This window comes from Tenacibaculum sp. M1.3A (assembly GCF_057732375.1).
In genome coordinates this window covers 519,043-573,070 of sequence record NZ_JBYJEF010000002.1, presented here as the reverse complement: position 1 = coordinate 573,070, position 54,028 = coordinate 519,043, and the positions used below count along the sequence as shown (strand labels likewise).

Genomic DNA, 54,028 nt, shown 5'->3' with positions numbered 1-54,028 from the left:
TGAACTAAATGTTCCGCCTGCTAATCCTGTAATTGTTGGGGTTGGGTCGGTTGCATCTGCACAATAAGCAGCTGCGCTATAACTAAAACTTGCATCGTCTAATGCATTTATAGTTACACTTGTTGTTGCACTATTTGGACAGGTTCCGGCTGTTGTGTATGTTACAGTATATGTTCCTGGTGTTGATGCACTAACATCAATCAATCCTGTTCCTGATACAATACTTAATCCTGCTGTTGAACTAAATGTTCCGCCTGCTAATCCTGTAATTGTTGGGGTTGGGTCGGTTGCATCTGCACAATAAGCAGCTGCGCCATAACTAAAACTTGCATCGTCTAATGCATTTACCGTAATTGTTCCTGTGGCATTAACCGAAGGGTTACAACCACCTGTTAACTCAATACTATAATTAAAAGTTCCTGTAGCAGTTGGAGTACCACTAATAGTTATTATATCTGAAGCCCATGAAGCACTTACTCCTAAAGGTAAACCATTTGCTCCTGAAACACCGTCATTAGCAACACCTGTTGCTCCTGCTGTATTATGAGTAATATTTGTTAAAACTGTGTTTACACAAAGTGTTTCTGTACTAGAAGCTGCAGAAACTGTACAAGCACTACTTTTAATTGTTATGATTAGCTGTGCATCAGCAGGATTAGAGCCATCTGAAATTGTATAATCAAAATCTTCTGTAAGCTCATCTCCTAAGAGAAGAGCAAGAACATTTGGATTTGTTTCATCAACATCATATGTATAACTACCGTCAGGAAATATTGTTATCGTACCATAAGTACCAACAAATGTTAATCCCCCTGCTGGAACAGACGTACTCTCTAATTCTATCACAACAACCGAAGCTTCATCTTGCCAATATATGTCTGACACCCCTGCTATTTGACCATCTGGATCTGTTGCCGTTACATCAGGCCCATAACTATAGCTCAGTTTTAATTGATCTATTGGCTCTGTAAAAAAGACGTTTATATTTCCTGTAGCTTCTGTTGTTGGTGCAGATCCTGTTCCATAAAAGGTAGGATTTCCTGTTGCAATAACATCTTCTGTTGTTACATAATTAAAAGTTGACACAACAGTACCTGCGGCTGTTGTTCCTTCTATCTTTATTTGATCTTGCCAAGTATTATTTTGAGAGTAATCAATATCAGTTACTAAGAAACCTAAGTTAAATACTGGCTTATCAAAATCGATAACCAAATCTGTAGTTGCTCCAGGCGTATTTGCTGCTGGATCTATGTTATAAAATAAATACCCTGAATGACCTCCGTTAGTCCCATAATTAACTGTCTGATTACCAATAACACCAATAGCATTAACATCTATTGTCGTAAAATCTAATGTTGTTCCTGTGATGGTCCTAGATTTTCCGTTAACTGTTTCTCCATTGGTAAATTGACTTTCCCAAATTAGTTGTGACAATCCTCTATCGATCGCATCAGCTCCATCAGGTCCTTCATCTGTAATAACATTACCAACTACATTATTATTAGCAGCCACTACTGTATCTACAATGATATCCTGCAAATTATTTTTAGCAACCGGCGGCTCTGTAACTCCATTTATATCTATAGAAAGAATACCTGTATCTGAGCCAACATTATCAATTGCTGTATATGAAAAAATATCTTGTATTGTTTCTCCATTTTTTAAACCTGTAACTGTAGTATTTTCTTCATCAACATCGTACACATAACTACCGTCTGCTTGTATTGTAATACTACCATAAAGAGTTGTATAGACAACACCTACAGAAGATTGATATAAATTAATATCATCTACTTGTAAGACACCTTGACTTGTTGAATCATTAGATAAGACATTACCAACAATAGTACCCGTATTATTAGCGGCTACTGAATTTGTGTCATCTACAACGTTTCTGACGTATTTAATGAACGTAGATGGTGGGTTAGCACCCTGTTGCCCAACGTCATCAAAAGTAAAAAAAGTAAAGATCCTGTCAATATTAACATTAGTGACAGGCACAGCCGTATTTCTATAAAATAACCTATCTTGTAAAAGATCTTGAAAGTTAATTGGAGCTGTATTTATATAAGCAAAAGTAAAGGGATTATAAGCGCGAATGCTATATTGCGTAGCACTATTTTTACTAATCTCAAAATTAACTCCATTTACAATTATATCGAAAAAAGAACCATCTGCACTACCAGAATCAAAATCAAAATAATTAATTCCATCATCTCTTAAAATAGTAAAATCTTCATTAATACCATCTTGAACTCCATTTATTAAAATAATTACTGATTGAATATCAGTGCTCGATGTTAGCACTGGATTATTTGTTAATGGCACATAAGCATTAGAATTATAATATTCCACAACATAGTCGTTTCCTCCAGAACTTGTATCTAAATCGAACGCAGTCACAGCAAACATTGCTGAAGAATTACTTCTTAAAAAAGTATTACTTACAGCTATTTTTGTTGTTATTTTACCGAAATACCCTTCCCACCAATTAGCGTTTGAAACCTTAATAGGATCAATAGGCTTACCATAAGAAAACATGGTAACAAATAGAAACAGAAAGAATGTAGAGACTACATTCTTCGGGGGGTAAATGTAATTTTTTTTCATAAAAAAACAATTTAAATTATAATAAACTCCTATAGTGTTCAACACTATATTATATACAATAAATAACACCTTTTGGTTTTTAAAAACTCAATAAAGTAGTTATTTCCTTTAATTATCTTTAAATTTTTAACAGGTCTACCAATAAATTAAAACCTGCAATAGCATAAAATCAGTTTTTAAAAACTGAATCTATTTAAACATTTCTTTACTCAAATAACATCATCTTTTTCAGAAAGTTGCACTAAAAATGAACAGCTTAAACAAACTTAATAAAAATAAAAGACTTTTTTGTATTTTTTTTAACATTTTAAAAAAGGCCTTAAAATTAATATTTTAAGACCTTTTCATCTAACCAAACTTAGTATAAAACTAACTACTACTATTTTTAAATCCTTATAACGTGTTTATGTAAATACTTCTCTTTTCTAACAAGATCTAAAAAAGATCTAAAGGGGTTTTGTTTTACTCAGAGAAGTTCTTTACGTTAAGGGATGATTTTTTATTTTAACTAATTGCATTACTTATACACTTGTTATGACACCGCTTTTTTTAAATAGTCACATTAAAACAAAAAAAAACCTCAAAAAAGTTTTTTTTGAGGTTTTTTAATCTAAATATTTTCTTAAAATTATTCGATGCTCTGGCAATGATTTATCGTAATCATTTATCAATAACTCTAATATTTCAGGTGGTTTTAAACCAACTTCTTTTTTTGATTTATACTTAGAAACATATAAGTTATAGGTTTCTTTATTTTTTTCGAAAATTAAAAAATGTTCTTCATTTAATATCGAAAAACAAATTTCATTTCCTAAAAATGCCTCCGATTCGTCTTTTAAAAAATCAGAAAACTCATAATATCTAAAAACATTCTCCATACTAAACAATCTCTACTGATAAACCTAATTGCAATAATTTAGAACACATAGCTTCTAACTCTTTATATTCACCTGTTTTTACAGCACACTTACCTTTATAATGAACTAAAAAAGAGCATTGCTCTGCTTGCTCTAAAGTATGTTCACAAACATCTACTAAGCTATCAATTACATGATCAAAAGTATTTACATCATCATTATGTAAAATAATTTCGTGCTTTTTTGTTTCTTGAATTAAGACATCTAGCTCTTCTTGTATTTTTTCTATTGTACTCATCTACGCTATTTTTGATACTGCAAAGCTACCCAATTATTTCTGTTAATTGTTTTATTTAATGTTAAACCGTGCTTTGAAACCTCGGCGTCTATAATAGAAATATCTTCTTTATAGAATCCACTTAACAATAAAACACCGTTTTCATTTAAGCAACTTGTGTATGTTTTCATATCACTTAACAAGATATTACGATTAATATTTGCAATAATAATATCATACTTTTTATTCGTTAAAAGAGAAGAATCTCCTTCATAAACGGTAATATTTTTACATCCGTTTCTTTGAACATTTTCTAACGAATTCTCGTAACACCAAGCATCAATATCTATAGCATCTATTGGATTAGCGCCTTTCATTTCAGCAAAAATTGCTAAAATTCCGGTTCCACATCCCATATCTAACACTTTTTTATTGGCTACATCTAAATTAATTAAATGTTGCACCATCATATGTGTAGTTTCATGATGCCCTGTACCAAAACTCATTTTTGGCTCTATAACAATATCGTACTTTAAGTTAGGATTTTCATGAAATGGTGCTCTAATACTTACCTGGTCATCTACCTGAATTTGATTAAAGTTTTTTTCCCACTCGGCATTCCAATTTGTTTGTTCGATTTCGTTGTGTTTAAAATTGATTGAAAATGCGTTTGATTTTAGAATAAAAACGTTTTCTAATAAGTTTTCTTTCCAATCATTTTTCTGAATGTATGCGGTAACTCCGTTTTCATTCTCTACAAAACTTTCAAAACCAATTTCACCTAATTCAGCTATTAAAATTTCAGTTGCTGGTTCTTTAGGTGATACTTCAAAAATATACTCTATATAAATATTATCCATTAAATTGATTTAATTATAGCTACAAAATCATCAGCTTTTAAAGCTGCTCCTCCAATTAATCCTCCGTCAACATCTGGTTTAGAAAAAATTTCTTTAGCATTTGTTGGTTTTACACTTCCACCGTATAAAATTGAAATATTTTCAGCCACTTCGCCTCCATACTCATTCGCTATAGTTGTTCTAATAAAAGCGTGCATTTCTTGTGCTTGCTCCGGCGATGCTGTTTCTCCGGTTCCTATTGCCCAAACTGGTTCATAAGCTAATATAATTTTAGAAAAATCGGCTTTTTTTAAGTGAAACAATCCTTCTTTTAATTGATTTTCAACAACTTTAAAGTGATTTTCTGATTTTCGATCTTCTAAAACCTCTCCAAAACAAAAAATTGTTTCTAAATTATTCTCTAACGCTGTGGTTACTTTTTTAGCAAGCAGTTCATTTGTTTCTCCAAAATATTCTCTGCGCTCAGAATGACCAAGAATCACTAAACTTAACCCTAAAGAAGTTAACATATCTGCAGAAACCTCTCCTGTAAAAGCACCATTTTTAGATTGATGCATGTTTTGTGCTGCTACTTCAATTTCAGATTTTTTAGTTCTTTTAATTGCTGTATTCAAATTCACAAAACTAGGTGCAATGATTACTCGCGTATCATCACCTATTTGCTTTTTTGTTCCTTTCTTTATCTGCTTGATTAACGCTTTAGTTTCATCAAGATTTTTATTCATTTTCCAGTTACCTGCAACTATTTTTTTTCTCAAAATTACTATATAATTTATGTTTTTATTACTTACTTAATGCCGCTTTCATCCTCGGATCTATAGATTCTGCTACGTGCGCCAAAGATGTAATTCCCTTTTCATTTACAACCATATAACTTGGCACATCTTTTATACCTAAACCTTTTGCATACCCTCCTTTAAGAGCTGCTGGCAAGAAATAATGGTCTCCTTCTATATTAAAAAATCGTTCTTTTCCTTTTTTCCACTGCTCAACTGTTTTATCTATTGATAAGAATACAAAAACAACATCTGGGTTTTCTGCTTTTAATTTTTTTATATCCGGTATTCCTGAAATACATTCTGCACACCAAGAAGCACAAAGCTCGAACATTATTTTTTTCCCTTTATGTTTTGCTAAAATCTCTTTAAACGTGATTGATTCTTCGTCTAACGTTAAAAATTTCTCATTTAAAACATCTTCTGAAAAAGCAGCTGGTTTCTCTGCGTTACAAGATGCAAATAAAACAAAAACGAATACGTAAATAATTTTTTTCATAATTTTTTTTTAAAGTTTTGGTAAAATTTAACAGTTAAAAATACATTATTTTTTTAACTCCTTAATAATTTCGATATCTGTGATCTTTGTTTTGTTAAAAATTGCTATTTTTCCTTCTTTGTCAATCACTAAATAACGAGGAATCCAACTTAGCGCTAAAAACTTCCCGAAACTACCTTCCCAACCAGATTTCATAAAATAATGCTGCCCTTTTAACCCCAATCTTTTAACTCCTTCTTTCCAAGAATCTAAATCTCTATCTAACGACAAATATAAATATGCAACTTCACTATTTTCTTGTTGCTGCTTTTTAACGTCTGGTAAATTTTCAAGGCAATCTTTACACCAAGAAGCCCAAACATCAATTACTATTTTTTTACCTTTATTTTTAACTAAAATTTCTTTAAATTTTACTTCTTCGTCATTCATAGATGTAAAAACATCATTTAATGCTTTTTCAGAAAACTCCGTAGGATTTTCAACAGAACAGCTTACTAACAGCATTGTTATAAAAACGAATACGATACTTTTTTTCATACTATTTAATCTTATTTTTAATTTTATTAGACACATTTGATGATTTAAAAAGTTTAATTTCTCCTTTTTCATCAACAATCATAAACCTAGGAATTGTTTTTAAGTTTAAAAATGCACCTAGCTTCCCTTTTCCTTTTTTTGGGATGTAATAATGTTGTCCTTTTACTTTAATATTCTCAAGTCCTCTTTTCCAGTCGAAATAAGAATGATCTACTGACAAAAAAACATATTTAATTGATGGATTCTCTTTTTGCAACACAGCAACATCTTCAAAACTATCTTGACTTACCGGGCAATACGTTGCAAAAACTTGCACAAACTGCTTCGTCCCTTTATTATTTGCCAAGACCTCTCGTAATGTAATAGAATCTCTATCAATTGTAACCAATTTCTCCTCTAAAGCATCATTTGTAAAAGATGTTGGTTGAAAAACTGCACAACTATTCAACATTAAAAGGGCTATCAAAAATAAAAATATTCTCATTTTAGTTTAATTTAATTCGCGGGTCTAACCAACTGTAAATAACATCAACCAATATATTTATCAATATAAATAATGTTGCAACGACTAACACGCTTCCCATAATTACAGGTAAATCTAACGTGTTTAGCGAGTTTACTATTTCTTTACCCAAACCATTCCAATTAAAAATATACTCCACAAAAACAGCTCCTGCTAACATCGATGCAAACCAACCAGAAATTGCAGTTACTACCGGATTTAATGAGTTTTTTAACGCATGTTTACGAATTACCTGATACATAGTTAATCCTTTTGCTTTAGCGGTTCTTATATAATCTTGATTCATCGTTTCTAACAACGAGTTACGCATTAATTGTATTACTACCGCTAACGGACGAATACCTAATACAATTGCTGGTAACAACAAGTTTTTCCATTGAATACGCATTCCTTCTCCGAAATCATCAACTTCATACAAGCTACCTGTCATTTCTAAGCTCGTATATTCATGTAATACAAATCCGAAAAGCCAAGCAAACAAAATTGCCGAGAAAAAAGACGGAACACTCATTCCTAATGTACTTATTACCGCTATAATTCTGTCGAAAAAAGTATCTTTATATAAAGCTGATAAAATGCCTAAAGCGATTCCTAACTGCAACGCTATTACAATTGCAAAAATTGCTAAAACTGCGGTATTTGGTAATGTTTCTGCAATTACTTCGGATACATTCTTTCCGTTTTTTTGAAATGATTGTCGTAAATATGGATATTTAACCACCAAATGCACTTTACCTATCGTAAATAATTTTTGAGCAGTATATTTTCCTTCGGATAAAAAAGTATAATCATCAGTGTTATTGCTATGTAACGATAACGGCGAAACATCATTTAAATAATACAAATATTGTGTAAATATAGGTTTATCAAAACCATACTTTTGTCGTATATTCTTCAGCTGTTCAGTATCTTCTCGTTGGTCTAACATCATTCTTGCCGGATCGCCTGGCAATACATTAAACAAAAAGAAAATAACTGTAACGACTCCAAATAAGGTTAAGAATCCGTAGAGAATTTTATTAATTATATATTGAAACATATATAACAAAGATAAAAGAAAGTGTTAAAAAAGTGTACTTTTGTGTAACTTTTACAACAACACATGACTACACAACAATTAGTTAACGAAATTAAAAGAAAAAAATCGTTTTTATGCATCGGCCTAGATGTCGATTTAACCAAAATACCACCACATTTATTAAAAGAAGAAGATCCTATTTTTGCCTTTAACAAAGCAATTATTGATGCAACTCATCATTTGTGCGTTGCCTACAAACCGAATACTGCTTTTTATGAAGCTTACGGAATTAAAGGTTGGAAATCTTTAGCGAAAACAATAAAATACTTAAACGAAAAGTATCCTGAAATTTTTACCATTGCAGATGCAAAACGTGGCGATATCGGAAACACCTCAACCATGTATGCTAAAGCTTTTTTTGAAGATTTAGCATTCGATTCAGTTACCGTGGCACCTTATATGGGAAAAGACTCTGTAGAGCCTTTTTTAGCTTTTAAAGATAAACACACCATTATGTTAGCGTTAACATCTAACCAAGGCGCATTCGATTTCCAGACGCTAAGCGTCAATAATAATGAATTATATAAAGAAGTTTTAAAGGTATCAAAAAACTGGAAAAACTCAGAAAACTTAATGTATGTTGTTGGTGCTACCAAAGCCGAATACTTTAAAGAAATTAGAAAAATTGTTCCTGATAGTTTTTTACTAGTCCCTGGTGTTGGCGCACAAGGCGGAAACCTACAAGATGTTTGTAAATACGGAATGAGCGAAAATATTGGCTTGTTAATAAACTCTTCTCGCGGAATTATTTACGCATCTAACAACGAAAAATTTGCTAGTGAAGCAGCTAAAAAAGCAGCAGAATTACAGTTACAAATGAGTGTTGTCTTAAACTAAAAACATGGAGTTCAAAGACCAAATAAATAGAGTTTTTGAATTGCCAGAAACTCCAAAAAGAATAATTTCTTTAGTTCCTAGTCAAACAGAATTACTGGTTGATTTAGGTTTAGAAGATTTTATAGTTGGTGTTACAAAGTTTTGCGTTCATCCAACTTATTTAAGAAAAAACAAAACAGTTGTTGGCGGTACAAAGACCATAAATATTGATAAAATTAAGGCTTTAAAGCCTGATATTATTCTTTGTAATAAAGAAGAGAACACCAAAGAAATCGTAGAAGCTTGTGAGAAAATTGCTCCAACACATGTTTCTGATATTTTTACCCTTGATGATTCAAAAGAGCTAATACTTCAATACGGAGAAATTCTTTCTTGTAAAACACAGGCAAGTAGAATAACGGAAGAATTAGACGATAAATTGAATGATTTTCAATTATTTATCAAAACCAAAACAGCTAAAAAAGTAGCTTATTTTATTTGGAAAAAACCATGGATGGTTGCAGGAAACAATACTTTTATCAACCACCTTTTAGCGTTAAACAAGTTTCATAATATCTACAACAACAAAGAGCGTTATCCAGAAATAGATTTACAAGAGCTTGTTAAAAATGACGAACCTGATTTAATATTACTTTCATCGGAACCATATCCGTTTAAAGAAAAACACATTGAAGAGCTAAAAAAATACTGTAATAGCGCTAAAGTAATTTTAGTTGACGGCGAAATGTTTTCGTGGTATGGTAGTAGATTATTAAAGTCTTTTAATTATTTTAAAAAACTACATAATATAACTTGATGTATCTTTATCTAAATATTTAACTCTATTCAGTTTCTCTAACACTTGCATTGCTTTAAAAGCGGAACGATCGCTTTTGCATTCATCTTCATACTTATAATCATTCGCTCTTTCCACCAATTTACGATACCTTTCCTCTAGATGCTTTCTATATGTTTTTAGCTGATTAATTCTTGACATTTTAAATTTAGTTATGCGGTTCATAAATATACATAAATATTTGAATTACAACCACATAAAAACAAACTGCTTTAAAAAAAAGTGTTTTTCCTATTCTAATAAAAAAAGCCTCACAAATTTGTGAGACCTTTTATTAGAATTTTTTAAGATTAATAACTTACTAATCTTGCAATGCAAATACTTGGCGTAATAAAGCTGTGTTACGCAAACCTGCTTTTTCACGAATACCTTTTTCTTCAACTGCTATCATCGTAAAAACACCTTTTAAAGCTTGTCCTGTAACATAATCTGTTAAATCTGGATTCACTCTTTTTACAAAAGGAATACTATTGTATTTATTTATTAAGTTCGACCAAATTTTATCTGCTCCTACTTTTGCAAAAGAATTTTTAATAACCGGATTAAATTGATTGTATAAAGCTGTATTTGTTTTTCCTTTTAAATAAGAAGTCGCTGCATTTTGCTCTCCTAATAAGATGTTTTTAGCATCGTTAAAACTTATTTCTTTAACTGCATTTACAAAAATTGGCGTTGCTGTTTTAACTGCATCTTCTGCAGTTCTGTTAATTGCTTTTAATCCTTCATCCGCTAAACTACTCAAACCAATCTTACGCAATCCTTTATCTACCGCTTGTAGTTCTTTTGGTAAAATAATTTTTACTAGTTTATTTCTATAAAAACCATCTTTTGCTGTTAGTTTAGAAACCTGATTTTCGATTCCGTTATCTAATGCTTGGCGTAAACCATTTCCTATTTGTTGCTGTGACAATACACCTCCTTGTGGTAATTGGTTTACAACTTTCTGTAATTCTGCGCATCCTGTAAGTAAAACAACAAATGCTAATGCTATAATTTTTTTCATGTTTGTTTGATTTAATATATCTTTTAGAAACAATTAAGCTGTAATTGTCACATTATTTAATGTTTTATTGAAAGCTATCTGTTTTTTTATCATAGCCATATGGGCAATGTTTACAGCCACTTTTACAACAGTAACCTCTCCTTAAGTGATAGGTTTCTTTAAAAACCCTATATCCGTCTTCGTTAATATAATACTCTTCAGGAGTTGCCCTTAAAATTTCATTTCTCATAGTACAAATATCAAAAAAAGATACATTAAATCAGCATTTATTAACTGTTGATTTAATGTATCTCTTTATTTTTTATAGAAGAATTATTTATTTCCTTCCTTTTTCTGGTGGATATTTAGCCATTATTTCATTCACAAATTCTTTAACGCGAGCTTCTCTTTTTTCAACATTACTCGTTTTTAACGCTCCCGTACCAACACCTTGCCAAACTAGTTCTTTCTTTTTCGCATCTAACAAATCAACAAATAAGGTTCCTTCTGTATACTGAGAAACGCTCATTCGATTCATCCCGTAATAATATGGATAATAAAATCCGCCATACATATTATCATTTATATTTATTTTTTCACGCGACTTTGTAAACAGACTCACTAAAATATCTGGTGTGGGTGATTTTGTCATTCCTTTTGCCATTAATTCTGATTCAACAGCACGCATAATTCGTTTTTTATCTAAATCTGAAATAGTTGCTTTATCGATTCCTTTTTTATAAAAAGCAAAAGTTTTGTATTGATTAAAATCAACTTTCGTATCATAATCTGTTGTTACTTTAACAGCACTACATGACGTAATAATTAAAGCGATGATTGACAAAAAAAGTAATTTTGATATCTTCATTTTCTTAGGATTTATAAATTATCTAATAATGCATCATCCACTAAATTAGGAAGGGTAACCTGCAAGTCATTTTCGGCTTTCATTGCTCGTTTTATAGCAAAAACAGCTTCGTCATTCCTTGCCCAACTTCTTCTTGCTATTCCGTTATTAACATCCCAGAAAAGCATTGATTTTAAGCGTCTTGATGCACTCTTAGAACCATCAAGAAGCATGCCAAATCCACCATTAATAACTTCTCCCCAGCCAACGCCACCGCCATTATGAATAGAAACCCAGGTAGCCCCTCTAAAGCTATCGCCAATTACGTTTTGTATTGCCATATCGGCCGTGTAGCGAGAACCATCGTAAATATTAGACGTTTCACGATACGGTGAATCGGTACCTGATACATCGTGATGATCACGACCCAACACTACATTTCCTATTTTACCTTTCTTGATAGCTTTATTAAAAGCTTCAGCAATTTTCGTTCGCCCTTCTGCATCTGCATATAAAATACGCGCTTGCGAACCCACTACTAATTTATTCTCTTGCGCTCCTTTAATCCACTGAATATTATCAGCCATTTGTTGCTGAATTTCTTCTGGAGAATCTTTTTTAATTTTTTCTAAAACTTTACAAGCAATCGCATCTGTTTTTGCCAAATCTTCTGGATTTCCACTTGCGCAAACCCAACGAAATGGACCAAAACCGTAATCGAAACACATAGGCCCCATAATATCCTGTACATAACTCGGATAGGCGAAAGCTTCACCTCCCAATTTTGACTCACTCGCCGCACAGAAGTTACCATTATTATCTTTATATACCATTGCTCCTGCTCTACTTGCTTCTAATAAAAAAGCATTTCCGTAATCAAAGAAATACGTTCCTTTTGTAGTGTGCTTATTAATAGCAATTGCATGACGGCGCAATGTTTCTTGTACTTTGTCTTTAAACAATTCTGGCTCGTTTGCCATCATTTCATTGGCATCTTCAAAAGAAATATCTGCAGGATAATAACCTCCCGCCCAAGGATTGTGTAACGACGTTTGATCTGAACCTAAATCTACATGAACATTCGTTTCATCGAATTTCTCCCAAACATCAACAATATTACCTAAATAGGCGATTGATACCGTTTCTTTACTTTCTTTTGCCAATTTTACTCTGGCAACTAACGCATCTAAATCTGTTATTTTTTCATCAATCCATCCTTGTTTTAAACGGATTTCAGTAATCTTTGCATTCACCTCAGCACACACCGTAATACAACCTGCAATACTTCCTGCTTTTGGCTGTGCTCCACTCATACCACCTAAACCTGCTGTTAAAAACAAGTTTCCTTTTGGTGTTTTATTGATTTTTCTAAATGCATTTAATACTGTAATCGTAGTTCCATGCACTATTCCTTGTGGCCCGATATACATATAACTACCTGCCGTCATTTGTCCGTACTGGGTAACACCTAACGCATTAAATTTTTCTAAATCATCTGGTTTCGAGTAATTCGGAATCATCATTCCGTTCGTAACCACCACTCTTGGTGCATCTTTATGTGATGGAAATAAACCCATCGGATGCCCAGAATACATGGTTAGTGTTTGTTTATCTGTCATTTTCGACAAATACTGCATCGTTAATAAATATTGTGCCCAGTTAGAAAAAACAGCGCCATTTCCTCCATAAGTAATCAGTTCATGTGGATGTTGAGCTACTGCATAATCTAAATTATTTTGAATCATTAACATGATTGCTTTTGCCTGTGTACATTTACCCGGATATTCCTTAATATCTCTTGCATGCATTTTATACGTAGGACGAAAACGGTACATGTAAATTCTACCATAATCTTCTAATTCCTTAGCAAATTCAGGTAGTAAAACTTCGTGGTGTTTTTTATCAAAATATCGTAATGCATTTTTTAATGCTAACTTTTTTTCTTCAGCCGTTAAAATATCTTTACGTTTTGGCGCTCTGTTTATTGAAGAATCATAAACTGGCATTTCAGGTAACTCGCTTGGAATACCTTGTTTTATTTGTTTTTTAAATGACTTCATAATTTCTTTTTTAACGAACTGTAAACTCTCTATTTTTAACCATACTTATTAATGCATTTATATCATCTTTAAGTACACGATCCTCTTCTAACTTAGCTACTTTATTTCTAATAATTTTGAAGTTTTCTTCTAATATTGGCGAAAATGTATTTGGTCTTCTAAAATCCATTGCTTGTGCAGCATACATTAGTTCTATCGCTAATATTTTATCAATGTTCCCTAATATCTGATTGAATTTTCGCCCAGAAACACTTCCCATTGACACATGATCTTCTTGCCCTAATGAAGTTGGAACACTATCTGCAGAAGGCGGAAAACATAACGATTTATTTTCGGTAACCAAAGCTGCGGTAGTATATTGCGGAATCATAAACCCTGAATTTAAACCACCAGCTGCTGTTAACAATCTTGGCAAACCATGTTTTCCTTCTAACAATAAATAACAACGTCTGTCAGCTATATTTCCTAATTCTGATGCTGCAATTGAGGTATAATCTAATGCCATCGCTAAAGGTTGACCATGAAAATTCCCTCCAGATATTGCTTCTGTTTCACTTAATACAATTGGGTTATCGGTAACCGAATTCATTTCTATTTCAGCTAATTCAAACAAATGTACATACGCATTTCTAGATGCTCCATGCACTTGTGGTATACAACGTATTGAATAAGGATCTTGCACTCTTGGAAAACTATTATCATCCGCATTTTTAGAATCTTTTAATAACATACGCATACGTTCTGCTACTTTTAAGTTTCCTTTAAACGGACGAATTAAATGCAGTTCTTCTTTAAATGGCGACACATTTCCTGAATAACCTTCTAATGTCATTGCTCCGACAACATCTGCTAAATCTAAAACATATTCCATTTTTTTTAATCCCAAAATGGCGTGTGCTAAAATAAATTGCGTTCCGTTAATTAATCCTAAACCTTCTTTAGCCATTAAAGTTAACGGTGCTAAATTGTGCTTTTTTAAGATTTCCTTTGCTGGAATGATTTCTCCTTCTTGCCAAAATTCACCTTCACCTAACAATGGTAAAAACAAGTGCGATAACGGCGCTAGATCTCCCGATGCGCCAACTGATCCTTGCTCTGGCACAATTGGTAATAAATCATTTTCTATAAAATAAATAATACGTTCTATTAATTCTAATCGCACTCCCGAAAAACCTTGACAAAGTGCATGTACTTTACAAATCATCATAATTTTAGATAATTTTTTATCAATAGGATTCCCTACACCAACAGCATGGGTAATTAATAGATTTTCCTGTAATTTACTTGTTTCTGCAGGTGAAATTTGCACATCACATAAAGGACCAAAACCAGTGTTAATACCATAAGTAGCAACATCAGAATTTGCCATTACCTCTACCTTTCTTCTACATTCATTTACTGCCTTAACAGCATCGCTGGTAATCATTGCTTTTAAAGTGCCTTCTGCAATTGCAATTACCTTATTTACAGTTAATTTATCTATTCCGTATTTAAACATCGGTTTCTATTATCTTTTTAACAAAGTTATTTTTATTTTTGATAACTAATAAGACTTAAATAATCAATATTTAATAACCATGAGTAATCAAATAGAATTAAGACATCTCCGTTATTTTTTAGCAGTTGCTGAAGATTTACACTTTCGAAAAGCTGCTGAAAGACTCTTTATTTCTCAACCAGGTTTAAGTAGACAAATAAAACAAATGGAAGAAGATTTAGAAATTCAATTATTTGTGCGTCATAATCGAAAGGTAGCATTAACCGAAGCAGGTATATATCTTAAGGGCGAACTTACCCAAAGCTTAAAAAACCTCAACCATATTTTTGAGAATGCTAAACTTTTACAAGACGGAAAAGACGGGCATTTAAACTTTGGTTACGTTGGTTCTGCAATGCAAAATATTATTCCTAACTTATTAGTTGAGTTTAAAAAAGAATACCCCAATATTCAGTTCGGGCTAAAGGAAATGGACAATAAAAAACAGATAGACAGTTTGCTTTCTAATGATATTGATGTAGGTTTTGTGAGGCTAGATCGTGTACCAAGAGGGCTTGCTATAAAACCTCTTTTAAAAGAATCGTTTTGTTTGGTTTTACCTAAAAACCATCCTGTGAATGAAAATAATTTTAAAGGAATGCATCAATTAAAAAACGAATCTTTTATTCTTTTTGATCCTTCTTACAGTCCGTCTTATTTTGAAAAAGTAATGCAAATTTTCGATGACAGTAATTTTACTCCCCTTGTTACGCACAATACCATTCATGCTGCATCTATTTACAAACTAGTAGAAAATAATTTTGGTTTATCAATTGTACCAAAATCATTACAACACGGCTATGACATGAACGTGAAGTTTATTCAACTGAAAAACATACCGCAACGTACCACTTTATCGGTAGTTTGGGATAAAAATAATAGAAATCTAGTTTTAAAATCACTTCTAAATAAGATTAAGTCATAAATAGTTACGGTATAAATGAGTATTTTTACCTATAAATCTCTCTTAATTATTGATGATTCTCGTTTCTAAACATATGGTTCCTAAAGGGTTTGTTGGAGTAACCTTATATCCTTTTATCTTTTTAAAAAGAAAAGATTTAAAGCATAACGCTGAACTTGTAAATCACGAAAAAATACATTTAGAGCAGCAACGAGAGCTTTTTATCATCTTCTTTTTTCTATTTTACTTTATAGAATGGTTTATTAAATTTTTAAAATATAAAGACAAATTTAAAGCCTATAAAAATTTAAGTTTTGAACGCGAAGCTTATCTAAATGAAAATAATTTATACTATATAGAAAAAAGAAAGTTTTGGGCTTTTCTTAACTATTTATAATCCATAAACAATTCTTATATCTTTTAAGAAATTCGTAAATTGCACAACCAATTTTTTATAAAATTTACGAATGGAACAAATAGCACCCTATAAACCTATACATAAAGTACGAATTGTAACTGCTGCTGCATTATTTGATGGCCATGATGCTGCCATAAATATTATGCGAAGAATTATTCAATCTACAGGAGTAGAAGTAATTCATCTTGGGCATGATAGAAGTGTTGAAGAAGTAGTTAATTGTGCTATTCAGGAAGATGCAAACGCGATTGCAATTACATCTTACCAAGGAGGGCACAATGAGTATTTTAAATACATGTATGATTTATTAAAAGAAAAAGGTGCTAACCACATCAGAATTTTTGGTGGTGGTGGTGGTGTAATTCTTCCAGATGAAATTAAAGAATTGATGGATTATGGAATTACACGTATCTATTCTCCAGATGATGGTCGTGAACTTGGTTTACAAGGAATGATTAACGATTTAGTAAAAACTTCTGATTTTGCAATTGGTGATGTTTTAACCGATGAGATTAAGCATTTAGCGGATAAAGAAATAGGAAGCATTGCGCGTATTATTTCTTCGGCAGAAAACTTTCCTGAAGTAGCGAAAGAAACTTTAGCGGCAATTCACGAAAAAAATAAAGATTCTAAAACGCCGGTTTTAGGAATCACCGGAACTGGTGGTTCAGGTAAATCGAGTTTAGTAGACGAGTTAGTACGTCGCTTTTTAGTCGATTTCCCAGAAAAAACAGTTGGATTAATTTCTGTTGATCCATCAAAAAGAAAAACAGGAGGAGCTCTATTAGGAGACCGTATTCGTATGAATGCGATTAATAACGATCGTGTATATATGCGTTCGCTTGCTACGCGTCAATCTAACTTAGCGTTATCAAAATATGTAAACGAAGCTGTACAGGTTTTAAAAGCTGCTGAGTTTAATTTAATTATTTTAGAAACTTCGGGTATTGGGCAATCAGATACCGAAATTATTGAACATTCAGATACATCGTTATATGTGATGACACCAGAATTTGGAGCGGCAACGCAGTTAGAAAAAATCGACATGCTTGATTTTGCGGATTTAGTTGCTCTTAACAAATTTGATAAGCGTGGTGCTTTAGATGCCATTCGTGATGTAAAGAAACAATACATGCGTAACAATAACCTTTGGGATGTTCATATGGATGATATGCCAGTTTTCGGAACCATTGCTTCTCAGTTTAATGATCCAGGAATGAATACGTTGTACAAACGTATTATGGATAAGGTTGTTGAAAAAACGGGAGTTGACTTAAAATCGAAGATGGAAATTACCAAAGAAATGTCTGAAAAGATATTTGTAATTCCGCCAAGCAGAGTTCGTTATTTATCTGAAATATCAGAAAGCAATAGAGCTTATGATAAAAAGGTAGATAGTCAGGTTATCGTTGCTCAGAAATTATATGGTATTTATCAAACTATCGAATCTATTACAAATTCGAATGTTGCCATTTCTAAAATTGGATTGGATTCGGATGTGATTCTGTCTCTCGACTCCGCTCGAGATGACAAAGAGTTCTTAAAATTATTGATCGCTCAATTCGATAAAGTAAAGTTAAATTTCGACCCTCATAACTGGGAGATTATTTTAAACTGGGCTGATAAAGTAAAAAAATATAAAGACCCTGTTTATAGCTTTAAAGTAAGAGATAAAATTATAAATATAGATACACACAGTGAAACTTTATCACATACACAAGTTCCGAAAGTAGCCTTACCAAAATACCAAGCTTGGGGAGATTTATTACGTTGGAATTTACAAGAAAATGTTCCAGGAGAGTTTCCTTATACTGCAGGATTGTATCCGTTTAAAAGAACAGGTGAAGATCCAACAAGAATGTTTGCTGGTGAAGGTGGTCCAGAGCGTACGAACAGACGTTTTCATTACGTAAGTTTAGGAATGCCTGCAAAGCGTTTATCAACAGCTTTCGATTCGGTTACTTTATACGGTAATGACCCAGGAGTAAGACCTGATATTTACGGAAAAATTGGTAACGCAGGAGTTTCTATATGCTGCTTAGATGATGCCAAAAAATTATTTTCTGGTTTCGAATTAACACATGCTTTAACATCTGTAAGTTTAACAATTAATGGTCCTGCACCAATGTTGTTAGGTTTTTTCATGAATGCAGCTATCGATCAGAATTGTGAGAAATATATCAAAGAAAACAAGTTAGAAAAACAAGTTGAAGCGAAGTTTAAAGAAATTTACGATTCAAAAAATTTAGAAAGACCTGTTTATCAAGGTAAATTACCTGAAGGAAATGACGGGTTAGGATTGATGCTTTTAGGTTTAACAGGTGATATGATTTTACCTGCAGATGTATATGCCGAAATTAAAAAAACAACCTTAGCACAAGTTCGTGGTACGGTACAAGCTGATATTTTAAAAGAAGATCAGGCTCAAAACACGTGTATTTTCTCTACAGAATTCGCCTTGCGTTTAATGGGAGATGTTCAAGAATACTTTATTAAAGAACAAGTTCGTAATTTTTATTCGGTTTCAATTTCTGGGTACCATATTGCTGAAGCTGGTGCCAACCCAATTACACAATTAGCGTTGACATTATCAAACGGATTTACCTATGTTGAATACTACTTATCTCGTGGTATGGACATCAACAAATTCGGACCAAATTTATCGTTCTTTTTCTCTAACGGAATCGATGCGGAATATTCGGTAATTGGTCGTGTAGCTCGTAAAATTTGGGCAAAAGCCATGAAACATAAATATGGTGCAAATTCAAGAGCACAAATGTTAAAATATCATATTCAAACTTCTGGTCGTTCTTTACATGCACAAGAAATTGATTTTAACGATATACGTACAACATTACAAGCTTTATATGCTATTAACGATAACTGTAATTCATTACACACCAATGCGTATGATGAAGCAATTACAACACCTACTGAAGAATCAGTACGTAGAGCAATGGCAATTCAGTTAATTATCAATAAAGAATTAGGTTTAACTAAAAATGAAAACCCTATTCAAGGTGCTTTTATTATTGAAGAGTTAACCGATTTAGTTGAAGAAGCAGTATTGTTAGAGTTTGATAGAATAACCGAACGTGGTGGTGTTTTAGGAGCCATGGAAACGATGTATCAGCGTTCTAAAATACAAGAAGAAAGCTTGTATTACGAGACTTTAAAACACACAGGAGAATTCCCAATTATTGGTGTAAATACTTTCTTAAGCTCTAAAGGTTCTCCAACAGTACAACCTGCAGAAGTTATCCGTGCAACGGAAGAAGAAAAGCAATATCAAATAAAAACAAAAAGCATTTTAAACAAAGCGAACGACGGAAAAGTGCAAGAACAATTGGCTATTTTACAAGAAGCTGCGGTTCAGAATGAAAACTTATTTGATAAGTTAATGGAAGCTACCAAGTTTTGTTCTTTAGGCCAAATTACCGAAGCTTTATTTAAAGTTGGTGGACAATATAGAAGAAACATGTAAATAGAGAACCAATTTTTATAAAAAAGTTAATGAATCATTTATCCGAAACTTGATTTGGGATCTTGCAAACAATGTTTGCTAATAATTATAAAACCTCATATTAATTTATGAGGTTTTTTTATTGATTTTTTTAGGTTCCTTTCCTCCTATAATTTGTAATGTTTTTGATAAAAAACAGACCAACTTAAAAAATAAATTCATGAACCTTACAGATCAATTAAAAGAGCACGCTGATAATAGTGCGAAAAACATGCCAGAAGAAGCTAATAACATCATGAAAACTGGTATTAAAAAACTAGAAGATACCGATATTATAAAAAATGCTACAAAAAAAGGGGACCATTTTCCTGATTTTTCTTTACCCAATGCAAAGGGAGAATTAACATCTCTTAACGAACTTCTTAAAAAAGGAAAAGTGGTACTTACTTTTTATAGAGGTGGTTGGTGCCCTTATTGTAATCTTGCTTTAAAAGCATTACAAGATATAGTGCCTCAAATTAAAGAGAAAAATGCAACATTAGTTGCTATTACACCTGAAACACCAGATAATACACTTACTATTAAAGAAAAAAACGAATTAGATTTCGAAATTTTAACAAGTAAGAATAACGAACTAGCACAATCTTTAGGTTTAACTTATAAGTTGCCAGAAGAGTTAGCTACTTTGTATAAAAAATTCGGAATAGATTTATTAGAAAGCCAAGGAAATGACTCGAATGAGTTACCTATTGCTGCGACCTATATTATTGGAACCGACAAAAAAATAACCTATAGTTTTATTACAGAAGATTATAAATTAAGAGCAGAGCCTTTAGATATTATTGCTGCACTTTAATTTACTGATTTAAAATTTAAAATCAGCTCAAGTACTTGAGCTGATTTTTTTCTTTTTATTGTTAAAAGAATCGATTTTAATTCCTATCTATTTTCAATTTCTAAAGTAGTTTGTTTACTTGCTTTTCTTCCTTTTAAAAAAAAGAGGATAAAAAATATCATTACAACTCCTAAATAAATAGAGAACCCTCCTATTTTAGCACTTAAGGTTTCTACCAAATCTTTATAACTAGCTAAACTATATATTTCTAAAATACGCAGCGCAAAACCAACATTTAATAAATAAAAACCAATTTTAAAAAGTTTATTTGTTGCCATTGCAATTTCTACCTTTTGATGAAAAATATCTAGCATAAATATTTTACTATTTTTAAAAAGGTGATATGATACAAACGTTGTTAATCCTATTGCTATTGGTAAATAAATAATGTAGGCAATTAATTCTAATGAAGTATTCATAGTTATTGATTTTTAAAGTGTTTGTGAATTAAATAAACTGTATAAATATTGATAAAATGGAGTGAGGCAATTATAAGAATCATATAACTTAACCTCTTTGTTATTTCTAGTATTACTTCTTCTAAACTATTTATATGATTCATTGTATTTAAACTCCAAACGATTAAACCAATGTTTAATAAATAATAAGCTATTCTTAAAAGGTTATTTATACCGTTTCCAAAATTGATTCTATCAGGAAAATAATTTAGAATATATACTTGTCCGTTTTTATAACAAGCCTCTCCTACCCAAAGAACAATTGTACTTGATAGTAATAGGTATATTATGTATGTGAATTGACTCATATTTCTTTTTTTATCATTTCTAAAATATAAGTCCAATGAATTGATAAGACTACAGGTATGGCACATAATATGTAATAAATAATATGATTTTTATTGCCATTATATTCACCAACAAAAAAACAAGCACCAAAATAAAGTACAACTGCTATACCATAAATCAACATTAATTTTCGTTCAAACTTGTTAATACTACCCGAATAAAACAAGGTAAATAAGAATGAAAACACTTGAAAAACTCCTATCACAAAGGCCAAAACAGCCGCTAAAGAGAGAAAATCGTTTTCTAAAATTGATAAAATTAAGAGTATTAAAAAAGGAGTCATTAAAACTCTATTAATCCATGTCATTATTGAGATATTTATTTTCATAGTTTCAGAAATATTTGAAAGTTTTATTTTAAATTTTTTTACTTTTTTATCATTTTGGTAAAGCTTGATAATAACCAATGCTCATCAGCCTTAATTGTTTTATCAAGAATAGTATTAACTGTATTTGTTACGGTAGCTAAATCTTTCATTACTTTTTTAAACTCCATCGCTTCATCAGAATTATCATTTACATCGTTTTGTAACTCATCTAAAACTTTTAAAACAGGTTCAATCTCTCTTTTTTTGCGTTCTTTGGTTACTTGCTTAAACAATTCCCAAATATCTTTATCAGCTACAAAAAATTCCTTACGCTCTCCTATTACAAACTCTTTACTTACAATTCCCCAATCTATTAATGCTCTTACATTCATATTTACGTTTCCTCTAGATATTTTTAGAGTTTCCATAATAGCATCTGCAGACATTGGTTTGGTTGACACTAACAATAAGGCGTGTACTTGCGCCATTGTCTTATTAATTCCCCAACTTGTAGCTAAACTTCCCCAAGTATGAATGTATTTTAATTTTGCGTCATCTAAGTTCATACGGCAAATATATAACTAATTATTAAATTTTCAATAATTATTGAAAATAAAATATTTAAATTTTATCGATTATCTTGTAATACTTTTAATTAAGCGAATACTAATTAATAAAACACAATTTTGAGTAACGATTTTTACACAACATCTATTGTACCTCATAAAGGTATTATAATTAAAATATGTAGAGCTTACACGGACTCTCAAGAGGATTTTGAAGATTTTTATCAAGAAGCCTGTTTACAAATTTGGAAAAGCAGAGATGCTTTTCAAGAAAAATCTAAATGGAGTACTTGGATTTATCGGATTACCCTAAACATATGCTTAACACTTTCTAAAAGGAATAAACGCAAGCACAATACTATTGAAGTTCTTCATGAAGTATCTGAGAAAAACACTGCTTTTCAAAACGAAAGTTTAAACTTGTTATATGATGCTATTAAAAAATTATCTGAAGTCGACAGAGCAGTAATTTTACTGCATTTAGAAGAGAATCCACACAAAGAAATTGCAGAAATCATAGGAACGAGCCCAAATAACATTGCCGTTCGTATTAACAGAATTAAAAAACAATTAAAAGTAATATTAGATGGAAAAATCAATTGAAAAAATATGGAATGAAGCCTTTATTAAAGAAGAAGCTTTAATTGCACCAAAAATAAATAATTTATACAATCAGAAATCTAAATCGGTCATCTCTAAAATTAAAAGAACTTACGAAATTGATAACAAAGGATTAATTCCTATGGCCATAATAGTTGCTGTAGGTATGACTATATTTTCTGAAGCTATTATAGGTTTTTACGGTGCTTTCTTAATTGTATGTCTCTATTTTTTTAATAACAATTTATTGAAAAAATTTAATACTATTGATGTTACATCTGACAACCTAACTTATTTAAAAAAATACAAAATCATTATAAATATAATAATGAAAGCTACTAAAAAGCTATTTGTATTTGTAATACCTTTAGCTGTTTTATCGATTTTCGCGCTTGCTTTTAGTATTAAAGAAAATAGTTTTTTATCTAAATTTATTTCTTCGGATACTTCTTTCTTAAAAATTATAGGCGTCGGATTGCTAGTTGCTATTGTCGTTTCAATTATTGGAAGAATCGTTTATACCGTTTCTACAAAAATAGTATATGCCAGCCTTATTTCGAAGTTAGATGCTATTATTATAGAAATGGAAGACTTAAAAAACGAACAATAGTTAAAGTGTTTTGTGTATATAGTTATTAGAATATAAAATGTATCGAGAAGTTGTTCATTAGCTCTCGATACATTTCAATTCCGTTTCACTACATTAAAATTACTCGAACTGACATTTTAATTGCATGATATATTCACAATTACTTTACACAAAAGACAACTAAAAAATACTTATCGCTTCTTCTGTAAAATCGTCAATCCAATTCGTATTTGCTCATAGGGAACTTTCTCTCCTAAAAATTCGAAATAAGGCTTTAAAGTTGGTTCATTTTTTAAAACTTTTTTAGCATTTGCTATTAACTTAATAGTTGCTGCATCAATAAATTTATCTAAACTCACATCTTTACCTTCTAAATACAATTTAGATAAATGCGAAAATATTGTTTGTGCTTTTAAGTTTCTCTTGTCTGCTATTTCATCAATCGAAAAACCTTCTTTGTACAAGTTATAAGTTTCGAGCGTTGTATCTTTTTTCCCTTTCTTTTTCTCTTTTACAAAAGTTTTAATCTCTTCCATAAATTCGCCACCATACACTTCTAATTTACGTTGTCCGACTCCACTAATCGCTAAAAAAGCATTATCCGTTTGCGGACGTTCATTTTCTAACTCACGTAAAGTAGCATCACTAAAAACTAAATAGGCTGCAATATTTTCTTCCTGTGCAATTCTGTATCGTAATTTACGTAAACGTTCAAATAATGTGTCTTTTACGACTGATTTCGATGTTTTTTTTCCTTTTGCTTTGATAGCTTTTTCAGTTGATTTGAATTCAACAGGAGTTGTTAATTGAATTTTTTCTTTATCGAAAAGTACTTTTTTAGAAAAATCTGTTAAATGTAGCGTATTGTTTAAATGAAAAGCTATTTGGCAATATCCTTGGTTTATCAATTGAACAATATAATGTTGCCAGTGTTGCCAAGAAATATCATTTCCTATTCCGTAGGTTTTTAAATTTTGATAATTCTTATCTAAAACCGCCGCATTTTTTGCACCACGTAAAACATCAATCACCGTACCCATGGCTTCTTTTTCTTGCAGACGATAAATTGCAGAAAGTGCTTTTTGCGCTATAATTGTTCCGTCGAAAAACTGTACAGGATTTTTACAAACATCACAATTACCACAATTTTTCTCAATCAGTTCTCCAAAATAACTCAGTAAAATTTTTCGCCTACACACAGTTGCTTCTGCAAACTGCTTCATTCTTTCTAACTTCGCTTCCTGAACTTCTTTATTACTTGTATTTGCAATAAACTGACGCAGCTGAATTACATCCGCATAACTATGAAAAAGTAATGCTTGTGCTGGTAATCCGTCACGCCCAGAACGACCGATTTCCTGATAATATCCTTCGATGTTTTTAGGCATGTTATAATGAATCACCCAACGTACGTTTGACTTATCGATTCCCATACCAAATGCAACAGTAGCACAAATAATCTGAACTTCATCTTTAATAAAATCTTCTTGATTCTTGGCGCGTTCCTCAAAATTTAATCCCGCATGATATGCTTTCGCATTTATATTTTGTTGCTTTAATTTACTCGCTAATTGTTCTGTAGCTTTTCTACTTAAACAATACACAATACCAGCTTCATTCGGTCTTTTATTGATAAATTTAATAATCTGCTGAACTCTATCGTTTGCAGGACGAACTTCTAAACTGATGTTTTCTCTGTTAAAAGAACTTACATATTTAGTAGCATGCGGAACCGCTAATTGCTCTAAAATATCTTCTTGTGTAGCTTTATCTGCAGTTGCGGTTAACGCCACAATAGGAACATTTGGCAATGTTCTTTTTAAGAATGATAATTGTTTATATGACGGTCTAAAATCATGACCCCAAGCAGAAATACAATGTGCTTCATCAATCGCAATACAACTAACGTAATTTGGATTTAAAATATTTTGAAGCAACGATAAACTTTCTGGAGCCACATACAATAGCTTTACTGTTTTATTTATAACCGAATCAAAAACTTGCTGTTGTTCTTCGGATGATTGACTGCTATTGTAATAAGTAGCTGCAATACCGTTTGCTTTTAAACTATCTACCTGATCTTTCATTAAGGCAATTAACGGAGAAACAACTACGGTTATACCTTCAAAAAATAATGCTGGTAATTGAAAACATATCGATTTTCCTCCACCAGTTGGCATAATTACCAAAGTATCTTTATTGTTTAAAACATTTTCTATAATTGCTTGCTGTTGTAACCGAAAGCTATCGTAACCAAAATTTGCTTTTAATTTTACAAGTAAGTCTTTTTCTGTAAGCTGCATCATATTGCAAAAATAATCATAAAAAAAGCATAGAAAATAATTTCTATGCTTGATTTTATTTATTAATTATCACTTATAAATAAGGAACAGTTACTTTAAATCTTGTAATAAAACCTCAACTGCTTTTTGCAATTGAGCGTCTTCTCCTCTTTCTTTCCAACCCGGAGCATTTTTTACTAAATAATCTGGAACTGCAGGTGCTTCATTCTCCATGTTTTTTCCTGATTTCTTCACAAACCAAGCTCTAAACGGCATACGAATAGCTCCGTTTTGTAATCTTGCAGATCCTGTAGAAACTACGGCTCCGAATGTTGGTTGCCCTACTAATTTACCTAAGCCTAAGTTTTTAAATGCATGTGAAAAAATTTCAGCATTCGAATAACTATTCTCATTACACAAGGCAACTACTGGCTTTGTATTTACTGATAAAATTGCACGTTCGTTAAACGGATAATTTTTATTGAACTTCTTATTATTCTTTAAACTTTTAGCGGCTCCTCTTGGCACTGTATAGGCATGTTGATCTACATTTAAAACAGCCATTAATCGGTCGGTTGTCCAGCCACCACCATTATAACGCACATCAATTACAATTCCTTTTTTTCCGTAACCGCTTGCTTTTAACTCACGTTCAAAACGCTCGAAACTTGGCATATTCATTCCCTGTATATGAATGTATCCTAATTGCCCGTTTGAGTATTCATCAACTAATTTTTTACGAGACGTTATCCAGGCTTCATATTGCTGAATTCTAATAGATCGTTGCGGTCTTAACACAACATCTTTTCCGTTCTTTAAACTCAATAACACTTCGTTACCTTGTGTATTTTTCAATAGCTGATAAAAGTTAGTGTTTTTAGCTATTTCATTTCCATTTACAGCAGTAATAACATCGCCAACTTTTAAAGTGCTTTTCGATTTATCAGCAACTGTATTTTGTAAAATATAATTCACTTTTACGCCATCTTTGGTATTTACCACATCTAAACCTAGCAAACCTACTTTGTCGTTTATGGTTTTAGGAGCTGAACCTCTATAACCCATATGACTCGCATTTAACTGACCTAACAATAAATTATACATGTACGTATAATCTTGATGTGTTGTTGCTGATAAAACCCAAGGTCTGTATCTTTTCACCAAATTATTCCAATCATAACCGTGAAATTCTGGATCGTAAAAACCTGCTGTTAACACTCTAATACCTTCTTCAAAAACCTGCTCATATTCTTTCTTGCTGTTTGTTGTGTAGGTTGCAGCATGTGGTAACTTCGTTACTTTATCTGATTTGGTATCTAACTGATTTAAACTTCCTCTTGAAGTAAAATAAACTTTTTCTTTATTTTCTGATATTCCTCTTGCACCGCTTACACTTTTAATCGCTTTTGGCTTGCTTCCATCCCACTTTACTTTATAAGTGCTTCTTTTTTTACTTGCAGGATCAGTTGCTGAAAAATAAATAAATTTACTGTCGGCACTAAACATCGGACTGTATTCATTATCCTGTAAAGAAGTTACTTGCACTAAACGATCGTAAATTTTATCTTGATCTATTTTAACAACAACTGTTTTTTTATTCTTTTTCTTATCCTTTTTATCAGACTTATCTTCCTTTTTTTCTTTCTTCTTCGGATAATAACTTCCTTCTTCGTGATCAATTTTCGATTTTTCCCAATCTGTTTTATCTAACCAAACCATCCAAACATCATAGTTCATTCCGCTTCTATTCGATAAAAATGCTAATTTTTTACCATCTGCACTCCAAACTGGGTTTGCATCACTTCGTGGATGCATTGAAACGTTCATCTTTTTAGATTTATCAGCAATCGACTGAATGAATATTTCACTATCGAAATTTAAATCTTCTTGAGAATACGCTATATATTTACTATCCGGACTCCAAGAAACATCTTCGGTAGCAGCCCAAGAGTTTGAGTATTCTTTCGATTTAACAATTTTACCATCTTTTAAATCGGCAATCATTAAAATCCCACGACCAACTTGATAAGCTATTTTTTTTCCATCAGGAGATACTAACGACCCAATTACATCTTCCTTATGATTCGTTAATTTGGTCACCTTTGTTTTTAAACTTCGGTGTAAACCAACCAATGTATCTGTAGAAACTGCACTATATAATTGATAAACACCATCTCTATCCGAAGAAAAAACAACTGTTTTATCATTTATCCATTGCGGATTACGATCTCTAAACAAATGCTTGCTTACATTATTAGAGCGCTTCTTTTCTTTGTTGTTTTCTTTTACAAAAATTTCACCGTTAATTTCAAGTGCAATACTTTTTCCGTTAGGTGAAACTGCGTAACTACTAATTTCGTTAGTAACTGTTTTTGTTATTTCTTCCTCAAAACGATTATCCGAAGAAAGTTTTAAACTTATTTTTTGTGTAGAACCATTTTCAACTTTAAATAAATTTACACCACTTAAGTAAATAAACGCCCCGCTATTGCTTACTGAAAATTCTCTAACTCCATCTTTTTTCTCTGATGTTAATTGAGTTACGTTTCCATTAGCTGTTCCGTTTGAAGAGATTGGCTGTTTATATACATTATAACGTCCGCTTTTTGCGGCGATATAATATAAGTTTCCAGCAGCATCCCATTTAGGAGAATGGTCGTTTTTGTTACTTGTTGTAATTTGATTGTATTTTTTGGTATCTGTATTATAAATCCAAATATCTCTTTGTGCAGAACCCGAATAATCTTCACGCGCAATACGACAAGCTCCTTTGGTAAACGCTATTAATTTTCCGTTAGGAGAAACTGAAGCTAACTCGCCGTAAGCTGTTAATAATCGCTCTGGTGTTCCGCCATTTTCATTTACGGTATACATTTGCTTATCCCATTCTGGGCCGCGATAAACTCTACCTGTTGTAAATACAATCGCTCCTTCTGAAGTCCAACCTGTAGGAATATTCGCCGTTGGATAATACGTTAGTTGTTTTGGTACACCTCCATTAAGAGAGGTTGTAAACACGTTGTCATTTCCTTTTCTGTTTGATGAAAATGCAATTTCGGTATCATCAGTATTCCACACCGGATTACTCTCATAACCTTTATGAATTGTTAGCCTTTTAGATTCTTTATTATTCAAATTATACACCCAAATATCTCCATGATAACTAAAGGCCATTTTTGAACCATCATTGCTAATAGCAGGTTTTCGAATTAAAGAATTTTGAGAAACTAAAACACCAAAACTAAATAGCATTGCGAGTAGAAATAGATTTTTTTTTAACATCCGATTAATTTTATGCAAACGAAATTAAAGTATTCGTAACCTTATCAGAAAATTTTAAGACTTTTTAACAGTCTTAGAACAAATAACAACTGACATCTTTTCCGATTATTGATAAAATAAATGAATTAGATATGCTATATATAAGCGACTATAAATCATTATTCTCGTTATTAAGCTAAAACATTTGTCTTTTCAAATAAAAACATGCTACTTTTTCAGCTTTGGCTTGGTTTTAGTAGGTACTAACGCAGGATATTAAAATACTCACTACATAAAAATTATGTAAAAGGAGTATTTTTTTAAATTAAACAATCATAGTATGAGTCAAGTAAAAGAGAACAATACAGTTAAAGTAAACTACACAGGTAAATTATCTAACGGACAAATTTTTGATAGTTCTGAAGGAAAAGAGCCTATAGAATTTACTTTAGGAGAAGGAAGATTAATACCTGGTTTTGAAAAAGGTTTAATTGATATGAAATTAAACGAAAAGAAAACTATTACAATTGCTAAAGAAGAAGCATATGGTGATGTTAACGAGAGCTTAATTCAGGAAGTAAATAAGACTGAACTTCCACAAGATATGGCACCTCAAGTAGGTATGGGACTTGTTTCTAAATCTCCTGACGGACAAGAATTCAACTTAGTTATTACTGAAGTTAAAGAAGAAAGTGTTATTATTGACGGAAATCACCCTTTAGCTGGTAAAGAACTTATTTTTGATCTTGAGGTTGTTGCTATTAACTAACAACAAAAGATTAACATCTTTGTAAAATAACAAACCGCCTATTAAAAACAATAGGCGGTTTGTATTTATAAGAAATATTATTTTTTAATTGATTTTATAAAATTGCCAACTCCTGCAATTCCGTTTGTATCTAGTTCTTTAACAAAGGCCGAACCAATAATTGCTCCATTCATATATTTACAAGCTGTTGTAAAAGTTTTTTTATCAGAAATACCAAAACCAACAATCAATTTACTTTGTAATTTCATAGCATTAATTCGATTAAAATAATCGATTTGTTGTGATGAAATCTCTCCTTTTGCCCCAGTAATTGAAGCTGATGCTACTACGTAAATAAAAGCTTCTGTTAACGAATCTATTTTACGAATTCTTTCTTCCGATGTATTTGGCGTAATTAAAAATACGTTTGTTATTTCGTATTTCTTAAACAATTTCTGATAATGATTTTCATATTCAATCATTGGTAAATCCGGAATAATTACAGTATCAATTCCTGTTTCTTTTACTTTTTTACAAAATTTATCTTCGCCATATTTTATAATCTGATTCAAATATCCCATTAAAACTAATGGTGTTTTATTTGTGTCTTTTATTGCTAATAACTGCTCAAAAACTATATCAAGATTCATTCCGTTACTTAACGCAACAGCACTACTATTTTGTATCGTTGGGCCATCTGCTAAAGGATCTGAATAAGGCAAACCTACTTCTATAAAATCAACGCCACTATTACTTAAATCGGCAACAATTTTTACTGTGTCATTTAACTTCGGAAAACCAGCCGTAAAAAAAATAGATAATAAATTTTGACTTTGGTTTTGAAAAACCTTTTTTATTGAATTCATGTTTATTCGATTTTGTCAGTTCGAGCGTAGTCGATAACAAGCTAAAATTGTTACAACATTTCAACTACACTCAAAGTGATATTTATTTTAATCTTCTAAATGCTTAATGTAGGTTTCTAAATCTTTATCTCCTCTTCCCGATAAATTAATAACTACAACTTGCCCTTTTTTCAAATCCATTTTTGGCAAAACAGCCAAAGCATGTGCAGTTTCTAAAGCAGGAATAATACCTTCTATTTTTGTTAACTCATAAGCTGCATCCAACGCTTCTTTATCGGTTGCATTCATAAATTTCGCTCGTTTTGATTCATGCAAATAAGCATGTAAAGGACCAACTCCTGGATAATCTAATCCTGCTGAAATTGAATAAGGCTCCACAATTTGACCATACTCATCTTGCATTAAAATAGTTTTACTTCCATGAATTACACCTACTTCTCCTAATTGAGAAGTTGCAGCACTTTCACCAGAATTAACACCCAAACCAGCAGCTTCAACAGCAATTAGCTCAACTTCTTTATCATCTAAATAATGATAAAAAGCTCCTGCGGCATTACTACCTCCACCAACACAAGCGATTATTGTATCCGGATTTTCTTTACCTGTATATTCTTTTAATTGCACTTTCATCTCTTCTGAAATAACTGCTTGTAATCGTGCAACCATATCTGGATAAGGGTGTGGACCAACCACAGAACCTATTAAATAATAAGTTTCTGGGTGTTGAATCCAATAACGAATTGCTTCGTTAGTTGCGTCTTTTAATGTTTTACTTCCGCTTGTTGCTGGAATAACTTTTGCTCCCAACATTTTCATACGCGCTACATTTGGCGCTTGTCGCTTTATATCAGTTTCTCCCATAAAAACAACACATTCTAAATCCATCAATGCACAAACTGTTGCCGTTGCTACTCCGTGTTGCCCCGCACCTGTTTCTGCAATTATTTTAGTTTTCCCTAAATGTTTGGCTACTAAAATCTGACCAATCGTATTGTTTACTTTATGAGCTCCTGTATGATTTAAATCTTCTCGTTTTAAATAAATAGTTGCCCCATATTTTTCCGATAACCGTTTTGCTAAATACAACGGACTTGGGCGACCAACATAATGCTGTAACAAATCTTTATACTCTTCTTGAAAAGCATCTGAACCTAATATTTTTAAATAATTATCTTCTAATTCCTTAACGTTAGGATATAATAATTCAGGAATAAATGCACCTCCGAACTGTCCGTAATATCCTTCTTTAGTTGGTTTAAATTCTGATTTCATTTCTTTGTTTTTTTAACTTTTCATCAACCTGAAACAGGTTCTGTTAGACGATTTATTATAATTTTAAAGTTTCTTTAAACTTCTTTATGTCTTTTACTGATTTTAAACCAGCTGACTCTTCAAACTTGCTATTTACATCTAAAGCATAAATAGGCAAACCTGTTCCTTGTAATTTTTTAATTTCTGATACTTCTTCTAGTCCAATTCCGCCACTTAAAAAGAATGGTTTTTTAAAAGGATAATTCTCTAAAACCTGCCAATTAAAAGTAATTCCATTTCCTCCTCGTTCTTTTCCTTTTGTATCAAACAAAAAATAATCAACAGTTTCTAAATATGGATGTAAAGAATCAAAATCAAACGCATTTTTAATACCAAAAACTTTTACCAATTCAGGCATTTTGTACTTTGCCTTTTGATGTTTTTCTGCAATACTTTCTTTGAAAATTGATGTTAGCTTTTGTAAATACCCTGGTGATTCATCGCCATGAAGCTGTACCATATTTAAACCATACTCTTCCACTAATGAAACTACTATTTCGGGAATTTCATTTACAAAAACACCTGCTTTTTTTATTTCTTTTGGTAGATCAGGAATGATACCTTCAAAATTTCTTTTTGATTTCTCGTAGAAAATAAACCCCAAATAATCTGGCTGCAATGCTGCAACTTTTTGGATATTTTCTATGTATTTCATTCCACAAACTTTCAGTTTCATATGTATATTTTTGTCACTTCGAGTGATTTTCGATTTTAAGAGAAAATTGTATCGAGAAGTTAATTAACCCTTGCTACAAACTTATCCTTTCTAAAAATTCACTCGAACTGATATTAACTATCGTATTTGATCAATGAATTCCTTACAAGCTAATCCCGGATTATCGGTTTTCATAAAAGTTTCACCAATTAAAAAACCTTGAAAACCATGCTCTTTTAGCCCAGTAATAATCCTTGGATCAGAAATTCCACTTTCAGAAACCTTAATTGCTGTATTTGGTATTTGACTTGCTAGTTTTATAGAATGTTCTAAATCTACCTCGAAAGTTTTTAAATTACGATTATTAATTCCGATAATCTTATTATCCAAATCGTTAATTTTATCTAATTCTTCTTGCGTATGAACTTCATACAAAACCTCTAAACCTATGTCGTTTGCTAACTGACCGTAATTTTTAAGTTCTTGTTTAGTTAAACAAGCTGCTATTAATAAAATAACATCAGCACCGATTGCTTTAGCTTCAACAATTTGAAATCCGTCTACAATAAAATCTTTTCTTAAAATTGGTCGCAACTGATTTACAGTTCTAGCCTCTAATAAATCAGCCATGGTTCCTCCAAAAAAAGAAGTATCTGTTAAAATTGATTGTGCTGCTACATTTGCATCTAAATAACCCTCCGTAACTTCTAAGATAGTAGCTTTATCGTTAATGATTCCTTTTGAAGGAGATTGACGTTTAAATTCAGCTATTATACCTGTTGAACCAACTTTTAATAGTTCTTTCTTTAATGAGAAAGGGGCGTTTTTAAAATTCGGACTTTCTACCAACTTACTTACAGGAACTTCTGCTTTAATCTTGGCTATTTCTGTTTTTTTAAACGCTATTATTTTATCGAGTATTGTCATATTGCTATTCTTTGTCACTTCTATTTTAAATTTGTCTGCTCGAGCGCAGTCGAGATCTAAAACCTCTCGACTGCGCTCGAGCAGACATTATATATTTACTAATTTATTTAAACAATTTTTCGCTTTTAATCCTAACAAAGAATCTTTTGCTTCTTCGTAAGCTTCTTGAAAACTCTTCTTGTCATCAACAATTTTTAAGGCAAATGCTGCATTTGTTAACACCACACTATTTTGTGCCTCGGTACCGTTTCCTTCAATTATACTTTTGAATATTTTTGCAGCATCAGCAACAGATTTTCCTCCAAAGATAGCTGATTGTTCAATTCTTTTTTGCCCTACATCTTCTGGAATAATTAATTGTTCTCCTTTTTTGGTAAACAATTTAAATCCGCTTGTTAAAGATATTTCATCATAACCATCTAAGGCGTGAACAATACCATAATTTGTACCTTCTTCTTGTAAAATGTAATTATATAAACGGGCAACTTCTAAATTAAAAGTTCCTAATAATTGATTTTTAGGTGAACTCGGATTCACTAATGGCCCTAGCATATTAAAAAACGTTTTTAACGCTAATGCTTTTCTTGTTGTACTTACCGCTTTCATTGCTGGATGAAATTTTGGCGCGTGTAAAAAACAAATATTAGCTTGCTCTAATTGTGCTTTTAAAACAGCTTCATCATTGGTAAATTCATATCCGAAACTCTCTAACATATCAGACGAACCAGATTGAGATGACACCGAATAATTACCGTGTTTTGCTACTTTCTGACCTGTTCCTGCAACAATAAAAGACGTTAATGTAGAAATATTAAAAGTATCTTTTCCGTCGCCACCTGTACCAACAATATCGATGGTGTTATACTCAGAAAAATTTACTTTTATAGCTAATTCTAGCAACGCATTTCTAAAGCCCGAAAGCTCATCAACCGAAATAGGACGCATCATAAAAACGGTCATAAAAGAAGCCAAATGCGCTTCGTTAAATTTACCCGAAGCAATATCAATCAAAACCTGTTTTGCTTGTGATTTTGTTAATCTTTTATGTTGATATAAATCGTTTAATATTTGTTTCATAATTTAATCTTGTCATTGCAAAGCAAATGATAATTTGCCTTGCAACCTGTTTATCTATTAAGAGATTACTTCGTTGTACTCGTAATGACGTTACTTTTTAATATTCTCTAAAAAATTTCTAACAATCTGCTCGCCAACTTCAGTTAATATTGATTCTGGATGAAATTGTACTGCCGACATATTAAATACGCTGTGTTCAATTGCTTGAATTCCGCCATCTTCATCTATAGCTGTAATGTTAATTTCTGTTGGAAAGTTTTCATTTGAAGCAATCCAAGAATGATATCTTGCTGCTTTAAATTTTTGTGGAACTCCTTTAAAAATAACAGCCTCTTTATTCACAATTTCCATTTCTGTAGCAACACCATGAAAAACTTCTCCCATGTTTTCTATACTTCCTCCAAAAACTTCTGTAATTGCTTGTAAACCTAAGCAAACTCCAAAAATAGGTTTTTTACCTGCGTATTGTTTTATAACCTCTTTTAAAATACCTGCTTCATCAGGAATTCCTGGTCCTGGTGATAAAATAATGGCATCGTACCTATCTATTTCAGCTACAGAAATTTCGTCATTTCGATACACATCAGGTAAATTACCTGTAATATCTTCTATCATGTGCACCAAATTATAGGTAAACGAATCGTAATTATCTAGTATTAATATTTTCATTTTTTGTTTTTTTTGCGTTAAGGATTGAAACGGCATCCTTTTTATTATTTTCAATAAAAAGATATAGTGAAAAGCCTGTTAAAACGCCCTAAATATTTTCTGCTAAAGTCAACGCTTTTTTTAGTGCTGCTAATTTATTATTTACTTCTTGCAATTCTTTTTCTTCGTCGGAATGAATTACGATTCCTGCACCCGCTTGATAATACAACACGTTATTTTTACTAACGAAAGAGCGAATTGCGATGGCAAGATTTACTGAACCATCTAAACCGATGATTCCGACTGCCCCACCATAAAATCCGCGAGATTGATTTTCGTAAGTATCTATCAATTGCATGGCTTTGTATTTTGGCGCTCCGCTTAAAGTTCCGGCAGGAAAAGTATCTCCTACAATTTCTATCGGGTTTCCTTTAATACTTCCTTTTACGGTAGATACTAAATGAATTACATGGCTAAAATATTGCACTTCTTTAAAGACCTCAACTTTTACATTGTCGGCATGTTTACTTAAGTCATTTCTTGCCAAATCTACCAACATTACATGCTCGGCAGTTTCTTTTTTATCTTCGGATAATTGCTTGCCTAGTTTTATATCTTCCGCCATATCTCCGGTACGCCTAAAAGTTCCGGCAATCGGATTTATAATAGCTTTACCTTCATTTATTTTAATTTGAGCTTCAGGTGAAGATCCCATTAATTTAAAAGAACCGTAATCGAAATAAAATAAATATGGTGACGGATTTATAGAACGTAATGCTCGATACACATTAAATTCATCTCCTTTAAACTTTTGTTGGAACTGGCGTGATAACACCAACTGAAAAACATCGCCACGCTTACAGTGTGCTTTTGCTTTTACTACGTATTCTTTAAAATCATCATTGGTACAGTTTGATGTTTCTTCTCCGCTAATTTCAAATTTTTGCGTATTAAAAGCCTGCGCTTCTATTATGTTTTCAATTTCTGAAATTCTCGACTCCGTTCCTTCTTCAATATTTTCAATCAACGTCATTTCATCATTAAAATGATTGATTGCTATAATAAATCGGTAAAAACTGTATTGCATTACAGGTATCTTAGACGGAGCATCTTTTACATTTAACTGTATGTTTTCGAAATACTGAACACTATCGTATGTTGAATATCCGTATAAACCGTTAAATGACTTTAGTGCTGCAGGGCAATCTAAAGCGATCGATTTTGAAAAACCACCAAACAAGCTGTAAAAGTTCTTATCTATTTTACTTTCTGAAATTGTTTTTCCTTGTTTAGAAACAGTAAATTTATGATCTTCAACCTTCATGGTAATAACAGGTTCTATAGCAATAAAAGAAAAACTTTCTTCTTTACTATGGTAATCTGAACTCTCTAATAATAAAGTATTAGCATATTTATCTCTAAAGCGCAAATACAAACCTACAGGTGTAATAGTATCAGAAATTTTATTTTTTGTTATTGTATTAAATTTTATTTTTCCCATATTAACTTGTCAGGTCGAGCGCAGTCGAGACCAATTTAATCTCTTTTCTTGTCTATAACCTCTCGACTGCGCTCGAGGAGACAATAATTTAATTGTTAAAAAACAAAAAAGGCTTATCGTGAGATAAGCCTTTCCTTTATAATATATACATATAGGTATCTTCTCACTTAACTATTAAGAGAGTTCCACCACCATATGTTGTTTTGTTTCATCATTATACCACAAATGTATAAAGTGTTTTTGGTTTAGCAAAATTTATTTCACTTTTTTAATGAAGAAGTTTTAAAGCATTATGATATCAGATAAAAACACAACACATTAATTACACATAATACCTATTTACGTTTTTAATATTTAATATTGAAACTATAAATACAATTATTGTTTTTAAAAATAAACAAAATACCGTGATTTGCAGCATAAACAAGAACTAAACCCTCAATTTAACCGAGGAATAAAAATATAAATTATGTGTGGAATTGTATGTGCGTTTGATTTAAAAGAGTCTTCAGAGGTTTTAAGACCTCAGTTGTTAGAAATGTCTAAAAAAATTAGACACCGTGGGCCAGATTGGAGTGGAGTTTATAGTGATGCTAAAGTAATCATGACACACGAGCGTTTGGCAATTGTTGATCCCGCATCTGGGCAACAACCATTATTTAGTGCTGATAAAAAATTAATTTTAGCTGCAAACGGAGAGATCTACAACCACCGAGAGTTACGTGAAAAACTTGATGGATCGTATAAATTTCAAACAGCTTCTGATTGCGAAGTGATTTTAGCACTGTATAAAGAAAAAGGTGTTGATTTTATTGATGATTTAAACGGAATTTTCGGTTTTGCATTATACGATGTTGAAAAAGATGAGTACTTTATTGCTCGTGATCATATGGGGATCATCCCCTTATATATTGGCTGGGATCAAAACGGTACCTTTTATGTTGCTTCTGAATTAAAAGCGCTAGAAGGTATTTGTGCTAAAATTGAATTATTTCCGCCAGGACATTATATGTCGAGCAAAGATGGAAAGTTTGTGCAATGGTACAAAAGAGACTGGTCAGATTACGACGCTGTAAAAGAAAATGAAACAAGCATTACAGAAGTTAAAGAAGCGTTAGAAGCGGCTGTGCACAGGCAATTAATGAGTGACGTGCCTTATGGTGTATTACTTTCTGGCGGATTAGATTCATCTGTGATTTCTGCAATTGCTAAAAAGTATTCGCAAAAAAGAATAGAATCTGACGACACCTCTGAAGCTTGGTATCCACAATTACATTCTTTTTCTGTAGGATTAGAAGGCTCGCCTGATTTAGCTGCTGCTCAGAAAGTAGCTGATCATATTGGAACAATTCATCATGAAATAAAATTCACCATTCAAGAAGGCTTAGATGCTATTAAAGATGTAATTTATAACATCGAAACGTATGATATTACTACTATTAGATCTTCTACCCCAATGTATTTAATGGCTAGAGTTATTAAATCGATGGGTGTTAAAATGGTATTATCTGGTGAAGGAGCTGATGAAATTTTTGGAGGCTATTTATATTTTCATAAAGCGCCAAATCCAGAAGAATTTCATGAAGAAACGGTTCGTAAATTAGATAAATTACACATGTACGATTGCTTACGAGCAAACAAAAGCTTAATGGCTTGGGGAATTGAAGGACGTGTTCCGTTTTTAGATAAAGAATTTATAGATGTTGCTATGCGCATTAACCCACAAGATAAAATGATTAACGGAGAGCGCATGGAAAAATGGGTTATCAGAAAGGCTTTTGAAGGTATGTTGCCAGAAAGTGTTGCTTGGCGACAAAAAGAACAATTTTCTGACGGTGTGGGTTATGATTGGATTGACACTTTAAAGGAAGTAGTAGATAAGGAAGTTACAGATGAACAATTGGCTAATGCAAAATTTAGGTTCCCGATACAAACGCCACAAAACAAAGAGGAGTTTTATTACAGAACTATTTTTGAAGCCCATTTTCCTAGTGATACAGCTGCATTAAGTGTTCCGCAAGAGCCAAGTGTTGCTTGTAGCACAAAAATTGCATTAGAATGGGACGAAGCTTTTAAAAACATGAACGAACCATCAGGTAGAGCAATTATGAGCGTACATGATGATGCTTATTAAAAGCAGTTTTTAAACTGATTGTTAACAAACTATGACATTCTAATTTAAAAATTAATTGATAATTTAATTTGCGTTTATTACTTTTACAGCGAATGTTCGCTAACTTATTCCAAAACATACCACAATAAGAATGAAAATTAAAAAAGTACTTGTCGCAAATAGAGGTGAAATTGCTATCAGAATTTTTAGAGCCTGTACAGAAATCAATGTTAAAACAGTAGGTGTTTACACCTTTGAAGATAGGTATTCACTACACAGATATAAAGCTGATGAATCTTATCAAATAGGAGAAAATAATGCGCCGCTAAAACCGTATTTAAATATTGATGAAATTATTAGAGTTGCTTTAGAAAGTGGTGCCGACGCGGTACATCCTGGTTATGGCTTTTTATCTGAAAATGCGGGTCTTGCTCAGAAATGCGAAGACAATGGTATTATTTTTATTGGCCCCAAAGTATCTGTATTAAAATCTTTAGGTGATAAAATTACAGCAAAAGAGGTTGCTGTTGCAAATAACATTCCCGTAATAAGAAGTAACGAAAAGCCTTTAATAAATATTGATGTTGCTTTAAGTGAAGCCGAAATAATTGGATATCCGATTATGTTAAAAGCTGCTTCTGGTGGTGGTGGAAGAGGAATGCGTGTTATTAGAAAAGCCGACGAATTGAAAAGAGCTTTTAACGAAAGTAAGCGTGAAGCGTTAAATGCTTTTGGAGATGACACCGTTTTTTTAGAGAAATTTGTAGAAAACCCGAAACACATAGAAATTCAAATTGTAGCCGATAATTTCGGAAATACAGTACACCTTTTTGAGCGTGATTGTTCTGTGCAACGCCGTTATCAAAAAGTAATTGAATTTGCTCCTTCATTCGATTTAAAACAAACAATAAAAGACGCGCTTTATAAATATGCAATCGATATTTGCAAAGCTGTTGATTATAATAATATAGGTACGGTAGAATTTTTGGTTGATGATGATGACGCTATCTATTTTATTGAAGTAAACCCAAGAGTTCAGGTAGAGCATACGGTTACCGAAGTGGTAACAAATATCGATTTAATAAAAACTCAGCTATTTATTGCTGGCGGATATAAACTAGCAGATCAACAAATAAAAATACCAAATCAAGAAGCGGTAAAAGTAAATGGTTATGCGCTGCAATGTAGAATTACAACCGAAGATCCGCAGAACGATTTTAAACCAGATTACGGAGAAATTACTACTTACAGAAGTGCTTCTGGATTCGGAATTCGTTTAGATGCAGGTAGTGTTTATCAAGGCGCAGTTATTTCTCCATTTTTCGATTCGATGCTTGTAAAAGTTACTGCAAACAGTAGAACTTTAGATGGTGCTTGTAGAAAAGTTCGTAGAGCTTTAGCCGAATTCAGAATTAGAGGTGTAAAAACAAACATGCCTTTTCTTGATAACATTTTAAAACATGAAACCTTTAGAAAAGGAGAAGTTACTGTTAATTTTATTAAACAAAATCCTGATTTATTTATTTTTAAAGCTCCAAGAAATAGAGCTACGAAATTAGTTACTTATTTAGGAGATGTTATTGTAAACGGGAATCCGGATGTTAAAAAATTAGTCCCAACAAAAACATTCGTAACACCTATTGTTCCTAAGTTTGATGCAAATGCTAGCTTCCCTAAAGGAACAAAAGATTTATTAACAGAATTAGGTCCTGAAAAATTTTCTCAGTGGTTAAAAAACGAAAAGAAAGTTCATTTTACAGATACCACGATGCGAGATGCGCATCAAAGTTTATTAGCTACCAGAATGCGAACTTTTGATATGCTAAAGGTAGCTGAAGGGTACGCAAAAAACAATCCTGACATTTTTAGTATGGAAGTTTGGGGAGGCGCAACTTTTGATGTTTGCATGCGTTTTTTACAAGAAAATCCTTGGGAACGCTTACAACTATTACGTAAATCGATGCCCAACGTATTGCTTCAAATGTTAATTAGAGGTTCTAACGGAGTTGGATACACTGCATATTCTGACAATTTAATTGAAAGCTTCGTGCAACAATCTTGGGAAAAAGGAGTCGATATTTTTAGAATTTTCGACTCTTTAAACTGGATGAAATCTATAGCGCCATGCATCGAGCATGTTCGTAATAAAACAAATGGTTTAGCTGAAGGATCAATCTGTTATACGGGCGATATTTTAAATCCGAAGAATACAAAATACAACCTTAAATATTACACCACTTTAGCTAAAGACATCGAAAATGCTGGTGCACATATTTTAGCAATTAAAGATATGGCTGGTTTATTAAAACCGTATGCAGCTTTCGAGTTGGTTTCAGCGCTAAAGCAAGAAGTAAATGTACCTATTCATTTACACACACACGACACTTCATCTATTCAATCAGCCACCTATTTAAAAGCTATTGAAGCAGGAGTTGATGTGGTAGATGTCGCCCTTGGCGGATTATCAGGATTAACATCACAACCTAATTTTAACTCGGTTGTAGAAATGATGAGATTTAATGACAGAGAAAGTAATTTAAATATTGATTCTTTAAACGAATACTCTAACTATTGGGAAACAGTAAGAGAATATTATTATCCGTTTGAATCTGGTTTAAAATCAGGTTCTGGTGAAGTTTTTAAACATGAAATTCCGGGTGGTCAGTACTCAAATCTAAAACCACAAGCACAAGCATTAGGATTAGAAGATCGTTTTCATGAAATTACCAAAATGTATGGCGATGTAAATCACCTTTTTGGTGATATCGTAAAAGTTACACCAAGCTCTAAAGTGGTTGGAGATATGGCACAGTATTTAGTAAGTAATAACTTAACTGTTCAGGATGTTTTGGAACGCGGTGATACAATTTCTTTTCCGCAATCGGTAGTTAGTTTCTTCAAAGGAGACCTAGGACAACCAGTTGGCGGGTTTCCTAAAGATCTTCAGAAGTTGATTTTAAAAGATCAAAAACCATATACAGATAGACCAAATGCCCATATTGAGCCTTTAGATATCGACAAAGAATATACAGATTTTAAAAAAATATTTGAAAACGACTTAAGCAGACCTATAGATTTTACAGATTTCTTGTCTTATAAATTATATCCAAAAGTATTTACTGATGCTTTTAATAAACATTTAAAATACGACAGTTTATTAAACCTACCAACCAAGAATTTCTTTTACGGCATGGAAAGAGGCGAAGAAATTGTTGTTGAATTAGATAAAGGAAAAACTTTATTAATTACTTTAGATTCTGTTGGAAGACCGAATGAAGACGGAATGGTTACTGTGTATTTTAAAGTAAATGGGCAAGGAAGATCTGTGCAAATAAAAGATGAATCTATAAAAATTAACAAAGTAGCAAATATTAAAGCTGATAAAAATGAGCCAAAAGAAATAGGAGCACCTTTACAAGGAATGTTATCTACTATTTTAATTAAAAAAGGAGAGAAAGTAGTCAAAAACCAACCATTATTTATTATTGAAGCCATGAAAATGGAAACAACTATTACTGCTACAGAAGATACCACAATAAAACAAATCGTTTTAAAATCTGGAGTAATGGTTAACTCTGAAGATTTAGTGATTAGATTATCGTAATACTTTATTATCACAAAGCAAAAAACCTCGTAAATAGCGAGGTTTTTTGCTTTAATAACACAAAATACCGTTTTATTTTGAAATCAAAAAAATATTTATCATCATTATAAATAGATGAAAATCAAATATTTATTTTTTTTATCCTTGGTACTTTTTTATATTTAGGTTTATTTTCTACAAAACTAACCCCCAAAAAGAAAATGAGTACACAAACATTTAAAAAGAAAATCTTACTTGTATTTTTATTTATAGCAACAATACTCTCTTTTTCATATGCTTTTAATAAAAACTACGATTACAAAGTGGCAAAATCTAAACTTAAAGAATCTATTAAAGAGAAAAAAGAGCTACAAGAAGAGCTAGAAAAAACAACTGCAAACTACGAGAAGTTAAGTGCAAAAAACAAAAAACTCTCTAAGAGGGTAATTTCAGAAATTAATAAAATTATCAATCTAAAAGATTCGGTTGATGAATTAGATAGCGACTTAAGAAAAGACAAAAAAGCGCTTACCAAAAAAACACAATTAACTAAAAAGCTTTCAAATAAAATTAATGATTTAGCGAATAAAGTTGATAAAGCTAAATTATTAAAACTAAATATTGTTGAGATACTTACCATGAAAAAAAGAAATAATGGGAAATTTACAACAACGAATAACAAAAATAAAATAGATGCTTTTAAAATTAGTTTTCATGTTTTAAAAAACGAAATAACTAGCCAAGGAAAAAAACGTGTTTCTATAAAGATTTTGGACCCTAAAAACAATATAGTCACCATTAAGAACTCAAGTAACACGACAAACAAGTACAATAGTAAATTAACATTAGATTATAAAAACATCCCTTTAGATGTTGTTTCCCTCATAGAAGTAAACAGAGAAAATATAACACCAGGTATTCATAAAGTAATTATTTCTATAGAGGGCCTTTCTACTGCTCAAAAGACTATTAACCTGCGCTAAAACATTTTTTTAATAAAAGTTACAATTCAAAAACATCACTTCTGAGAGATTTTCGAATTATAATTTTCATTATCATACTCAAAAAACAAAACAATCAATATTAAAGTGCTTTTTAGCTAATTTAAGCCTCTTTTTTATTTTTATACAAATTAACAAAAATTCAGCTTCAATTACTTAAATCCTTTTATTTCTTACTTAATAAACGTAAATTTGTTAGGCTAAACTTTCTTTTTTTAAGACTGTTTATTACAATTAAAACTTAATTAATTCACTTATCATGAGCGAAGAGAAAAAAAATAATTATGATGCTTCTAGCATTCAGGCATTAGAAGGAATGGAGCATGTAAGAATGCGCCCTTCAATGTATATTGGAGATGTTGGTGTTAGAGGTTTGCATCATTTAGTATATGAAGTTGTAGACAACTCTATTGATGAAGCAATGGGAGGTTATTGTAATACAATTGATGTTACAATTAATGAAGACAACTCTATTACAACCAAAGATAATGGTCGTGGTATTCCTGTTGGGATTCACAAAAAAGAAGGCGTTTCTGCATTACAGGTTGTAATGACAAAAATTGGTGCTGGTGGTAAATTCGATAAAGATTCTTATAAAGTTTCTGGTGGATTACACGGTGTTGGTGTAAGTTGTGTTAACGCATTATCTGACCTTTTAACAGCTACAGTTCATAAAGAAGGTAAAGTTTGGCAACAAGAATACTCTAAAGGAAAAGCATTATATCCTGTTAAAACAATAGGAGAAACTGATTTTACAGGTACAATTGTAACTTTTTTACCAGATAAATCAATCTTTAAGCAAACCACAGAGTTTAATTACGATACATTGGCAACTCGTATGCGCGAGTTATCTTTCTTAAACAAAGGAATTACAATTACCTTAACGGATAAGAGAACATCGGATGATGAAGGTAATTTTATTTCAGAAATTTTTCATTCTGATGAAGGTTTACCAGAGTTTATTAAATACTTAGATTCTACACGTGAGCAGTTAACTGCCAAGATTATTTCTATGGAAGGTGAAAAAAATGGTATCCCTGTAGAAGTTGCCATGGTTTACAACACTTCGTATTCAGAAAACTTACATTCGTATGTAAACAATATTAATACGCACGAAGGAGGAACCCATTTATCTGGTTTTAGAAGAGGTTTAACACATACTTTAAAAAAGTATGCTGACGAATCTGGATTACTTAAAAATGTAAAATTCGAAATTGCTGGTGATGATTTCCGTGAAGGATTAACAGCCATTGTTTCTGTAAAAGTAGCAGAACCACAGTTTGAAGGGCAAACAAAAACAAAATTAGGAAACAGAGAAGTATCTTCTGCAGTATCTCAGGCAGTTTCAGAAATGTTAACTGACTATTTAGAGGAAAATCCTAATGATGCAAAAATCATTGTTCAGAAAGTAATTTTAGCAGCCAACGCACGTCATGCAGCACGTAAGGCACGTGAAATGGTGCAGCGTAAAACCGTAATGAGTATTGGTGGTTTGCCTGGTAAATTATCAGATTGTTCTGAAACTGATCCAGCACAATGTGAAATTTTCTTAGTTGAGGGAGATTCGGCAGGCGGAACAGCAAAACAAGGTAGAGATCGTAATTTTCAAGCAATTTTACCACTACGTGGAAAGATTTTAAATGTTGAAAAAGCGATGCAACATAAAGTTTTTGAAAACGAAGAAATCAAAAACATGTTTACAGCTTTAGGAGTTTCTATCGGAACAGAAGAAGATCCAAGAGCTTTAAACTTATCTAAAATTCGTTATCATAAAGTTGTTATTATGTGTGATGCCGATGTAGATGGTTCGCATATTGCTACCTTAATATTAACGTTCTTTTTTAGATACATGAAAGAAATGGTAGAGCAAGGTTATATTTATATTGCAACACCACCTTTATATTTAGTAAAAAAGGGGCAAAAAAGAGAATACGCTTGGGATGATAACCAACGTGATGTTATTGCTAAAAACATGGGAGGCTCTGTAAACATACAGCGTTACAAAGGTCTTGGAGAGATGAATGCAGACCAGTTATGGGATACAACAATGAACCCAGAATTTAGAACATTACGTAAGGTAGTTATTGATAGCCCAGCAGAAGCAGATAGAGTTTTCTCTATGCTTATGGGAGATGAAGTTCCGCCTCGTAGAGATTTTATAGAACGTAATGCGAAATATGCTAATATCGACGTATAATATTTTTATTATTACAAAACTAAAAAGCTCAATCTTAAAAGATTGAGCTTTTTTCTTACATTTGTCTAAATAAACAACTTTGTAAAATGAAAAAAATAATTTTATCTATAGTAACTCTTTTCACTTTAGTTTTTGGTGCAAAAGCGCAAGAACTGGAAACAATTCTTTTAGCAAAAGAAGATGCTACAAAATTAACAAATGCTTATTTGAATCCTGCGATGAAAGGATTTATTTACAGCATGAACAATGGTTGGTATCACACTGCTAAAGTTCACAAAAAATTTGGTTTCGATATAACAATAGGAGCTAACATTTCTTTTATACCATCAAAAGATGAAATTTTTAACATTGCTAAATTAAACCTATCAAGTAACACAACCGTTACAAATGGGGTTAGCTCATCTCCTACTGTTGCGGGAAGTGAAGATATTACACCTGTTGATTTAAGATATGAGACTACGGTAAACGGACAAACAGTTTCTGCTGATTTTACAATGCCAAACGGTGTAAAAGAAGACCTACCTGCAAGTGCTGTGCCTGCACCTTCTATACAAGTTGGTTTAGGACTTCCTTTTAAATTAGAAGCAATGGTTCGTTATGTACCAAAAGTTGGTTCTGACGATGTTAAGGGTAGCTTATTTGGTATTGGATTAAAAAAAGAAATTACAAGTTGGTTTGGACCTTTAGATAAACTGCCTTTACATGTTTCTTTATTAGCTGCATATACTAATATGAATGTAGATTACATAATAGGCGATGTAGATGGTAATATAGAGGTTAGAAATGGTATAACTCAGTTTAAATTAAACTCGTATACTGTTCAAGCAATTGCGTCTATTAACTTTCCTATTATTAATTTTTATGGAGGAGTAGGATACAATGGAGGAAGTACTGATTTAGATTTAAAAGGTGACAGCTTTGTTGCCAACTATGAATCTACAACTATACCTTCAATTACTGTTAGAGAAGATTTAGGTAAAAACCCATTATCATTAAGCACCAATACTAGCGGTTTTAACGCAACTGTAGGAACTCGCTTAAGCCTAGGTTTCTTTAAAATATTTGGAAGTTATACGATGCAAGAATACAACTCTATAAACGCAGGTATCGCTTTTAGCTTTAGATAATATTCATTCAAAATTAAATATCAAAAAAAGAATCTTATTTTATAAATAAGATTCTTTTTTATTTTTAAACTTTCGAACCAGAAATTAATTCACATACAAAAATTATGAAGAGAAAAGTTTTACTATTATTAATTATGATTTTCAGCATCATTACAAATGCTCAAAATAAAACTTCTGATAAATTAGAAGGGAAAGATCTTTTTGACAAAGTATACAATAGTTATTCAGGTAAAAAACTTTCTGTCGTTGTCTTAAAAGATGGCAAAAGAATAGAAGGATATAAAAAAGATGTAGATAGGAAAAAAGGTCAGATTTATTACATAAAAATTAAAGACGAACAAACAGGTAAAAAATTAAAATTTGATTCTGACCAAATAAAAGAAATGTATTTATTTCCTGGGGGAATAGAAAAATTCTCTAAATCTTTTAGACATATTTATGATGTAAGACAATGGGAAAGAACAGATTTAGATAATGAAATTATAAACCAAGGATATATATACTTTAAAAACCAAGAAGTTTCTTTAAAAAATAAAAAGAAAAAAAGAGAATATATGATGCAGCTAATCAACCCTACGTTTAGTAAGTATTTAGAAGTTTTTGGTGACCCTTTCGCTAAAGAAACAACCAAGCTTGGTTTTGCTGGTTTTAATGTAGCAGGTGGTCTTGCTAAATCTTATTATATTAAAAAAAATGGTGTTATTTTTTGGATGCATAAACGAGAATTAGATGTTAGATATGAAAAACTTTTTGGTGATTGTGAAGAGTTTGTTAAAAAGTACCCTTTAAAAGATATTAAATGGAGATATTTTAGTGAATATATTTTAGAATACACAAAAATGATGTCTAAAAAATAATCTCAACTAAGCACCAACAAAACCCCATTGAAATTTCAATGGGGTTTTGTTTTTATATCCATAGTCAAATCGTTATTTTTGTGAAACTTAAATTAATTCATCACAATTAAAAATATAAAAAAATGAAAGTAACAGTTGTAGGAGCAGGTGCTGTAGGTGCAAGTTGTGCAGAGTACATTGCTATTAAAAATTTCGCGTCAGAGGTTGTATTAGTAGATATTAAAGAGGGTTTTGCTGAAGGTAAAGCAATGGATTTAATGCAAACAGCTTCTTTAAATGGTTTTGATACAAAAATAACAGGTACTACAGGAGATTATAGCAAAACAGCTGAATCTGACGTTTGTGTAATTACTTCTGGTATTGCTCGTAAACCTGGTATGTCTCGTGACGAATTATTAGGTATCAATTCTGGTATTGTAAAGTCGGTAGCGGCTAGCTTAGTAGAACAATCTCCTAACACAATTATCATTGTGGTTTCTAACCCAATGGATACAATGACTTATTTAGTACACAAAGCAACTGGATTACCTAAAAACAGAATTATAGGTATGGGTGGTGCTTTAGATTCTGCTCGTTTTAAATACCGCTTAGCGGAAGCTTTAGGCGCGCCTATATCTGATGTAGATGGAATGGTTATTGGAGGTCACTCTGATAAAGGAATGGTTCCTTTAACGCGTTTAGCGACTCGTAACTCTGTTCCTGTTTCTGAATTTTTATCAGAAGAAAGATTAGAGCAAGTTATGCAAGATACTAAAGTTGGTGGAGCTACATTAACTGGTTTATTAGGTACTTCTGCTTGGTATGCACCAGGTGCTGCTGTTTCAGGTATGGTTCAAGCTATTGCTTGTGATACCAAAAAAATATTCCCTTGCTCTACTTTATTAGATGGCGAATATGGCTTATCTGATTTATGTATCGGAGTTCCTGTTGTTTTAGGTAAAAACGGAATTGAAAGTATCGTTGAAATTAATTTATCAGATGCTGAAAAAGCGCACTTAACTGCATCTGCAGAAGCTGTTAAAAATAACAATGCTGCTTTAAACTTATAAGATAGTTTTAAGCTCTTAAATATATAAACCCTGAATAATTTAATTACTCAGGGTTTTATTTTGAATAAATTTTAAAGTTTTATGACAAACGTGTAAGGTTCTTTAAAAGATAGCGTCTTTATTTATAAGGAAGCATTTAGTAGTGTTTCTTTTTCATAGTTTTTCATAGCAATTTTCCCACTTCATTCGTGAAGTGGGTTTTTTATTTAAAACTAAACTGCTTGTTGTTGCTGCACTTCAAACAATTCTCCGCCTTCACACTTAAGGGTTTTTTGCTTAAATTTTACAATTAACTGATAATCGTGCGTAGCCATTAATATAGTTTTTCCGCTTTTATGAATTTCATTTAATAAATTCATTACTTCAAGCGATGTTTTAGGATCTAAATTACCGGTAGGCTCATCTGCTAAAATTAACTCAGGGTCATTTAACAACGCTCTTGCAATTGCAACTCGTTGTTGTTCACCTCCAGAAAGTTCGAATGTTTTTTTGTAGTATTTTTCTTTCATTCCTACTTTATCTAAAACCTCGTAGATTTTATCTTTCATTTCGGTTTTATCTTTCCATCCAGTAGCTTTTAAAACAAATTCTAAGTTTTCAAAAACGTTTCTATCATTTAAAAGTTTAAAATCCTGAAAAACAATTCCTAATTTCCTTCTTAAAAAAGGAATTTCATTCTCTTTCATTTTTTTTAAATCGAAACCTACAATTTCACCCAAACCTCTTTGTAAACGCAAATCGCCATACAAGGTTTTTAACAAACTACTTTTTCCGCTTCCTGTTTTTCCTATCAAATAATAAAAATCACCTTTATTTAATCTGAAATTAATTTTTGATAATACTAAACTGTCTTGCTGATAAATATCAGCATTTTCAAGATGTAAAACAGGTCTTTCCATATATCGATTCGTTTTTACAAATCTAAAATTTTATTACTTAATTCTATAACATTTCTTATTTTTGATGCATTGTTTACCAACAAAAACAAAAAAGGTACGTTATACCTTTTAGAGAACTAAGATATATGAAATTTATTTGTTACAAAAAAAGCTGTTATTTATTGTTTTTAATTGCTTTTTCAACAACTACAATAGCACAAGAATCTGCTATTAATTCAGAAATTACATCTGATTATCACAAAGCTATAAAACTATACAACAACAAAGCGTACGCTGCTGCGCAAGAAGTGTTTAGTAAAGTTTCTAGAAGTGCTAATCAACATGAAAATCGAAAAGCTGATGCCGATTATTATGATGCAATGTGTGCTATAAAATTAACACAAGACAATGCAGATGATAAAGTATTAGAATTTGTAGAAAACTACCCTTATAATAACAAAAAAGAGAAGGCTTTTATAAATGTAGGTAACTATTATTTTGCTAACAGAAAAGCAGCACACGCGTTAAAATGGTATCAAAAAGTAAATGACAAGTTATTAAGTCAACCAGAAAGAGATGAGTTAAATTATAAAATGGGTTATGCTTTATTGGTCTCTAATTATTTAAAAGACGCTAAATCTCGTTTTCAAACATTACTTGGAAACCCTATTTATGGTAACGATGCGCGTTATTACTTTGGATATATTGCTTACAAACAAGAAAATTTTGGTGAAGCCGAAGATAATTTAAGTCAGCTAGCAAACGATGCTACTTATCAAGCAAAAGCAAATTACTATATTTTAGATATTAGTTTTAAAGCTGGGCGTTTTGATAAATCTGTAAAAATTGGAGAAAACCTTTTAAAAGAATCAAAAGATGAAAAAGAAATTTCTCAGGTTTCTAAAATAATTGGGGAGAGTTATTTTAATCTTAAAAAATATGATGAGGCAATTCCTTATTTAACAGCATATAAAGGTAAAAATGGCAAGTGGACTAATACCGATTATTATTATTTAGGTTACGCTTATTATCAACAAAAAAACTACGAAGAGGCTATTGGTAACTTTAATAAAATTATTGGTGGTAACAATAAAGTTGCTCAGAATGCTTACTATCATTTAGGTGAATGTTATTTAGAATTGCAAAAAAAACCAGCAGCTTTAAATGCATTTAAAAATGCAAGCGAAATGGAATTTGATCTTAAAATAACGGAAAGTGCTTCGTTAAGTTATGCAAAATTGAGTTACGAACAAGGAAACCCGTATGAGAGTGTTCCTGATGTTTTAAAAGGGTTTTTAACTAAATACCCAAACTCACCTAATACACCTGAAATAAACGAATTATTAATCACCTCTTATTTACATCAACAAGACTATCAAGGTGCTTTAGATTATTTAAGTAGTGTAAAATCTTTAGAAAACGACAACATTGCAAATGAAGTATCATTGTATAGAGGTATTCAATTATTTAATGAAAATAAATTAGCAGCTGCTAAACCTTATTTTTACAAAGCAACTCTTTCTGAAAACACCTTAATTAATAATAAAGGGAATTTTTGGTTAGCTGAAACAGAGTATTTATTAGGTAATTATGACAAAGCCTTAACCAGTTTTTTATTAATTACAAATAAAGATTTAGAGGATACAATAAAACTAGATTATAATATAGCCTACACTTATTTTAAACAAAAAAACTATGAAAATGCAGCGAAACATTTTCAGCAATTTTTAGCGCTAAAATTAGATGACAATAATTTAAATGACGATGCTTCAAATAGATTAGGAGATTCTTTTTATGCCTCTAAAAACTATTTAAAAGCAATTAACGCTTATAAAAAAGTAATTAATGAAGGCGGTGTAGGTGCAGATTACGCACAATACCAAACAGCTATGAGTTATGGCTTTATGGGGCAAAATGACACAAAAATTAAAAACTTACAAACGCTTGTTAACGATTATGCAGGTTCTCAATTACAAGATGATGCTTTGTTTCAGTTAGCAACAACATATACTGCAACAAGCAACGCTGTAAAAGCTCAAAAAACGTATAATCGTTTATTATCTGAGCATTCTAATAGCAACTATATTCCTAATGTTCTTTTACGTCAAGGATTGTTGTACTATAACAGCAATCAAAATAAAAAAGCTTTAGAAAAATATAAAGAAGTTGTTGCAAAACACCCTAATTCTAAAGAGGCAAAACAGGCTGTTACCAATGTTAAAAATGTATATATTGATATTGGTAAAGTAGATGAATATGCTGTTTGGGTTAAAAACGTAAAATTTATAAATGTTACAGATGCAGAATTAGACAATGCTACTTATCAATCTGCAGAAAACAAATTTTTAGAAAACGATACCGCAAAAGCTATTGAAGGGTTTAATAAATATCTTTTAACTTTCCCTAACGGATTACATGCTTTAAAATCTCATTTCTATTTAGCGCAATCGTATAATAACAACAAGCAATTTAAAAATGCAGTACCACACTACACCTATGTTGTAGATCAAAATAAAAGTGAATTTTCTGAAGAATCATTAGCCAAACTTTCTAATATCTATTTAGAAGAAGAAAATTGGGATAAAGGAATACAGCTTTTAAAGCAATTAGAAACCGTTGCTAATTATCCGCAGAATATAATATTTGCGCAAAGTAATTTAATGAAAGGGTATTATAATAAAAAAGAATATGCCAACGCTATTACCTATGCCGAAAAGGTTTTAGGAACCGATAAAATAGATACAAACGTCGCTGAAGACGCAAAAATAATCTATGCGCGTTCTGCCTTTAAAACGAATGACTTTTTAACTGCTGAAGAGTTTTTTAATGAAGTTAGTAAAAAAGCTACTGGCGAACTAAAAGCTGAAAGCTTGTATTATAACGCATTCTTTTTAAATGAAAATAAAGATTATGAAGCATCTAACAAAGCAGTACAAAATTTAATCGCCAACTATTCTTCTTACAAATACTGGGGAGTTAAAAGTTACATTGTAATGGCTAAAAATTATTATGCTTTAAAAGATGCCTACCAAGCAACTTACATCTTAGAAAACATTATTAAAAACTTTACGCAGTATAAAGATGTTACAGAAGAAGCTACAAACGAGCTTCGTTCTATAAAAAATAAAGAAGCAAAAACAAACGAATCGGTAACTACCCAAAACTAAAATTTGTTAAACACAAAAAAGAGTTCAATGATTATATCAATGAAGAAGCACTTAGGTTTATTTGTTTTATTTGCAATATCAATTGCAAATGCACAAGAAAAGAAAACCACAGAAAAAGCAAAAGACACTATTATAAAAACAGAGGTAATTAATGTAGTTACATCATACGTTCCTAAAATTACCGATGCTTTTAAAATAAAGCAAAAACCAATTATAAAACACACAAAAGAAACCCAAAAAAAAGAATTAGAATATAAAATATTTTCAGTTCCTGTTGCCTCTACTTTTATTCCAAAAAGCGGTGTCATGAAAAAAGTAGATTTAGGTAAAAGAGAACTATTATTTCCTAATTACTTATCTGTTGGTTTCGGTAATAAAATATCACCTTTTTTGGAAGCTTATGTTAGAAGAAACGAAAGTTACGATAGTGAATTCGGAGCGCATTTAAAATTTCTTCTATCTGCAGATCCTGTTGAAAACACAGCGCTTAGTAGTACATATTACGATATGAGTTTAAACTTATTTTATGCACAACAAGAACGTTATTTAAATTGGAAAGCAGGCATAAGTGCAGAACGAAACAAGCATAATTGGTATGGTTTACCAACAAACATACCTTTTACTGACGCTACCATTAGTAATATTGAAGAAGAACAGGCCTATACTTACTTTAAGGTTTTTGGAACCATTAAATTCGATGATTCTTATCTTGAAAAAGCAAATGGTAGTATTTCTTTTTTTACAGATGCATTAAGTAGTAATGAGTTTTTAATTGATGGAAATGCGAAATTTAAATTCCCTTTGAATACTTTTCACCGTCAGTTAAATGATTTATATATAAATACAACATTAAGTTATTTAGGTACTAAATTCGAAAAAAACTACGAAACTCAAGCCGAGTTAAAACATAGTTTTGCTACTGCAGGTATTCACCCAACATATAATTTTAAAGTACAAGATTTAGCTATAAAAATAGGAGCAAAAACGTATTTCTCTTTAGATTTAGAGAATAACGAAACTAATTTCTTTGTGTATCCTGATTTAGAAATATCATATCCTATTGTTAACGATTTTGCAAGCGTTTTTATTGGTGCTTCAGGAGATTTAGATACAAACA

At 31.6% G+C, this 54,028-nt stretch carries 46 protein-coding genes (1 of these 46 cut by a window edge); 17 read left to right on the top strand and 29 right to left on the bottom strand.

Annotated elements, in window-relative coordinates; genetic code table 11:
• The 9 genes from AC28QF_RS05310 to AC28QF_RS05270 form a co-directional block, all read right to left on the bottom strand.
• Window positions 1-2,610 (bottom strand): VCBS domain-containing protein (locus AC28QF_RS05310; RefSeq protein ID WP_488200410.1); only part of this gene is annotated, 2,610 nt, incomplete at its 3' end.
• A gap of 605 nt (window positions 2,611-3,215) precedes the next feature.
• The gene (locus AC28QF_RS05305) at window positions 3,216-3,488 is read right to left on the bottom strand and encodes a hypothetical protein (RefSeq protein WP_488200411.1); all 273 of its coding nucleotides are present in this window, start codon (window positions 3,486-3,488) and stop codon (window positions 3,216-3,218) included.
• A gap of 1 nt (window position 3,489) precedes the next feature.
• Window positions 3,490-3,765 carry an ATP-dependent Clp protease adaptor ClpS gene (locus AC28QF_RS05300; protein ID WP_488200412.1) on the bottom strand — a complete coding sequence of 92 codons (276 nt, stop codon included), beginning with the start codon at window positions 3,763-3,765 and terminating at the stop codon, window positions 3,490-3,492.
• Between the two features lie 5 nt (window positions 3,766-3,770).
• The gene (gene prmA / locus AC28QF_RS05295) at window positions 3,771-4,604 is read right to left on the bottom strand and encodes a 50S ribosomal protein L11 methyltransferase (protein WP_488200413.1); all 834 of its coding nucleotides are present in this window, start codon (window positions 4,602-4,604) and stop codon (window positions 3,771-3,773) included.
• Window positions 4,604-5,362, bottom strand: coding sequence for a triose-phosphate isomerase (gene tpiA / locus AC28QF_RS05290; RefSeq protein WP_488200414.1), 759 nt, complete (start codon window positions 5,360-5,362; stop codon window positions 4,604-4,606). Before tpiA ends, prmA begins: the two co-directional genes overlap by 1 nt.
• 25 nt (window positions 5,363-5,387) lie before the next feature.
• Complete coding sequence (locus tag AC28QF_RS05285; protein WP_488200415.1) at window positions 5,388-5,879, bottom strand: TlpA family protein disulfide reductase; 492 nt, start codon at window positions 5,877-5,879, stop codon at window positions 5,388-5,390.
• Window positions 5,880-5,924: 45 nt separating this feature from the next.
• Window positions 5,925-6,416, bottom strand: coding sequence for a TlpA family protein disulfide reductase (locus tag AC28QF_RS05280; protein ID WP_488200416.1), 492 nt, complete (start codon window positions 6,414-6,416; stop codon window positions 5,925-5,927).
• A 1-nt stretch (window position 6,417) separates the two neighbouring features.
• Entirely contained in the window at window positions 6,418-6,900 is a 483-nt protein-coding gene (locus tag AC28QF_RS05275; protein ID WP_488200417.1) for a TlpA family protein disulfide reductase, read from the bottom strand.
• A 1-nt stretch (window position 6,901) separates the two neighbouring features.
• Window positions 6,902-7,978: an ABC transporter permease gene (locus AC28QF_RS05270; protein ID WP_488200418.1), complete on the bottom strand. Its 1,077-nt coding sequence runs from the start codon at window positions 7,976-7,978 to the stop codon at window positions 6,902-6,904.
• A gap of 63 nt (window positions 7,979-8,041) precedes the next feature.
• On the opposite strand from AC28QF_RS05270, the gene pyrF reads away from it, so the two are divergent.
• Together pyrF and AC28QF_RS05260 are read left to right on the top strand one after the other, a co-directional pair.
• Complete coding sequence (gene pyrF, locus AC28QF_RS05265; RefSeq protein WP_488200419.1) at window positions 8,042-8,854, top strand: orotidine-5'-phosphate decarboxylase; 813 nt, start codon at window positions 8,042-8,044, stop codon at window positions 8,852-8,854.
• A 4-nt stretch (window positions 8,855-8,858) separates the two neighbouring features.
• A complete protein-coding gene (locus AC28QF_RS05260) occupies window positions 8,859-9,650 on the top strand; it encodes an ABC transporter substrate-binding protein (protein ID WP_488200420.1) in 792 nt (263 codons plus the stop codon).
• Here AC28QF_RS05260 and AC28QF_RS05255 read toward each other — a convergent pair.
• The 6 genes from AC28QF_RS05255 to hutH all read right to left on the bottom strand — a co-directional run bounded on the left by AC28QF_RS05255 (window position 9,633) and on the right by hutH (window position 15,076).
• Window positions 9,633-9,830, bottom strand: a complete 198-nt coding sequence (locus AC28QF_RS05255; protein WP_488202410.1) for a Lacal_2735 family protein — start codon at window positions 9,828-9,830, stop codon at window positions 9,633-9,635. The two genes, AC28QF_RS05260 and AC28QF_RS05255, sit on opposite strands and share 18 nt — an antisense overlap.
• Before the next feature lie 160 nt (window positions 9,831-9,990).
• Window positions 9,991-10,692, bottom strand: coding sequence for a DUF4197 domain-containing protein (locus AC28QF_RS05250; RefSeq protein ID WP_488200422.1), 702 nt, complete (start codon window positions 10,690-10,692; stop codon window positions 9,991-9,993).
• Between the two features lie 64 nt (window positions 10,693-10,756).
• The gene (locus AC28QF_RS05245; protein WP_488200423.1) at window positions 10,757-10,921 is read right to left on the bottom strand and encodes a C1orf53 family protein; all 165 of its coding nucleotides are present in this window, start codon (window positions 10,919-10,921) and stop codon (window positions 10,757-10,759) included.
• Window positions 10,922-11,008: 87 nt separating this feature from the next.
• On the bottom strand, window positions 11,009-11,539 hold the full coding sequence (locus tag AC28QF_RS05240; RefSeq protein WP_488200424.1) for a DUF4136 domain-containing protein: 531 nt from the start codon (window positions 11,537-11,539) through the stop codon (window positions 11,009-11,011).
• A gap of 11 nt (window positions 11,540-11,550) precedes the next feature.
• A complete protein-coding gene (gene hutU / locus AC28QF_RS05235) occupies window positions 11,551-13,578 on the bottom strand; it encodes a urocanate hydratase (protein ID WP_488200425.1) in 2,028 nt (675 codons plus the stop codon).
• Window positions 13,579-13,588: 10 nt separating this feature from the next.
• Window positions 13,589-15,076 (bottom strand): histidine ammonia-lyase, encoded by a 1,488-nt coding sequence (gene hutH, locus AC28QF_RS05230; RefSeq protein ID WP_488200426.1) that lies wholly within the window; start codon window positions 15,074-15,076, stop codon window positions 13,589-13,591.
• A 79-nt stretch (window positions 15,077-15,155) separates the two neighbouring features.
• Between hutH and AC28QF_RS05225 the strand changes: the two genes are divergently transcribed.
• The 3 genes from AC28QF_RS05225 to AC28QF_RS05215 all read left to right on the top strand — a co-directional run bounded on the left by AC28QF_RS05225 (window position 15,156) and on the right by AC28QF_RS05215 (window position 20,756).
• Window positions 15,156-16,040, top strand: coding sequence for a LysR family transcriptional regulator (locus tag AC28QF_RS05225; RefSeq protein ID WP_488200427.1), 885 nt, complete (start codon window positions 15,156-15,158; stop codon window positions 16,038-16,040).
• 446 nt (window positions 16,041-16,486) lie between these two features.
• Window positions 16,487-19,921 (top strand): methylmalonyl-CoA mutase family protein, encoded by a 3,435-nt coding sequence (locus tag AC28QF_RS05220; protein ID WP_488200428.1) that lies wholly within the window; start codon window positions 16,487-16,489, stop codon window positions 19,919-19,921.
• A gap of 199 nt (window positions 19,922-20,120) precedes the next feature.
• Window positions 20,121-20,756, top strand: coding sequence for a peroxiredoxin-like family protein (locus AC28QF_RS05215; RefSeq protein WP_488200429.1), 636 nt, complete (start codon window positions 20,121-20,123; stop codon window positions 20,754-20,756).
• Between the two features lie 83 nt (window positions 20,757-20,839).
• On the opposite strand, the gene AC28QF_RS05210 is transcribed toward AC28QF_RS05215, so the two are convergent.
• From AC28QF_RS05210 to AC28QF_RS05195, 4 genes are read right to left on the bottom strand one after another with little or no spacing between them, the layout of a single operon-like run.
• Window positions 20,840-21,214, bottom strand: coding sequence for a hypothetical protein (locus AC28QF_RS05210; protein WP_488200430.1), 375 nt, complete (start codon window positions 21,212-21,214; stop codon window positions 20,840-20,842).
• Between the two features lie 2 nt (window positions 21,215-21,216).
• Window positions 21,217-21,561 (bottom strand): hypothetical protein, encoded by a 345-nt coding sequence (locus tag AC28QF_RS05205; RefSeq protein WP_488200431.1) that lies wholly within the window; start codon window positions 21,559-21,561, stop codon window positions 21,217-21,219.
• Window positions 21,558-21,929 carry a hypothetical protein gene (locus AC28QF_RS05200; protein ID WP_488200432.1) on the bottom strand — a complete coding sequence of 124 codons (372 nt, stop codon included), beginning with the start codon at window positions 21,927-21,929 and terminating at the stop codon, window positions 21,558-21,560. The genes AC28QF_RS05205 and AC28QF_RS05200 overlap by 4 nt, the downstream gene beginning before the upstream one ends.
• Before the next feature lie 38 nt (window positions 21,930-21,967).
• A complete protein-coding gene (locus AC28QF_RS05195) occupies window positions 21,968-22,474 on the bottom strand; it encodes a GbsR/MarR family transcriptional regulator (protein WP_488200433.1) in 507 nt (168 codons plus the stop codon).
• 120 nt (window positions 22,475-22,594) lie between these two features.
• Between AC28QF_RS05195 and AC28QF_RS05190 the strand changes: the two genes are divergently transcribed.
• Window positions 22,595-23,077: an RNA polymerase sigma factor gene (locus AC28QF_RS05190; protein WP_488200434.1), complete on the top strand. Its 483-nt coding sequence runs from the start codon at window positions 22,595-22,597 to the stop codon at window positions 23,075-23,077.
• Window positions 23,061-23,684, top strand: coding sequence for a hypothetical protein (locus AC28QF_RS05185; RefSeq protein ID WP_488200435.1), 624 nt, complete (start codon window positions 23,061-23,063; stop codon window positions 23,682-23,684). Before AC28QF_RS05190 ends, AC28QF_RS05185 begins: the two co-directional genes overlap by 17 nt.
• A gap of 170 nt (window positions 23,685-23,854) precedes the next feature.
• Here the strand turns inward: AC28QF_RS05185 and recQ are convergent, their stop codons facing one another.
• Together recQ and AC28QF_RS05175 are read right to left on the bottom strand one after the other, a co-directional pair.
• Window positions 23,855-25,969, bottom strand: a complete 2,115-nt coding sequence (recQ, locus tag AC28QF_RS05180) for a DNA helicase RecQ (protein ID WP_488200436.1) — start codon at window positions 25,967-25,969, stop codon at window positions 23,855-23,857.
• An 87-nt stretch (window positions 25,970-26,056) separates the two neighbouring features.
• The gene (locus AC28QF_RS05175; RefSeq protein ID WP_488200437.1) at window positions 26,057-29,227 is read right to left on the bottom strand and encodes a S41 family peptidase; all 3,171 of its coding nucleotides are present in this window, start codon (window positions 29,225-29,227) and stop codon (window positions 26,057-26,059) included.
• A gap of 319 nt (window positions 29,228-29,546) precedes the next feature.
• Here AC28QF_RS05175 and AC28QF_RS05170 point away from each other — a divergent pair, with 319 nt between their 5' ends.
• Complete coding sequence (locus tag AC28QF_RS05170; RefSeq protein WP_488200438.1) at window positions 29,547-29,975, top strand: FKBP-type peptidyl-prolyl cis-trans isomerase; 429 nt, start codon at window positions 29,547-29,549, stop codon at window positions 29,973-29,975.
• 77 nt (window positions 29,976-30,052) lie between these two features.
• Here AC28QF_RS05170 and trpA read toward each other — a convergent pair whose 3' ends face one another.
• The 7 genes from trpA to AC28QF_RS05135 all read right to left on the bottom strand — a co-directional run bounded on the left by trpA (window position 30,053) and on the right by AC28QF_RS05135 (window position 36,939).
• On the bottom strand, window positions 30,053-30,820 hold the full coding sequence (gene trpA, locus AC28QF_RS05165; protein WP_488200439.1) for a tryptophan synthase subunit alpha: 768 nt from the start codon (window positions 30,818-30,820) through the stop codon (window positions 30,053-30,055).
• Window positions 30,821-30,907: 87 nt separating this feature from the next.
• Window positions 30,908-32,092: a tryptophan synthase subunit beta gene (trpB, locus tag AC28QF_RS05160; protein ID WP_488200440.1), complete on the bottom strand. Its 1,185-nt coding sequence runs from the start codon at window positions 32,090-32,092 to the stop codon at window positions 30,908-30,910.
• Between the two features lie 55 nt (window positions 32,093-32,147).
• Window positions 32,148-32,807, bottom strand: coding sequence for a phosphoribosylanthranilate isomerase (locus AC28QF_RS05155; RefSeq protein ID WP_488200441.1), 660 nt, complete (start codon window positions 32,805-32,807; stop codon window positions 32,148-32,150).
• A gap of 117 nt (window positions 32,808-32,924) precedes the next feature.
• Window positions 32,925-33,713, bottom strand: coding sequence for an indole-3-glycerol phosphate synthase TrpC (gene trpC, locus AC28QF_RS05150; protein ID WP_275316451.1), 789 nt, complete (start codon window positions 33,711-33,713; stop codon window positions 32,925-32,927).
• 87 nt (window positions 33,714-33,800) lie between these two features.
• Complete coding sequence (trpD, locus tag AC28QF_RS05145) at window positions 33,801-34,790, bottom strand: anthranilate phosphoribosyltransferase (protein WP_488200442.1); 990 nt, start codon at window positions 34,788-34,790, stop codon at window positions 33,801-33,803.
• 90 nt (window positions 34,791-34,880) lie between these two features.
• Window positions 34,881-35,459: an anthranilate synthase component II gene (locus AC28QF_RS05140; RefSeq protein ID WP_488200443.1), complete on the bottom strand. Its 579-nt coding sequence runs from the start codon at window positions 35,457-35,459 to the stop codon at window positions 34,881-34,883.
• Window positions 35,460-35,547: 88 nt separating this feature from the next.
• A complete protein-coding gene (locus AC28QF_RS05135; RefSeq protein ID WP_488200444.1) occupies window positions 35,548-36,939 on the bottom strand; it encodes an anthranilate synthase component I family protein in 1,392 nt (463 codons plus the stop codon).
• A gap of 469 nt (window positions 36,940-37,408) precedes the next feature.
• Between AC28QF_RS05135 and asnB the strand changes: the two genes are divergently transcribed.
• The 7 genes from asnB to mdh all read left to right on the top strand — a co-directional run bounded on the left by asnB (window position 37,409) and on the right by mdh (window position 48,866).
• The gene (gene asnB / locus AC28QF_RS05130) at window positions 37,409-39,073 is read left to right on the top strand and encodes an asparagine synthase B (protein WP_488200445.1); all 1,665 of its coding nucleotides are present in this window, start codon (window positions 37,409-37,411) and stop codon (window positions 39,071-39,073) included.
• Between the two features lie 130 nt (window positions 39,074-39,203).
• Complete coding sequence (locus AC28QF_RS05125) at window positions 39,204-42,656, top strand: pyruvate carboxylase (protein WP_488200446.1); 3,453 nt, start codon at window positions 39,204-39,206, stop codon at window positions 42,654-42,656.
• Between the two features lie 200 nt (window positions 42,657-42,856).
• Window positions 42,857-43,618, top strand: a complete 762-nt coding sequence (locus AC28QF_RS05120; RefSeq protein WP_488200447.1) for a hypothetical protein — start codon at window positions 42,857-42,859, stop codon at window positions 43,616-43,618.
• 277 nt (window positions 43,619-43,895) lie between these two features.
• Entirely contained in the window at window positions 43,896-45,833 is a 1,938-nt protein-coding gene (gene gyrB, locus AC28QF_RS05115) for a DNA topoisomerase (ATP-hydrolyzing) subunit B (protein ID WP_488200448.1), read from the top strand.
• 86 nt (window positions 45,834-45,919) lie between these two features.
• Window positions 45,920-46,960, top strand: a complete 1,041-nt coding sequence (locus tag AC28QF_RS05110; protein WP_488200449.1) for a DUF6588 family protein — start codon at window positions 45,920-45,922, stop codon at window positions 46,958-46,960.
• Between the two features lie 104 nt (window positions 46,961-47,064).
• Window positions 47,065-47,817, top strand: coding sequence for a hypothetical protein (locus tag AC28QF_RS05105; protein WP_488200450.1), 753 nt, complete (start codon window positions 47,065-47,067; stop codon window positions 47,815-47,817).
• A 122-nt stretch (window positions 47,818-47,939) separates the two neighbouring features.
• Window positions 47,940-48,866 carry a malate dehydrogenase gene (mdh, locus tag AC28QF_RS05100; protein ID WP_488200451.1) on the top strand — a complete coding sequence of 309 codons (927 nt, stop codon included), beginning with the start codon at window positions 47,940-47,942 and terminating at the stop codon, window positions 48,864-48,866.
• Between the two features lie 212 nt (window positions 48,867-49,078).
• Here mdh and AC28QF_RS05095 read toward each other — a convergent pair whose 3' ends face one another.
• Window positions 49,079-49,765 (bottom strand): cell division ATP-binding protein FtsE, encoded by a 687-nt coding sequence (locus AC28QF_RS05095; protein ID WP_488200452.1) that lies wholly within the window; start codon window positions 49,763-49,765, stop codon window positions 49,079-49,081.
• Window positions 49,766-49,890: 125 nt separating this feature from the next.
• Between AC28QF_RS05095 and AC28QF_RS05090 the strand changes: the two genes are divergently transcribed.
• Together AC28QF_RS05090 and AC28QF_RS05085 are read left to right on the top strand one after the other, a co-directional pair.
• Complete coding sequence (locus AC28QF_RS05090) at window positions 49,891-52,911, top strand: tetratricopeptide repeat protein (protein ID WP_488200453.1); 3,021 nt, start codon at window positions 49,891-49,893, stop codon at window positions 52,909-52,911.
• 39 nt (window positions 52,912-52,950) lie between these two features.
• Window positions 52,951-54,028, top strand: partial view of a hypothetical protein gene (locus AC28QF_RS05085; RefSeq protein WP_488200454.1) — the 5' portion only. It continues 704 nt past the right edge of the window; only the first 1,078 of its 1,782 coding nucleotides appear in the window; the start codon lies at window positions 52,951-52,953; its stop codon lies beyond the right edge, outside the window.

Bases quoted from the DNA above. Each gene is read 5' to 3' on its own strand.
- AC28QF_RS05305 (WP_488200411.1), bottom strand. From the start codon at position 3,488: ATGGAGAATGTTTTTAGATATTATGAGTTTTCTGATTTTTTAAAAGAC.
- AC28QF_RS05300 (WP_488200412.1), bottom strand. From the start codon at position 3,765: ATGAGTACAATAGAAAAAATACAAGAAGAGCTAGATGTCTTAATTCAA.
- prmA (WP_488200413.1), bottom strand. From the start codon at position 4,604: ATGGATAATATTTATATAGAGTATATTTTTGAAGTATCACCTAAAGAA.
- AC28QF_RS05285 (WP_488200415.1), bottom strand. From the start codon at position 5,879: ATGAAAAAAATTATTTACGTATTCGTTTTTGTTTTATTTGCATCTTGT.
- AC28QF_RS05280 (WP_488200416.1), bottom strand. From the start codon at position 6,416: ATGAAAAAAAGTATCGTATTCGTTTTTATAACAATGCTGTTAGTAAGC.
- AC28QF_RS05275 (WP_488200417.1), bottom strand. From the start codon at position 6,900: ATGAGAATATTTTTATTTTTGATAGCCCTTTTAATGTTGAATAGTTGT.
- AC28QF_RS05270 (WP_488200418.1), bottom strand. From the start codon at position 7,978: ATGTTTCAATATATAATTAATAAAATTCTCTACGGATTCTTAACCTTA.
- pyrF (WP_488200419.1), top strand. From the start codon at position 8,042: ATGACTACACAACAATTAGTTAACGAAATTAAAAGAAAAAAATCGTTT.
- AC28QF_RS05260 (WP_488200420.1), top strand. From the start codon at position 8,859: ATGGAGTTCAAAGACCAAATAAATAGAGTTTTTGAATTGCCAGAAACT.
- AC28QF_RS05255 (WP_488202410.1), bottom strand. From the start codon at position 9,830: ATGTCAAGAATTAATCAGCTAAAAACATATAGAAAGCATCTAGAGGAA.
- AC28QF_RS05250 (WP_488200422.1), bottom strand. From the start codon at position 10,692: ATGAAAAAAATTATAGCATTAGCATTTGTTGTTTTACTTACAGGATGC.
- AC28QF_RS05245 (WP_488200423.1), bottom strand. From the start codon at position 10,921: ATGAGAAATGAAATTTTAAGGGCAACTCCTGAAGAGTATTATATTAAC.
- AC28QF_RS05240 (WP_488200424.1), bottom strand. From the start codon at position 11,539: ATGAAGATATCAAAATTACTTTTTTTGTCAATCATCGCTTTAATTATT.
- hutU (WP_488200425.1), bottom strand. From the start codon at position 13,578: ATGAAGTCATTTAAAAAACAAATAAAACAAGGTATTCCAAGCGAGTTA.
- hutH (WP_488200426.1), bottom strand. From the start codon at position 15,076: ATGTTTAAATACGGAATAGATAAATTAACTGTAAATAAGGTAATTGCA.
- AC28QF_RS05225 (WP_488200427.1), top strand. From the start codon at position 15,156: ATGAGTAATCAAATAGAATTAAGACATCTCCGTTATTTTTTAGCAGTT.
- AC28QF_RS05220 (WP_488200428.1), top strand. From the start codon at position 16,487: ATGGAACAAATAGCACCCTATAAACCTATACATAAAGTACGAATTGTA.
- AC28QF_RS05215 (WP_488200429.1), top strand. From the start codon at position 20,121: ATGAACCTTACAGATCAATTAAAAGAGCACGCTGATAATAGTGCGAAA.
- AC28QF_RS05210 (WP_488200430.1), bottom strand. From the start codon at position 21,214: ATGAATACTTCATTAGAATTAATTGCCTACATTATTTATTTACCAATA.
- AC28QF_RS05205 (WP_488200431.1), bottom strand. From the start codon at position 21,561: ATGAGTCAATTCACATACATAATATACCTATTACTATCAAGTACAATT.
- AC28QF_RS05200 (WP_488200432.1), bottom strand. From the start codon at position 21,929: ATGAAAATAAATATCTCAATAATGACATGGATTAATAGAGTTTTAATG.
- AC28QF_RS05195 (WP_488200433.1), bottom strand. From the start codon at position 22,474: ATGAACTTAGATGACGCAAAATTAAAATACATTCATACTTGGGGAAGT.
- AC28QF_RS05185 (WP_488200435.1), top strand. From the start codon at position 23,061: ATGGAAAAATCAATTGAAAAAATATGGAATGAAGCCTTTATTAAAGAA.
- recQ (WP_488200436.1), bottom strand. From the start codon at position 25,969: ATGATGCAGCTTACAGAAAAAGACTTACTTGTAAAATTAAAAGCAAAT.
- AC28QF_RS05175 (WP_488200437.1), bottom strand. From the start codon at position 29,227: ATGTTAAAAAAAAATCTATTTCTACTCGCAATGCTATTTAGTTTTGGT.
- AC28QF_RS05170 (WP_488200438.1), top strand. From the start codon at position 29,547: ATGAGTCAAGTAAAAGAGAACAATACAGTTAAAGTAAACTACACAGGT.
- trpA (WP_488200439.1), bottom strand. From the start codon at position 30,820: ATGAATTCAATAAAAAAGGTTTTTCAAAACCAAAGTCAAAATTTATTA.
- trpB (WP_488200440.1), bottom strand. From the start codon at position 32,092: ATGAAATCAGAATTTAAACCAACTAAAGAAGGATATTACGGACAGTTC.
- AC28QF_RS05155 (WP_488200441.1), bottom strand. From the start codon at position 32,807: ATGAAACTGAAAGTTTGTGGAATGAAATACATAGAAAATATCCAAAAA.
- trpC (WP_275316451.1), bottom strand. From the start codon at position 33,713: ATGACAATACTCGATAAAATAATAGCGTTTAAAAAAACAGAAATAGCC.
- trpD (WP_488200442.1), bottom strand. From the start codon at position 34,790: ATGAAACAAATATTAAACGATTTATATCAACATAAAAGATTAACAAAA.
- AC28QF_RS05140 (WP_488200443.1), bottom strand. From the start codon at position 35,459: ATGAAAATATTAATACTAGATAATTACGATTCGTTTACCTATAATTTG.
- AC28QF_RS05135 (WP_488200444.1), bottom strand. From the start codon at position 36,939: ATGGGAAAAATAAAATTTAATACAATAACAAAAAATAAAATTTCTGAT.
- asnB (WP_488200445.1), top strand. From the start codon at position 37,409: ATGTGTGGAATTGTATGTGCGTTTGATTTAAAAGAGTCTTCAGAGGTT.
- AC28QF_RS05125 (WP_488200446.1), top strand. From the start codon at position 39,204: ATGAAAATTAAAAAAGTACTTGTCGCAAATAGAGGTGAAATTGCTATC.
- AC28QF_RS05120 (WP_488200447.1), top strand. From the start codon at position 42,857: ATGAGTACACAAACATTTAAAAAGAAAATCTTACTTGTATTTTTATTT.
- gyrB (WP_488200448.1), top strand. From the start codon at position 43,896: ATGAGCGAAGAGAAAAAAAATAATTATGATGCTTCTAGCATTCAGGCA.
- AC28QF_RS05110 (WP_488200449.1), top strand. From the start codon at position 45,920: ATGAAAAAAATAATTTTATCTATAGTAACTCTTTTCACTTTAGTTTTT.
- AC28QF_RS05105 (WP_488200450.1), top strand. From the start codon at position 47,065: ATGAAGAGAAAAGTTTTACTATTATTAATTATGATTTTCAGCATCATT.
- mdh (WP_488200451.1), top strand. From the start codon at position 47,940: ATGAAAGTAACAGTTGTAGGAGCAGGTGCTGTAGGTGCAAGTTGTGCA.
- AC28QF_RS05095 (WP_488200452.1), bottom strand. From the start codon at position 49,765: ATGGAAAGACCTGTTTTACATCTTGAAAATGCTGATATTTATCAGCAA.
- AC28QF_RS05090 (WP_488200453.1), top strand. From the start codon at position 49,891: ATGAAATTTATTTGTTACAAAAAAAGCTGTTATTTATTGTTTTTAATT.